The following is a 57,671-nucleotide window of genomic DNA, read 5'->3' as shown; positions in this document are numbered from 1 at the left end:
GCCCAATCTTTTCTTATGCTCAGGAAAATGAAAAAACCTTTATTAGAAAAGATGAAATAATTGTGAAGGTGGATGCATCTTTTTTTGAAAAAAATCAGGAAGCTCAATTATTATCAGGGAGCTATCAATTGGATGAATATTTAAATAAACCTGGGATAAAAAGTTATCAGCAGATTTTTCCTGCAAATAAAAAGAGGGAGGCAAAACTTAAAAGTTTGGGTAATTCTGGAGATATTTCCCTAAATAATAGCGCTGAAAAACGGTCGGCTATTGGGAATTTTTACCAAATTAAAGTTGCTGAAGGAAGTGATATTAATGGGCTATTAAAGGATTTGAATAATGAAAACTGGGTGGAGTATGCAGAACCTTCCTTTTATAATGAATTGTTATTCGTCCCTAATGATACAACCTACCTTGAATTGCATTGGGGGCATGAGCATACGGGAGTTTATGAAGCATGGGACATTTCCCAGGGAGATACCAATATTGTAATTGGAATCGTGGATACTGGTGTAAAAACCACTCATCAAAGTTTAAGAGATCAATTGTATTTTAATGATTTGGAAAGATATGGTATAGGGGGTGTTGATGATGATGGAAATGGCTTTATTGATGATTCCCTGGGTTATGATTTTGGTGATTTTGATACCGATGTCTCTGATGTATTTGGTCATGGAACTGAAGTAGCCGGAGTGGCATCGGCAAAAGTGAATGATAGTTTTGGAACTTTCGGAGTAGGGTATAATTGCAGGTTCATGCCAGTAAAGATTGCCAATAGTGCAGGTTATCTGATTAATGCTTATCAGGCGGCTTTTTATGCAGCCGAAAATGGATGCGATATTATCAATTTATCCTGGGGAAGACCGACTGGAGGGCCATCAAAATTTGAGGAGGAAGTAATGAATTATATAGTAGAAGTGCTGGATGTGGCTATTGTGGCAGCAGCGGGAAATACTTCTAATCAATTAGATTTTTATCCGGCTTCTTACCGCAATGTTTTGTCTGTGATTCACTCACTGGATACAAGTAATGTGCGTGTAAGTCCGGGAACTTATAGTTATTATATTGATGTCATGGCTCCGGGTGCTTATATGCCAACAACTTCCATTTCGTCCGGAATGGAGGGGCACAAAATCGTATCTGGTTCTTCCTATGCTTCACCCTTTGTAGCTGGAGCTTTGGGACTAATTCGTAGCGAGTTTCCCGATCTTTCTGCGAAACAATGTGTTGACCTGATTAAGGCTACTACAGATGATGTAATTTATGATGTTCCGGGAAATAGTGCATTTACAGATCGGTTGGGCAAAGGACTTTTAAATGTTTATCGGGCCCTAACAGAGAAGAATGACCACAAATCAATATTTGTGGAAAATATAACTACCGAAGGATTTGTGGGTAATGCCATTATCAGAGAAGATACCATGAACATTTGGGCACAATACAAAAGTATATTGGAACCAACTACTTCCAATTGTAAAGTGACTTTATCGAGCCCTTCCGAGTTTGTAGAAATAATTTCCGATGAATTTTCCATAGGCGCTCTGACCACAGGGGATTCTATTGACAATGAAAATTCTCCATTTCAGGTATTGTTCAAAAATGATTTGCCGGCAAATAAACAAATCTTCTTTAAACTATCACTTGAGGATTCCTTGTACCAGGATTATCAGTATTTTGAATTAAACACAGATGATTTGTTTAATGCCCGATTAGGGGATTTTAGACTTACAATTGGCCAAAATGGACAGCTGGGCTGGAAAGTGGAAGATTCAGTTAGAACCGGTTTAGGAATTAGATGGAAAAACCAAAAATTAATTGAAGAAGCTGGATTGGTATTGGTAGTTGATTCTGTTAATAGTCTGGCCAATTTTAATGGAGAAATAGGAAACTTTCAGAATGATTTCGAAACAAAATTTGAATTAATCTATGCAGCTGATAGTCTGGAATATAAAGGAATTGAGGGTGTTTTTTATGATGAAGATACTGTACTTGGCCTGGAGATTAAACAAAACTTTAAATCCTGGGGAACAGGAGATAGTCTCAATTTTTTGGCTTTGAGTTACACCTTAGAAAATAATAGTTCTGAATTAATTGATTCCCTTCATGTGGGTTTGTTTATTAATTGGGGTGAGCCTGATTCAAAGCAAACTGCAAATTGGGATTCTGTATTCAATTTTGGCATTATAGAAGATTTGGATAATAACTACTTTGTAGGGGTAAAAATATTGGATGAATCTTTTGGTTATTATGCTTTTAATCTCCCTGGAGAAATTGATGAAATTAATCTAGAAGACGGGTTTTCAACTTCAGAACAAATAAATTCTTTAAATCAGGAGATCCAAAATCCGGAGGCGGGTGGTATTTCCGGTGGGGATGTGGCTAATATTACAGGTTTAAATAACATTCGCCTAAATCCCGGTGATGAACGGAAATTAACTTACATTTTGCTGGCTGGGGAAAGTATAGAAGAATTAAGGCAGGGTTTTGTATTCGCTGCTCAAAAGCTTGATTTTGAAGGATTAAAAGGGGAAATTCCTGAAATTCAGGATACCTCTTTTTGCTTTAATGAAATACCATCATTTTTTCCAGAAGGAGGTGACTATTTTAAATTTTATGCGGATGAATCACTGTCTAATGAAATAGGAGAAGGAGATTCTATTTTGCTTGGATCAGGTTATTCCGGAAATAAAATTTTCATCACTAATGCCGATAAAATTTTGGAAAGTGATCCTCTTGAAGTTTCATTTATCATTAATGACAGTATTCCCGGAGATTTTGAAGTAGTTTCTTCTATAGATTATAATGAAACTGCTTTTTTAAGTCCAATTCCCGATTTTGGGTCTGGTGTACAAAAGTTTTCCTGGAACTTTGGAGATAGCGAAAATTTGATTTTTGATGAATTTCCAAATTATAAATATGAGAAAAATGGCGCATTCACTATTACTCTGACATTAGAGGATAGCCTCGGCTGTGAGAAATTAGTACAGAAACAAATTCAGGTGAGTGGAGTAGAAGGAAGGCCTGTTTTGAAAGATACTATTTTATGTGAAGGAGCCAACATGGTGATTTCCCTACCAGACAGTAGTGATTTTTGGGTGTTTTCTGATAATAGTTTTCAAGATACCTTGTTCCAGGGAAAAAGTCTTACGATTCCGGCAATTGAACAGGATACAATTCTTTTGTATAAAGATATTTCAGCTCCGGATAGTACTTACATCAGCCATACCATTAATATTAATCAAATTTTTGTTGCTTTAAAGATTCCTTCTTTAGTTATTGAAAAGGATGTTTACGAATATGGACTTGGGAATCTGCCAAATCATTATCAATCCATTTCATGGGATTTCGGGGATGGTACTGAAGTTTCTGATGACACTTTGGTAAACCATCAATATGATTCTGCAGGGATTTATCTCATATCAGTAAATTTTGTGGATTCACTGGGTTGTTCCACTTTTCTGGAAAGTGAAATTATAGTTTATGGGAATGCCGGACTCCCGAAAATTGATCAATTCCAAAACGTTTGTCCCGGAGATAGTATTAAACTGATGCCATCGGGTGGAGAAAATTTCAGGTTTTATTTCAATGAGTCATTGGACAGCCTAGGGTTTGAAGGTGGTGCATTTTCTTTTATCCCTAAATCAAATGTGACGAAGGTTTTCATCACTAACATTGATTCTGTTGAAGAGACTCTGCCAAGGGCTGTTACCGTATTCAGACCTGATTACTCTACGGTTTTGGATATTATTCCTGATTCGCTTGAAATTGCTGAGGATCTCACCTTGTATTTACGTGGACCCAACGGTTCTGATTGGAATTGGGAATTTGGAAATGGGGATACAAGTAATGTACAAAACCCTGTTTTGGTGATTGCTGAGAGTGGGGAATTATCTATTTCACTTGAATTTACCGATTCCCTTGATTGTAGACATCAAATTACCCGTGAAGTAATGGTGTTTGCTGAAGATGAGCCTGTGACAACTGGTCTGGAAAGGCCTGAAAATGAAGATATAATTGTTTTTCCTAATCCTTCTATTGGAAAAGTAAATTTCCTTTTTCCAACTTATATAAAGGGCAAGGCTAGTATACATTTATTTAACCTTGAAGGAAAAATTCTTTTAGAAAAGCAAATTGAAAGTTTCAATAAAAGTAATCAGTTCATGGATTTGGAATCATTGGAAAGTGGACTTTACATGCTCCATATTTCCACTAATGAAATTCAATTCAGGCAAAAGGTCAGGTTGATTAAATAAGCTTTTTTAGGAAAATTAAAGCATGATATAAAGGGCAAATTGAAATAAGTCCTTTATTTTTTTAAGGCTTTTATTAGAGATGATTTTTTGCTCCTCTATTTATTGGAGATTTTAATGTTCAGAAAGTTTTCCAATTCATTATCGCAGAATTTCAGGTTTTAGTGATAAACTATAATTGATAGAAAGAGCTTTAACCTTCAAATGATACAAAGTAATTAATGATAAACCTGAGTTGTTTCCATACTTAATGGAAGGAGGAGGTTGGTTTGAGTTGTTTTTTCTGTAATTAAAGGTAGGTACTACAAAAATGAGCACACAAAAAAAGGGCACATGGCCCTTAAAAAAATAAAGTGTTAGGTTGATTATACTGTAATTCCAATAACAAGAATATCATCTCTTTGTTCAGTTTTTCCCTGATATTCTTTTAATTTTTGCTCAAGATTTTTCTTCTGGGTATCCTTATCGAAACCAGAATTCTCAAGTATAAAATCTTTAAGTCTGTTGGTTCCAAAACGTTTTCTGTTCTCATTATTTTGATCTACCAATCCATCAGTAGTTAAGTAAATAACATCCTTTGGAGATAATTCAATTTCCTGTTTGGAAAATTCAATACTCACTTTGGGTTGTCGTCCGGCAATTGATCTTCTGTCACCAGCAAGGGTTTCCACTATTTTCTCATTATTTCTATGTATAAATAATGGCCTTTTTGCTCCGGTAAATGTTACTTTAGTATTTCCAGTGGTTAGTTTTTCCAGGCTGCAAATACAAATATCCATTCCGTCTCTATTAGTAGTTTCATTTTGCCTTAGGCCTTCAATAATTCTTTTATTGAGATGCTCCAATATTTCTGAAGTATCATAAATTTTCATCTGATTTACAATCTCTTCAAGCAAGGTATTTCCCACCATTGACATAAATGCTCCGGATACCCCATGCCCTGTACAGTCCACAGCGGCAATCAATATTTTTTCTCCTTCTCCATTGTGAGGGGGTACTTTGGTAAACCAGTAAAAATCTCCCGAAACAATGTCCTTTGGTAAATAGGTAATAAAATAATTGCTTAAGAAGGAATCTAAAAGATTTAATGAAGGTAATACGGCCTCCTGAACCGATTTGGCATATCTGATACTGTCTGTAATTTTTTTGTTCTTTATTGTAACATCTCTATTTAGTTCCTGCAGGTTTTCTGCTTGTACTGCAATTTCTTCTTTCTGCTGATTAATTTCCTGCACCTTTTCCAGAAGGTCGTCCTTAGTTTGGCTTAACTCAGTATTTAGTTTAAATAATTCATTGTTTTTCTTTTTAATTCTTTTTCCGGAACCAAATAAAATGAGTGCAACTATTAATAGGGAAATGGCGACTACTGAGAAAATTATAAAATCTCTTTCTAGTTCTTCTTCTACCTGTTTTTTTTCAGTGGCTATTACTTCAATTTGTTCTTCTACAGCATGATTAACCGAATCTTTTTCAATAATTACAAATTTCATTTTGTCAATTATTTCTTTGGTTTTCACCTGAGCATCCTCATAAGCAAGATCGTTTTCAATTAATTGAGTTTCAAGAGAGGTCATAGTTTCTGTAAGATGTTTTTTTTCTTCATCCGTCAATTCCGATTCTTCTCCCATCTTTTCAGCAACTAATTCCATCTGAGTTCGAATTTCAGTGCTTTTCTGCAACAACCTCTGTTTTTCCAATTCCAGGTCGTTAATGATAATGTTGATGTCTTTATCATACTCAGTTATCTTTTCCAGGTCAATTTTATCATCTTCAACCTCTACTTCTTCCACAATTTCATCAGACCCTTCGGGATATTCTACATTGGAAAGCTCTTCTTTCTCCTCTTTTATATTAGAAAAGTATAATAAATAATGGTTATCACCCGGAAGGTGCTTTGAGCTTATTACCTCATGTCCATTAATGGCATATTGTTGTTTTTCTACCTCTCTTATTCTTAATTTATATTCCCCCTGGTCGTTTGTTTCATATTCTTTACCATTGATGGTGAAACTTGTATGGGTGAGTTTATTGTTGTCTTTATCGTAAATTACAATGGTCTGGTAGGGTACCGGAAGTGTCAAATGAAGTAGCCCTCCTTTTTTCTGAAATTCCACCCCTTCAGGCTCTAATAATTTCCCATTTACGGAAAACTTACTGGTTTCATCTACTCTGATAAATGCCGGAACTTTAAAAGAAAATACACCTTTACTATTTGATTTGGCCTTTAATTGTGGATCATCAGGATTTAAAACAATATCCGCATTTGCCAGTAATTCTTCATTTTCATCAAAAACTTTCCCAATAAGATTAAAATCTACTGGTTTCAATTTAATTTCAATCTTAAAATTATCCCCCTTCAATTTGCCCCAGCTGAACATTTCGAACCCCCGTTTAAAAGCTTCAATTTCATCTATTTTACTGGAGGATATTTCAGTGGAGAAAACTCCGGCAGCATCGGAAGTTACATAGCTGTTTTCGTTAATTGAAATTTTTACATCCGGAACAGTTTTGCCATTTTCGTCAATTACTATCCCGGTAATTTCAACTTTATCCTGGGAGAAAGTTTGAGAAATCGGAAAAAAATGAGAAATAGTAATTGCAAGTAAGAATAAAAATGAATTACGCATAAATAAAAGTCCTAAAAATTTTAGTTAGGTTTTGACAAAAAAGGGCTTTCCGGCACCTTTTAACTAGTATTTTAAACCTGGTCTGTATTTAACCAATTCTTCAACGCCATTACCTTTGAATTATTAACTTTTATTTGATTTTTTAATCGTGCATGGAAAAGGAGGGTAAATGATCCGATTATCGAATAATTTTTCAATAATTTGATTTTTTGTCAAATATCATTAAAATTAAATCAAGGTCAGCTTAAGATTCTCTATAATTAATCCATTACAACCTTTTGAAAAAAAACACTATGCTATTTTATTCAAAATTTTTATCAATAATAGTTTTATTTTTTGCCATAAGTTTAACTACAAATGGTCAGTCAGATAAAGATATTGATCAGGTATTAAATATACTTAAAAGACAAACCCAGGACTGGAATAATGGTGATATTGATAAATTTATGGTGGGTTATTGGCCTTCGGATAAGTTAAAATTCATTGGAAGTAAAGGAGTGATTTATGGTTACCAGGCCACTTTGGAAAGGTATAAAAAGAATTATCCTGATACCGAAACCATGGGAAAGCTAAAGTTTGAAATAATTTCTTCAGAAAAGCTCGATAAAAAAGTGATATTTATTGTAGGAAAATTCCATCTCACCCGTGAAATTGGAGATGCAGAAGGGCATTTTTCCCTAACCTGGAAGAAAATAAAAGGAGAATGGGTAATTATTGCCGATCACTCCAGCTAGTCCTACAGGAGCTAAAATTAAATAATACAGGGCTTGGTGATCAATTGATAGATTCCATTAAAACATATCCGTATTTCAAGCTAGTCGCATTTATAAGAACAGCGGGCTACTCAGCTTTTCTTTAAAAATATCCCTTCTAAACCACAGATAATAAATCTGCTTTTTTACAGACGCTTCTTTTCTAATCCTCGTTACATGTGCAGTGATTATTGGAAGGTATTGAATTATTATGCTTCAAAATTTCAAGATAATACACTTTTTCCTAATTAATTCTAACCTCGGTTAAATGATTTTTTGGTTAAGAATTAATTATCGAAATACAATTATTTTTTATAGCTAAAACTTTTAAGTGTTTGACTAACAATTTTTTGTATTTGAGAAATGGAAACCTTGATTAATATTTTTTAGATGGGAATTCCAAATTTGATTCATGAAATTAAAAATATTTTTTATAATCTTTCAATTGGCGGTCATTTCCAGCCTTCATGCTCAAAATGCTCCAAAGTACAGTAATGAGTTTATGGCAATTGGGGTAGGAGCTAGAGGATTGGCCATGTCAAATAGCCAGGCTGCAGTGACAGATGATGTGACTTCCGGGTATTGGAATCCCGCTGGTTTACTTAATGTAAAGGAAAAATATGCTTTTGGGTTAATGCATGCTTCATATTTTGCGGGAATTTCCAATTACGATTATTTTGGATTTGCTACCCCGATCGATAGCAGAAGTCGAATTGGCCTTTCTCTCATCAGGTTTGCCACTGACGATATTCCCGATACCAGGTTTTTGTATGATGCAGATGGCAATCTCAATTATGACAATATTAATTCTTTCTCTGCCGCAGATTATGGTTTTTTGTTTTCCTATGCAAGAAGGTCAAAGCTGATCAAGGGACTAAACCTTGGGGCTAATTTCAAAATAATTTACAGGTCAGTTGGAGTTTTCGCCAATGCCTGGGGCTTTGGCTTGGATATAGGGGCCCAACTTAAAAGAGGAAACTGGCAGTTTGGACTGGTTGGCAGAGATATTACCGGGACCTATAATACCTGGAATTACAATCCTGAAACTTTTTACGATGTGTTCGCTAAAACTGGTAATACCATTCCCGATAATTCTATTGAAATTACCCTGCCCAGGGTAATTGCCGATGTCGCCTATGGCACCAGGGTAAAAGAAAATTTTGGTGCTTTAGTTACAACAGGTGTAGATATTACATTCGATGGCGCCAGAAATACACTCATAAAGACTTCCATGTTTTCTATTGACCCACATTTGGGAATGGAGTTAGATTTTAAAAAAATTGTGTTTTTAAGGGGAGGGGTAGCCGGGTTTCAGGAAATAAAAGATTTCAAGGGAGGAACTTACTGGACTTTCCAACCCAATTTTGGAGTGGGAATAAAGATAAAGCAGTTTAAAATTGATTATGCCTTAACTGATATTGGTGATCAGTCTGAAGGCCTATATTCTAACATTTTTTCACTTATTGTAGGCCTGGGCAAATCTAAGAATACCAAGCCAAGATATATTTATGGGAACCAATAGATTTATCTTACTTTTTTTATACTTAATTCCTTTATTTTTTTCTCCTTTTTCCTTTGCACAGGTGATTGAAAATGAGTGGATTAATTATGATCAGCAATATTATAAAATCGGGGTGAGCAGAGAAGGGATTTTCAGGGTTTCATTTGAGGAACTTCAAAACGGAGGCTTTCCGGTCAATACAGTAAATCCACAACATATTCAGCTTTTTTTCCGGGGAAAAGAACAACCCATTTTCATTGCCGGAGAGGCTGATGGCGTTTTTAATCCTGGTGATTATATTGAGTTTTATGGAACAAAAAACGATGGATGGTTAGATACTGAATTTTATCCTGATCCAATCAGCCAGACTGATCCATTTGCCAGCATGTATAGCAATCAGACTTTTTGTTTTCTAACCTATACCCTTGATGAATCTTTAGGCAAAAGAATTAAAGTTAATAATGAGACCGATCCTGGTTTGGTGGCTAAATCCTATCACCTACAGGAAGAAGTAATCCATTTTACCACTGATTTTGGGTACAACAAAATAGAAAGGTATTTTTCCAGTGGCAGATTATATCCTAAATTTTTTCAATCCATTTCAAATGAAGGAGCATTACTTTCCGGATTTGATGAAGGGAAAGGTTTTACCGATCTGTATGCTGGAGGTACTACCAAAAAAGATTATAAAATTCCAATTAAGAATCTGTATGCTTCAGGCCCAAATCCTACGCTTGAGGTAAAAATGACTGGACGATCCAATACGGTCCATCAGGTGAAAATATATGCGGGAAAAGATTTAGGAAGCCAGCGAGAATTGGGCACATTAAACTTTTCCTATTATGACAATAGTGTGTTGTCGACTACCTTAAATTTTTCTGATTTACCCACAATTGATGATTCATTAGTTGTTTCTTATCAAATTGAACAACTCACCACCAATTACAATGAAATTGTTTCATTATCCTATATTAAATTAATTTACCCACAAGAAATTAATGCAGATGGGGCTGTACAAAAAGTATTCAATGTGCCCAGAGATGATGAGAGTCAGATAAAAGTAGAAATTGAAAATGTTCCAGCCAACCATAGGTTATTTGATATCACTTCTGTTGAAGATAAAAAAGAAATTTTAGGAACACTGGATGGTTCCAATACCTTTACTTCAGTTATTTCTGGAACCGGGAAAAATGCCAGGTTACTACTCACTGATGAAATTTATAGTATTGATACTATTGGACTTACCAATATTTCCAGAATTAATACTGCCGCTAATTATTTTATAATTTCCCATCCTGCATTAATGAAATCGGCAAACGGTTCTGATGACCCTGTTCTTGAATATGCAAATTACAGGGCTTCAACAGAAGGGGGAGGTTATCAGGTGTATATTGCTGATATTCAGAATATTTATAATCAGTTTACTTTCGGAGAAGTTACACCCCTGGCCATAAGAAGGTTTGCGGAATATCTTTTGAATAACGGGAATCCCGAGTTTTTCTTTATTGTAGGAAAAGGGTTGGCCATCAATTATAATTATGAAAAAAACAAACCTGCAAGTAATTCTTGGACCTATAAAAACCTTGTTCCCTGTTTTGGAGAACCATGTTCTGATAACATGCTGACTTCAGGACTGAAAGGAAGCATTTATGAGCCAGCTATTCCTACAGGGAGATTATCCGCCAATACCCCACAACAAGTTTTGGATTACCTGAACAAGGTAAAAGAGCACGAAAGTTTTGAGTTCAATGATTTGTGGAAAAAAAATGCATTGTTTTTAAGTGGAGGTAAAACGGTTCAGGAACATAATCTGCTCAAGTTCCATACCCTGGAATTTAAATCGAAGGTGGAGGGTGATTTTATTGGAGCAAAAGGGGAGATTATCCAAAAAGGAACAACCGGTCACACGGAATTTATCGATATTTCAGATGAAATAAATGCTGGAATTGGAATCGTAACTTCATTTGGACATTCTTCAATTGTTGCGGCTGATTTGGAGTTTGGATATGCCAGTGACCCCATAAGGGGCTTTGAGAACAAAGGAAAGTATCCATTTATGTTCATGATGGGTTGTGATATAGGAAATGTATTTGCCAGAACCAGATCTGTGGGAGAAGATTGGATCCTAACCCCTGAAAAAGGAGCAATTGGTTTTTTAGCACATAGTTATCTTGCATTTGCCGATACACAGGCAGAATATGCTAAAAAGTTTTTTGATAGGGCTTTTACCAATAAGCTCCTTTACAACAAACCTATTGGTGTGGTTTTACAGGAAGCCATTAAGGATTATGTGGAACTCAGAGCACACAGTGAAAGAGACTGGTCAAATGCCCAACAATTTGTTTATTCGGGTGATCCGGCTATCAGGCTTTATCCCATTGAAAAACCTGATTATCACATTGCTGATGATAAATTATTTATCCAAAAATTTGATGAAACTGAAGAACTTACAGTACAGACTGATTCCTTTAAAATCGGAATTGTGATTTCCAATTTTGGAACTGTAGATAAGGATTCATTTAATATTGAAGTGAAACGAAATTTTAATGATGGATCATTTCGGTTTTATGATCCTATTCGTGTTCCCCCAATTTCTTATCAGGATACCATTTATTTTACTATTCCCGTCACAAAGGAAGACAAACTTGTTTCTGGAGGAAACAGTACTTTTGAGGTAGTTATTGATGCCAGTGGAGAAATTGATGAGTTGGATGAAAGCAATAATTTCGGACAACTTAATTTATTCCTGCCTAAAACGAATATGATTATCATTACTCCCAGAGAGTTTAGTATAGTGAAGGAAGAAAAGGTTAGTTTATTTGCCCAAAATAATGATCCTTTAACTCCAGATAGGTTTTATCAATTTCAAATTGATACTGCTGCGCAATTCAATAGTCCTGTATTGAAGGATACGCTTGTTTTTGCTGGTGTTACTTCGGAATGGGAAACCGATTTATTATCGGGACAAACCAATGATTCCACAGTGTATTTCTGGCGGGTAAAATATAGTGATACCAGTGAGGATGAAAGTTGGGCTGAAAGTTCTTTTACCTATATTAAAGATTCTCCTGAAGGCTGGTCTCAAAGCGAATTTCCTCAGTTTGAAAAAAATAAAATTGAAAATCTTGAGCTCAATAATTCCAATAAAAAATGGGAATTTAAAAGAGAAGAAATGGTATTGAAAGTACAGGCAGTAGGCGATGAGAATGCGGATCCAGCTAATTATCACCTATATGTAAATGATTTTCTTTCTGTGGGCCAGGGAATTTGTGCTATTAATAATCTGGTTACTTATGCCATAGATCAGTTTTCTGGAAAACCTTATTCCATTCCGGTTTATCCACACTTGAAATGTGGTTATGGAGACCGGGGAGACGCATATAGACTGTTAGACAATGATTTAAGGAATTATAATTTCATGACCTTTTATATGAGCTTCATAAAGGAGGGAGATTATGTGGTGATTTTTTCAGCGGGAAAATTGAGGTATGAAGATTATTCCGATGAAAATTTTGCAGGGTTTGCGGAAATGGGCATTGATGTGGAAACTATGAAATCCACTTTAAAAAATGGTGATCCTTTTATTGCCTTTGGAAGAAAAGGGGCTGCTCCCGGAACTGCTACAGAAATTTATCCCAGATATACTTCAGCCACTCCTTCTAATGCCCAGTTGATTTCGGGAGAATTCACTATTGATTTTGATGCCATTGAAGGAAATGTACTTACCCCCAGAATCGGGCCTGCGGAAAATTGGGGATCTATTTATTTGAATATTAAGGAAGAGAATGCGACTGAGGATGACTGGTTTGTAGATGTAATAGGCATAAGTTTACAAGGGGAAGAATCCACTGTATTATCAAATATTAAAGCGGAAAATACGGATATTTCCATGATTGATGCCAATACTTACCCTTATCTAAAACTTCAGGCATTTACTTCAGATACAACAAGCAAAACACCTGCTCAATTGCACGATTGGAAAGTACTCTATGAGGAAGTTCCGGAAGGTATATTATTTTATGATACGGTTTTAGCACAAACTACCATTCCCGAAATTGAGGAAGGTGATTCCATTAATTTTAAATACAAATTTGAAAATGTGACTCAAACTGACTTTAAGGAAAATCTTGTGGTGAGATATGCTTTGCAAAATGAATCAACCAACAAACAGCTTGAATTTTACGATACACTTTCTAATCTGCCGGCAAAAGGCTCTATACCTATATCTGTAGATCTTGGAAGTATTGAATGGGTAGGTTTAAACAAACTAAATGTTTATGTTAATCCCAGGGTTTTGAAAGAGCAGATTTATGAAAACAATATTCTTGAAACCAAATTTAAAGTCAATAAGGATAGTACTAATCCAATTCTTGATGTTGTTTTCGATGGGGTACATATTATGAATGGTGAGCTGGTTTCTCCAACTCCACTAATTACCATAAGCCTGAAAGATGAAAATAAATTTCTGGTAAGAGAAGATACTGTTGGTTTGGAAATTTTCATGAGTAATTGTGACAGTTGTGATTTTAGAAAAATTGAATTTAATAGTCCAAATGTCAATTGGACGAGGGTGAATAACAATGATTTTCAGGTGTATTATCAGCCTGATAAATTACCTGATGGAAAATATACCCTGATGGTAAAAGGATCAGATAAAAGTGGAAATGCTTCAGGACTGGCTCCTTACAGAATAAGCTTTGAGGTAGAAAATGAATCAAAGGTGACGCATTTTTATCCATATCCTAATCCATTTTCCGACCATGTGCAATTTGTCTTTACACTCACCGGAGCGGAAATTCCCGATGAATTGAAAATCCAGATTATGACCGTAACGGGAAGAGTTGTGCGTGAAATTACACAGGATGAGATTGGTACCATTCGTATTGGAAATAATCGCACCGAATATGCATGGGATGGAAGGGATGAGTTTGGTGATCAATTGGCCAATGGTGTTTATTTATATCGGGTTTTTGTGAGGTCAAACGGACAGGAAATTGAGCATCGGGAAACTTCCAAAGATGATATGTTTAAAAATGGGTTTGGAAAAATGTATTTGATGCGATAAAAAGATGGTTTTTGAAAGATAATTATATTTCAAAATTGATGATAAAAAAAGGCATCTATTCTGATTGAACGGATGCCTTTTCTTATGAATAATGCTATTAGAATTCTTTCTCTCCAAATTCACTCTTGATAAACTTGGCTTTGTTTTTCACTTTATTAAGTGTATAACTCAGGTTTAACATCAGGACATCCACCTCATAGACATAATTGGTAGTGGTATAAAATTCATTGGGGACAAATGTGGTAATTCTTTGCTCATTTGATCTCATCATCCCCATATCTATATTTAACCATTGAAAAGTTCCGGTCAGGCGGCCATCCATAAATGTTTTCTTCACAGTAAGATTAGGAGATAAAAATCTGGAATCTTCACCCTGTGCGGTAATTCTGTCAGAAAGGTAATTTACAGATAACTGGATAGTCCAGTCCTTTTCCAAGGCAAAGGTAGTATTGGCATTAATGCTGTACATCCAACTTGAATTATCAATAGGTTTGTTGTCGAACTCGCCCTTGATATTAGTATTATAAAGGTTGGCTCCTGCGTAAATTCCCCACCAGTCTTTAGGATTTAGTTCTGAACCAAATTCCACCCCAAAAGTCCGGCCTCTTCCTACATTAGAATAAATTCTATTTAAAATGGTATCATTGAAAACCGTATTTACCCTGTTAATTAAATTTTGAACATTTCTAAAATACCCTGTTACAAATACCGAATTATCCCCGAAATCCTTTACAACTCCCAATTCAACCAGGTCGATAAATTCAGGTAATAGTTCTGGGTCACCTTGTTCAAGTGTTTCAGAATGCTCTCTTTCAGGAAATGGATTCATTTTAAATGTGGTTGTTCTTTCTACTCTTTTGCTATAAGCTGCCTTCAATTTTAATTCATCATTCGCCTGATAAACTAAATTAGCTGAAGGATAAAGTTTAACAAAATCATAAAGGTAAGTGGTATCAATGGTAAGAGCCTTATCCCTTAGATCCAGTTCTCTGTCCATCATTTCCAGCCTCATGCCCAATTCATAGCTCCATTTATCCTTTTCCCCCGAAAGCTGTCCATAACCAGAATGAATAACTCTTCGCAAATTAACTGAGCTCGAAAATTCAGGAACCAATTCAAAATCTCCGGTTTCCAGGTTTTTTCTTTGATAAACAAAATCTCCTTTATGATCCAGGTTTCGGTATTGATACCCAAATTCCAAATCCCCAAAAGGTAATGGGGCAACTTGATAATCCAACTGAAACCGAATTCCGTTTAGCGGATTATCATTAGTATTGTATTCATCCTGCAACACTTCTTCAGTATTTGGCCATCCTAGGTTTTTATTGGTAGTAGGCCCTCCTAGCATGGTGTATTCATATAAAAAGGAAGTAGAAATAGATGATTTATTATCGAATTTGTGGCTGTAATCAAAACTACCAAGGGCAAAATCTCCTCTTCGAATTCTTAAGTTTTCATTGTAATACTGATAGGTATAAAGTCTTTCTCCTGATGGAATGTAAACCGCATGATTATCGTAATAGAGAATATCAGCCGTTCGGTCTTTTGACCTTTTTCCCCCATAAAAACCTATATTATAAGAATCCTTTTCATTTGGTGTATAAGCTACAGAAAATCTTCCTGAGTAGCTGTATTCATCAAAACTTCTTTCTCCATCGGAAGGAAATCTGGTCATGGTGTCTCCACTTATGGTATAAACATCGCCTTCTCTTCTTCCTGCAATATCATTTCTTAGATAACTTGCGCCCAGGGAAATATCCCATTTGTCTTTTCTGTAATTTAAGGTAAAGTCTCCGCCATACCGATGCGCTTTTTCTGCATTGTCATAATCCTCCACACTGGGTAATCCATATTTCCCATTTACCATTAAAAAAAGGCCATCAGCAGCTCCTTTTTTGGTAATAATATTGATCATTCCGGCCTTACCTTCAGGATCATATTTGGCAGAAGGAGCGGTGATTATTTCCACATTTTCAACTGCGTTGGCTGGAAGTTGATTTAAAATAACGGAAGGATCTGTTTGAACGGGCTTGCCATTAATCATTACCACAAAACCGGAAGAGCCCCTTACTGAGATGTCTCCTTGGCCATTTACATTTACAGAAGGCATATTCCTGATAATGTCAGTGGCCGTTCCCCCCTGGCTGGACTGAAATTTATCGGCTTCATACACCTGACGGTCAATTTTGTGAATGGTGGTGGCTTTCTTACCTGAAATTTCCAATTCCTCCAAAAACTTTTGGTTTGGAGTCAACACAATAGGTTTTAATTCTAAATTCTTGTTTTTTTCTACTGTGAAATTTCCAATATTTTTACTTTCATACCCAAGAAATGAAGCAATTAAATAATATTCTCCGGCCTTTATTTTTTCGATTCTGAAATTCCCATTTTCGTTGGTAACCCCTCCTCCAATTAAGGTACTATCTTTTAATTGATAAACTGCCACACTCCCATACTCAATTGGCTGATTCTCGGAGGCGTCCAAAAGACTTCCATTTATGCTGGACTGGCTAAAAGAGCTCAACGCAATTAGGTTTAGGAAAATTATTGTCAATATTCTTTGCATAAATTTTATAATTATTAAGTAATTCTATTGCACAAAACTCTGCTTTTTTCGGGCAATGACTATGGTGTTTTTTTTGAAATAATGGTAATAAAATAAATCAACTAAATTGCGGGGAAAATGGACCTGATTAATTTGTGTCTTATTCCTTTTCCATATTTTTTAATTGGCTACTTCCCAAAAAGTATTGGAAATAATCCAATGAATGATTTTAATTAAATGAAAGGTTCAATTTTTTTGAAAATTGAAAATCTAAGATATAATAGAGGATTTACTGCGATATTCTAATGGCGTCAGGTTAGTTTGCGTTTTGAAAAACTTGACAAAATTGGATGGATCACTAAAATTCAATTTATAAGCAATTTCTGCAATATTTAAACTGGTAAAGGAAATGAGGTTTTTGGCTTCTACCACAATTCTTTCCTTGATTATTGAGATGGCCGGTTTTCGGGCAATCTTTAAACAAATCTCGTTCAGTTTGTATGTGCTGGTATTCATAAGATTTGAATAGTCTTTAACCTGTTTAAGTTTTAAAAAATTTTCGTCCAATAGGCTTTTAAAATGATAATAATCAGTAATTAAAGAAGAACTGTATTCGGTAGTTGTTGTTTTGGAGGCAAGTGTTTTAAGGAGAATTAAGTTAAGGTAAGCACTTAAAATGTGGGTGGAAGCTGTTCCTGATTTAAATTCTTTGTAAAATTGGTTTAACAATAAAAATAAATCAGGGTGTTCTGAAATATTAAAATTAATAGGCAGGTTAAACATCATACTTAAAGTAGTGGGATATGAGGCTAAAACCTGTTCTTTAAATAAAATGACATAACCTTCTGGGATGAAAGAAAAGTCCCAACAATGGACCTGTCCATTCTTTAAAAAAAAGCCTGTAGGGGATAAAACTTCATAATCAGTGTCATCAATATTATGGATTCCCGAACCTTTTGAAAGATAGATTAATTCGTGATATCCATCATGCTTATGAGGTACAGAAGGTTTAATCACGGGTTTCATTTTTGAAACCTTAAGATTCATGTCGTCCTCAATTTTTTTATTTAATTTAATATCCATGATCTGAATTGTAAAGAATAAAAATTCTCATCCACCAGTAATTAAATGAAAGGTCAACGTTTCTGGTTCAATGAATTAGTTTTTTGAAACAGCGTTCTTATCTGTAATTTCTAAATCTCCTTCCAGAATCTTCAGCGAGAATAATTTGTAGGTAATTTTTGAATACCCAAATAGTCCTTTTCTAAAATAGGCTTAACTATTCCCTAAATGATCAAAATAGTCGATGGATTGTTTAAATTGGTAAGGTTGAAGAAACTTGTTTTTTAAGGGTATTAGGTTGCTAAATAAATGAGGCAAAACCTCCCTCTATTAACACCCGGTTTTAGCAAAATTGAATATCTTTAATTTTGGTTATACTTATAGATAGTTGAATCTTAGGCCGAATTTTCCATAGATTTAATTTCCAAATATCATGGATTTCTCATAGTTTTTCTCTTTAAGAAAATTTGAATCTGGATTTTTTTCTTTTGAAAAGTAAAAAACAATCCCTGAAAGTCAGGGCATATTGGGTTTAAGTCCTGCTGTATTTAAAGTTTATGGAAAAGTGGTTTTGACCATAACCCCATATCTTTATCCATTGGGATTTGTAATCTAACTAATTGCATTACTCAGTAAGTAAATTTTGATAAACCATTTAAATGATAGAAACCAGGAGGGTATTTCAAAATAAGCATATATTAAACCTAAACTTTGGGTTTTGGTTGTTGCTTTGTTTTTGGGATTTTTTGAATGAATATCTTAAAACTTCCTACGCTGAAGATTCTTTTTATTGGGAAGGATTAATATATCATCCAGTATCTTTTTATTTAAGTCTCTGGGTATTGAGTCACCTTATTTTAAGCCTGTATCTGGTAACCAGAGAACTTCACCGAAACTTATTTATCTTAATTCACTTTGGAGCGGGATTGCTTTTTGGGGTAATAAATAAAATCCAGGCTGGAGTATTTGGGATTTTATTAGAGAGATTGTTTCTGTCTCATGAAACTTTCTCTTTTAACGAATTGCTTATTCATTGGAAAAATACGTATTTCAATTTTCTTTCAGGAACAGGATTCTATTGGGTGTTTTTACTAATTCTAATTGCATTGGATTATTTTGCTCGGTATCATAATCAACAGAATTGGTCATTCGAATTGGAATCAAAACTCATCAATTCCCAGTTGAATACCTTGAGAATGCAAATGAAACCCCATTTTCTCTTCAATGCACTTAATACCATTTCCATGATGATCCGCAGAAACGAAAACAAACAGGCTGTTACCATGGTATCTGCTTTAAGTGACTTGTTAAGGAACAGCCTGGCTAAAGATACCAAACAATATGTATCATTAGCTGAAGAATTAGATTTAGTGAAGAAGTATCTTGAAATTGAATCCATCAGGTTTCAGGATCGGCTAAAATTGGATTTTAATATTGAGGAAGATACCCTGGATTGTAAAGTCCCCAATTTACTTTTACAACCCATTGTGGAAAATGCTTTTAAACATGGAGTAGCCAAAAGCCTGGATAGTGCAGTGCTTAAAATTTCCGCCACCAGGCAAAATGGAAATGTATCCCTAAAAGTGTTTAATTCAGGCCCTTCCTTACCTCCAGATTGGAATATTTCTGCCAGTAAAGGTATCGGAATAACCAATACTACCAACCGGCTAAGGCAATTATATGCTGGAAAATTTAAATTTATGGTTTCGGAAAATGGTGGTGGTTTTTTAGTCAATATTATTTTGCCCTACAAAAAAATTTAAGAATGCAAAAAATAACAGTCGTAATTGCTGATGATGAAAAGGAAGCCCGGGATGGCATTAAGCTTTTATTGGAAGGAGATGCTGAAATTGACATTGTAGGCATGTGTAAAAATGGGATTGAGGCCATAAAAACCATAAATGAAATTCAACCAAATTTGGTTTTTATGGATATCCAAATGCCGGGAGTGAATGGCCTGGAAGTAATTAATAGCCTCAATAAATCAACTTTGCCAGCAGTGATTTTTGTTACAGCCTATGATCAATATTCACTGAAGGCCTTTGAATTACATGCCATGGATTATCTTTTAAAACCATTTACGGATGACCGGTTTTTTAAAGCCTTGAATCATGCCAAAAGTATAATTAAACAAAACCAGTTAGAAAAAGTGAATGCCAATTTGCTGAACCTTTTGGATTATTACCAAAAAGAACAAAATGAGGAGAATTCCGGGAGAATAATTAAAGAAACAACTCAGGGAAATAAACTGATTAATAACCGCCTTATCATCAAATCAGATGGCAAAATTTACTTTTTAGATTTGGAGAAAATTATATGGGTACAAGCTTATGACTATTATGTGAAAATTCATATAGCTAATAAATTTTATCTGGTTAGGGAAAGTCTCAAGCAAATGGAAGAGCTACTACCTGGAGAAAAGTTTGTAAGAATTCACAAATCCAGTATTGTAAATATTGACCATATTATTGAGTTGGAACCTCACTTCAATAATGAGTTCATCATAAAATTGAACAATGGAGAAGAATTGAAATCCAGCCGAAATTTTCGTGATAAGCTTAAAGGTGTTTTTAATATTTAGATTAGCTGTTTTGTAAAACTTTTTCGGGTTCCACTTTAAGGTGATAATACGAGAAAATGGAGAAGGTAAGCAATACAATTGCCCCAAACTGGTGGAAAACCCCTAGGGAAACAGGTATTTTAAGCAGTAAAGTGAAAACTCCTGATAAAAACTGAATCATCACCGTGATGGCCAATCCATTGATGCCAAATCTCAGCCTGTTAGGTAATTCCAGTTTTCTTGATTTTATCCAAAGCACAATTACCAGCACAAAAAGTATTTTGGCAACATACCTATGGATGAGTTGCACTGTAGCGATATTTTCAAAAATACTCATAAAACCGCTATCCTGAAATCCGAAGGAAACCGCCATGGGAATCCATGAGCTCCCCATTTTTGGAAAAGTTGGATAAAATAATCCTGCTTTTAAGCCGGCCACAAAAGCTCCATAGGTAATCTGAACAAACAAAATTATTCCAAAAGCCACCAATAGTTTTTGGATTCCGGCATAAGAAACCGATAATTTCATTGACCTTTTAAAAACAACCTCCAGTGCGAGCCAGAAGGTATAACAATATAAAATTAGGGCAGTAACCAAATGAGCTGCCAAACGATAATGACTGACATCAGGCCGGTTCACCAAACCGCTTTTTACCATAAACCAGCCTAGAAAACCCTGAAATGCTCCCATTGCTAAAACAATAAGCAACTTTTGAAACATGGGTTTGGAAAGTCTTTTATTGAAAAGAAAATAAAGGAAGGGCACTATAAATACAATTCCTATAAACCGGCCAATCATTCTGTGAAAGTATTCCCAGAAAAAAATAGATTTGAACTCAGAAAGAGTAAAATGGCTGTGTTTTATTTTAAACTCGGGAGTTTGTTTATACTTTTCAAAAGTTTCCATCCATTCAGCCTCGTTGAGTGGTGGAATACTGCCCATAATAAGCTTCCATTCAACCATTGATAACCCGGAATGTGTAAGTCGGGTTATTCCTCCAATAATTACCATTGTAGCAATCAGGAAACAACCGGAAAGTAACCAAATTAAAATTGCCTTATCAATTTTCTCCTTCATTTAATTATCTTTTTTGCGAAAGTAATATGCAACATCCAGAAATTAAACAATAAAATTAAGAAAGGGTTTAAACCAAAAAAAGAGATAAGTAAAAACTTATCCCTTCTAATATTTTATTTAATAATTCTAGGATTAACATCCTCTGGTTTTTAGATGCTTTTCAAGCATTTCTACAGTACTAATTTCCATAAATGATGCACCATGAAAATCACCATGGTTTCCGGCAACCACTACAATTCTGTCTTCTTTTTTTAGTCTGTCTTTTTTGATTAACGCATCCAGGGAACGTTTTAAAAACATTAAATCATGACTTTCCTTTTCCATGTAAGTAGCAAACACGGCATATGTAAGAGCCAATTCTCTCACCACATGATCCTGATAGCATTGGGCATAAATAAAGTTTTTTCCCCTATATGCAGCCAGTGCCCTTGCTGTTCTGCCATTTTGAGTATCAATAATGATGGCCTTGGCCCCCAATTCATAAGCAGCCTGTACTGCAGAACGGGCCACGAATGCTGAGATGACGTTATTTACTACCAAATACTCAGTTTCTTTTACATTTGGCTTAGCTGCTTCAATTTCCATGGCAATTTTTGACATGGTTTCTACAGACTCTACCGGATAATCTCCATAGGCAGTTTCGCCACTGAGCATAATAGCATCAGTTCCGTCATAAATAGCATTGGCTACATCACTAATTTCCGCCCTTGTTGGTCGGGGATTTTCTATCATTGAGTGTAACATTTGAGTTGCTGTAATAACAGGCTTCCTCCTTGCAATACACTTATTAATGATCATTTTTTGGGTAATTGGAATTCTTTCCTGGGGAATTTCAACCGCTAAGTCACCTCTTGCCACCATAACCCCATAGGCATAATCCAAAATCTCATCTATATTTTCAACACCGTCATGGTTTTCGATTTTGGCAATAATTTTTATGTTGCTGTTTTTTTCGTCCAAAATCTTTTGAACTGCAATTACATCTTCTTTATTTCTTACAAAGGAATGGGCAATAAAATCCAGTTTCTGCTCAATGGCAAAATGGATAAATTCTATATCTTTTTGGCTTAACGCAGGTAGTTTTACGTGAACTGAAGGAATGTTTACACTTTTTTTACCTTTAATAATTCCATTGTTTTTGACTTCACAAACCAACTTTTCATTATCCTTTTCCACCACCCTCAATTCCAAAGATCCATCATCAATAAGAATTCTGCTGTTTACCGGAACATCTTTCACGAAGTCAGCATAATTTACATAAACACATTCTTTTGAAGTAATACCGCTGGGATCTCCTTTTACAATTACTTTGTCCCCAAATTTAACCTCTATTGTTTCATTTGAAGCAGTTGTCCTAATTTCAGGACCCTTTGTATCTAATAATAGCGCAATCCGCTTTGATACAGCTCTTACATTATTGATTACTTTTAAGGTATCATCATGGTTTTGGTGAGCAGTATTTAACCTCACCACATTCATCCCTGCATTCCTTAATTTTCTAATCAAATCAACATCACAATTCTTGTCTGAAATTGTAGCAACAATTTTTGTTTTTTTTCGCATTGAAAAAGTAATTTAAGTACCTGAACCATTATGATTACGTAACTTTTAGAGGTAAATCTCAATGAAATTACGTAATTGCTGTTTAACCGAATAAATTTTTGCCCGAAGGTAGCGATTATTTGCTTATCTAGAAAAATCTTGACTTAATTTACACAAAAAACCAGGAGTGAGATTGGAATGAAAAGAAGGGGTGCAAGCTGAATCTTGGACGAAAATTTAATGAGTTTAAATTATCAGTAACCTTAAATTATTGATAGGCAGTATAATACAGTAAGGTGAATTAGCCTCTAAAGGTTGAAGTTATTTTTTTTGTGAAAAAGATATTTTCCGGATAAATTTTATAAAAAACTATAATTTTAAATTCCAATTTTCAATAAATTGAAGGCAATTTTTGAGATGATTTTTATTTCCCCAAAGCCTTATTTATAATTGCTTTTTTTCAGTAATGGATTGGGCTTTTTCTGTTTATTTCATTTTATAAGAGCCTTTGGATTAAATTTACTTAGGTAAATATACTTAAAAAATTATGCCTTAATTTATGGATTATCAGAATATTCTCAATGAAATTCATGCCGAAGTTCAACCTATTATAGGCTCTGCACCACCGGCAGATTATATTCCTGAATTGGCCAATGTGGATAATAAAAAATTTGGGATTAGTCTGACTACAATTTCGGGAGAAGAATATGGCGTAGGAGATACTGAAGTGAAGTTTTCGATTCAAAGTATTTCAAAGGTGATTACCCTAGCTAAAGTTTTTTATTCATTAGGTGACCAAATTTGGGAAAGAGTAGGAGTGGAGCCTTCAGGTACAACTTTCAATTCCCTCACTCAGCTCGAATTTGAAAAAGGAATTCCCCGAAACCCATTCCTTAATTCAGGGGCATTGGTAATTACCGATATGCTCATCTCTATTTTTGATAAACCGAAAGAAGAAATTCTAAGGATTATGCGGAGTATTTCTGGCAACAATGAAATTATTCCAAACCTCAAGGTAGCGGAATCGGAAATTGGGCATAGTGAGCGAAATAAAGCCCTGGCTTATATGATGAAGTCATTTGGGAATATTCATAATGATATTGACCATTTACTAGAGGTTTATGCTTATCAATGTGCCATTGAAATGACCTGTAAGGAACTTTCAAAGGCATTTTTATTATTTGCCAATAATGGATTTTGCAGGTTTTCAAATAAAAGGGAGCTGACAGTTAGTCAAACAAAAAGGCTGAATGCCATAATGCAGTCCTGTGGATTTTATGATGAAGCTGGTGAATTTGCATTTAAAGTTGGACTCCCTGGAAAAAGTGGTGTTGGAGGAGGTATTGTAGCTGTTTTACCAGGTCAGTTTAGTATTTCTGTGTGGAACCCGGGTTTAAATAAAAAAGGCAATTCCCTTGTAGGAATGAAGGCTCTGGAGTTGTTTACAACTAAGTCGGGGATATCAATTTTTTAGTATCTGAGGGTAAAATTTTACTATTGAATTAATTCAATGGATAAGGTGGCTGTTGCAGACTGTTTAGTTGAAACGGTAGTTTTGGTTTCTTTATAAATCGATAAAATCAGCCCTTTATCGTAGTTAATTAACCTTTCTTCTTTTTCCTGAAAATTCAATTCGGAAAGGTTTATATTATCGTTTTTGTAGTTTTCAATTGCCCCGTAATTGGTGATTAACTTTGTTTTATTTAAAGTAAGCACGTTTGTAAAAAGCCCTAAAGATTCTCCGTTATTAATGTTTTTAGGTAGGAAAATTCCATCCAGTTCGAATTTCATTCTATTTTTATTCCTTCTGATTTCTTTAAATTCAATAACCTTGTTTGCCTGATATTGCCTTCCAAATAAGGAATGTAAAAGTTTGATTTCATCAAAAACAGGTAGAGGCTTTTGGGTATTGAAAAATTCTGATGCTGTTTGTTTATGAAAATCTGAAAATGAATCCTCCAATTTTTCCTCCACTTCCTTTCTATTTAGAAATTCAATAATTTCTCCGGTTGGGGAGGTTCTGTAAATTATGTTGATGCCAATAAAACGAGTAAGGATATTTTCTCCTTCTTTACTACTAGTAAAGGTTTGACCCTCATTTTTCAACCCTTCAATTTGCCATTGGATGGTATAACCGAAATCATCCGATTCCACCACCATAAAACTTGCTAAATAACTTATCTCTCCATTCAGATTTGCAATACCATTATTTATTGAAGTGTTGGTTTTGGTAATTTCATAATAATGATAATCTCCTTTTTCCCAAAAGGCCACTATAGGTATGACCTGATCCACCGGGTTAGCGGCTAGTGGTTTTGTGAAATTGAAAAGAATCAAAATTAGAATCGCAGAAAATTGAAATGGTTTCATCCTGGTTGTTGGGTTTAATGTTTAAATTTCAAACTACTCCCCTTTAAAACCATCTGGAAAAAAATAAATTTTCTTTAATAATATCACTTATGCCTTGTTAACTGAAGTAATGTTAATAAGAGGCTTGTATTCTTGGAATAGTACAATTAAATAGTGAAATATTATATTAAAATTAACTGTCGATATTTTCAATATTTAATTTTTTGGATGCTTACAGAGAGGAAATCTTCATTATTCGTAAAAAACCTACTTCAAATTGCGTTTATTCGTTAAGGTATTTCCACATAAGTGTAGCGGTGGTTTTAGATGCCCCTTCTGTCCCAACCATTTCCTTAAGGTTTTGGTAATCTTCAATTATCATCTTCCTGTTCTTATCCAGATTTTGGATTTCAGTTTTTAACTTTTCATAAGTGAAATCATGTTGGATCAATTCAGTTACTACTTTTTTATTCGCTATTAAATTAACCAGAGAAATGTAAGGCACTTTAATCAGTCTTTTCACTACCTGATAGGTGATATTACTTGTTTTATAACAGACTACCTGGGGCACATTGAAAAGAGCTGTTTCAAGGGTTGCCGTCCCAGAAGTAACTACGGCCGATTTTGCTACTGAAAGCAGGTTGTAAGTTTCCTCAAATAGAATTTTAATGTTTTTTTCTTTTGCCGAAGCATAAAGTTCCTCCGGAAGGCTGGACACACCAGCAATTACAAATTGATAATTCGGAAAATCATCAATAACCCGAAGCATATTTTCAAGTATTAGTTTAACCTCCTGAAAGCGACTTCCGGGAAGAATAGCCAGAATAGGCTTTTCTGAGAAATTATATTTTTCTAAAAATTGGGCATCAGGTTTAAACTTGGAAATTTCATCGAATAGAGGGTTGCCCACATAGTCTACTTCAAGACCATATTTTTTATAAAAAGCTTTTTCAAAATGTAAAATCACAAACATTTTGTCTACCAGCCTTTTTACTTTGTAGGCCCTTTTCTGATTCCAGGCCCAAACTTTTGGTGAAATGTAGTAATAGGTTTTAATGTTATTTTTTTTGGTAAAGGAAGCTATGCGCAGATTGAAACCAGCATAATCTACTAAGATTACCACATCTGGCTGATAGGAAGCAATATCCCGCTTGCACTGTTTTATAAAACCTAGTAATTTTCTAAAGTTGAATAAAACTTCAAGAAAACCCATGATAGCGGTGTCTTTGTAATGCCTGACCAATTCCAAACCACTTTTTTGCATATTATCACCACCCCAGCCTCTGAACTTAGCTTCAGCATCACATTTTTTGATTTCATTTATCAGGTTAGAAGCATGTAAATCTCCTGATTTCTCCCCGGCAATAATATAATACTTCAAATTAGGCTAGTTTAAGGTTAAAAAGTGCTTAAAAAATAAAACAAGGCCTCCCTTTTTCATGATTTGTGGCCTTGTTTTAAGGTAAATTTCAATTGAGATTTTTCAATTATTCCCCATAATACCTCACAAAGTTTTTGGGGGTTTCATACAATTCAATACAGTGTAATTTGGCCAAAGCGTCTACCTGCTTTAATTCTCTATCCAAAATTTTCCAGAATTCAACCGCTAAATTTTCACAACTTGCCATTTTCCCTTCCAGAAAATCAACATCCAGGTTAAGATTTTTATGATCAACTTTTTTAATGATATGTTGTTTAATAATCTTTCCTAAAAGCTTCATATCAATCACGAATCCTGTTTCCGGATTTACTTTTCCCTTCACGGTTACAATTAATTCAAAATTATGACCATGCCAGTTATCATTGGCACAAGGGCCAAATACTTCCACATTTTTTTCCTTACTCCAATTAGGATTATACAACTTATGAGCTGCATTAAAGTGCTCAATTCTACAAACATGTACCATTATTACCTCCTTATTTTAGATGCGCAAAAATAGTAATAATTCTTTTTGAATTAAGCATAATCTCCCCATTCTTAAGCACTGAGGATTTATTTATAAGGCCTGAAGCATTTTATCGCAAAAAAAAAGACCAATACTCTTTTGGGCATTGGTCTTAAATATTTAAGATGTTCAAATGTTTTTTTAGGTGATTTAGATTTACTGGTTAAATAATGGAATAAACACTTTTATTTCCAATCGAGGATTTTAATGTTTTTAAGTAATTTTCATCTCTCATAATATAATTCATGATGCCTGCTTTAATCACATCTAAAAGTGCATTTTCCTCTTCCCGGGGAATCATTAAAATAAACTTGGTATCTTCCAGCCGGGCATTTAGAGTGTGAAATAATTCCAGGCTATTTCCTCCACGAAGTTTATAATCAATAATGATTACTTCTGGCATTTCTTCATTAAGTTTTTTGAGTCTTTTTAAACTTTCAATCACAGATTTGGCAGAATTGAAACTTTTTACTTCATAATCTTCAATGAAGAGTTGTTTGATGTTTGAATGATGGGACCTGTTGTTGTCCACTAGATAAATTGTTTTCATTTGTGTGTTGTTTTGGTAAGGTATCGGTTGAAATAATCTAAGAAAAAATTTAAAAATGTTTTTTAATCTTAATCTTCTTTGTTTTAATAAACTTGGTTAAGGTATTTGTGTTTAGTTAATTTAAATAAACGGAAAATCCACTAAAATGTAGCGGCTAAACTAAATATTTATGATTCATTAACAATAGGTTTTTGATTTTTAATTACTTGATTCTTAAGGTATTCAGTTTAGGATTATTTAATTGAAATGGTACTTTATTGATAAATTGATAATAAATATATGAGAAGGATAAATTACCAGTATGTTTAATTAAATTGGATTAAAAAAACTGAAATTTTATACTTTTAGGATTTTTATTATTCACCACCTTTTTAAATCTTTTTTGTAAAGTTTTTCTTATGGCCGACATCCATAAAATACTATATAAATACTGGGGGTTTTCTACCTTTCGTCCATTACAAGAGGATATTATTAAGGCTGTGGTTCAACAACAGGACTGTTTAGCATTATTACCCACAGGAGGAGGAAAATCAGTTTGTTTCCAGGTGCCAGGACTTGCGCTTGAAGGTTTAACTATTGTCATTTCCCCACTTATCGCCTTAATGAAAGACCAGGTGGAGCAATTGAGAAAGCGGGATGTTCCGGCAAAAGCCATCTTCTCTGGGATGAGCCGTAGAGAAATTGACTTTACTCTCGATAATTGTGTATATGGCGATATAAAGTTTTTGTATGTTTCCCCTGAACGATTGAAAACCGAAATTTTTCTGACGCGGTTGGACAAAATGAAGGTGTCATTAATTGCGGTGGATGAAGCCCATTGTATTTCCCAATGGGGATATGATTTTCGCCCTCCCTACCTTGAATTAAGTGAATTAAGAGAAAAACTGCCAAATGTACCCTGCATTGCCCTCACTGCCACAGCTACTCCAAAAGTAAAAGATGATATCCAGGAAAAACTTGGGTTTCGAAAGAACTTTGTTTTTCAAAAAAGTTTTGAAAGAAAAAACCTGTCCTACTCGGTTTTTTATGAAGAAAACAAAGAAAAACGGTTACTCGAGATCATTCGAAATGTGAAAGGTACCGGAATTGTATATGTGAGATCCAGAAAAAAGACAAAAGAAGTATCCGATTTTTTGAAAAGAAATGCTGAAAGTGCAGATTATTACCATGCGGGTATTTCTAACACAGACAGATCGGCCAAACAGGAAAATTGGATAAACAATAAAACCCGGATAATTGTTGCCACAAATGCTTTTGGGATGGGAATTGATAAACCGGATGTCCGCTGGGTTGTTCACCTTGATTTACCTGATAGCCTGGAAGCCTATTACCAGGAAGCGGGCAGGGGGGGAAGAGATGAAAAAATAGCTTATGCAGTGGTTTTGTATGATAAAAATGACCTTGAACAATTAAAGGTTAGGGTGGAGGCTTCAAACCCTTCGGTTGAAGTGATAAAACAAACCTACCAGAGTTTAGCCAACTATCTGAAAATAGCTGTGGGAAGTGGTTTCATGGAAAGTTATGATTTTGATTTAGAGGATTTTATTAAAAGTTATAAATTAAACTATTTGCAAACTTTCAGTGCCATAAAAAAACTGGAGGAGCAGGGATTAATTCAATTAAACGATTCCTTTTCAAATCCTTCAAAACTTAAAATTCTCTTTACTCATGATAAAATTTATGAATTTCAGGTTTCCAATGCCCGTCTCGATCCCATTCTTAAATTAATTCTAAGGGTTTATGGAGGAGAAGCTTTTTCCAATTATCTCATTATCAGTGAAAAAAAAATCGCCCAATTAATGAAGATTAGCCTGGCCGAAGTAAAAAAACAATTGGAGCAGTTAGATCATATGGGGGTAATTCACTACGAAAAACAAAAAGAAATACCACAACTTACTTTTTTAACTGAACGGTTCAACGCTTCTAAATTACCTTTGAATGCAAATTTTCTAAAAAACAGAAGGGAACATTATCTCAATAATGTAGAGGCAGTGATTAATTATATCCAAACTGAAGATCAATGCAGAACAAAGTTGTTACTTTATTATTTTGGCGAAAATTATGAGACGAATTGTGGAGTTTGTGATTGGTGTATTCAGCTCAAAAAGGAAAGTATTAGTCTCAACCCCAAAGAATTAAAAAATGAAATACTGACTTTGGTCCGGGAGGGTAAATCCTCCCCAAAAGAGATATTTGAAAAATTGAGGAAATATCCAAAAGAGATAATTTTAAGGAATCTTCAGGAACTTTTAGACAATGAAGAATTAAAATATAATGAATCTGGCTTATTTATGATTGTAAATTAAAAATCCGAATCCAGGTAAAAACTACCTAAATTCGGATTTAAATTTTTTTGATCGGATGTGGCGGAATATATTAATTAATATTTCCCATCAACCATGCTTAAAAATTCTATTGTAGATTCTTCCCCGAAATCCCAATTGTATTTATTTACATATCTTTCTTTTATTAAACTAATGGCGGCATGGTAATTATCACAACCATCTATCAGTTCAATGGCATGATTAAATTCCTCATTACTTCCCCCAAATAATTCATTTTGAAATTTGAATTTTAAATTTAGCGAAATATTGCCCTTTAAGGGCTTCACATCACCCTTGTCAAGTTTATCTAAGAGTGCAGAATAAACATCATTTTCTTCCTTTTCTTCTTCCTCGTTTTCCTTTTCCTGTTTCCCGGCAAATTTTGAATGCAGATTTTCCTTAGGAGTTTCTTCTTTTGTTTCTTGTTGTTGGATCTTGTCTAAAACTGTTTCCTCTACAGCAGGTGTATTTACTTCCTCTTTAGGTTGTGCAGGTTTATCAAAAAAATCAACCTTTTTCTCTTCAGAAGCTTCTTCAAACTCACTTTCATCTAATAAATCGTCATCAAATTCACTTGAAAAATCTGATGTCTCCTTTGGAGCCTCCTCTTCCTTTGGGCTTTCTTCTACCGGTTGATTCCACTCGTAGCTTGGGGAAGAATTGTTTTCTGGTTTTATTTTAGGTTCTTCTTCTTTCTCAGTTTCTTCTTCAATTTTTATTTCTTCCTCAATATCCTCCAGACTGATTTCATTTTCAGGAATAATAGGCGGCACTACATTTTCAGGCTCTTCCGATTCCTTTATTTCCACATCATCAGATGGAATTTCTGCTTTAATTAAATTTTCTTCATCTTGCTCTTCTTTTTCCAATAGAGGTTTTTCCTCTTCCTCCATTGGAGTTGAAGCCTCCTGATGGATGGTTACTTCCTCTTCCTTAGAAAAATTATCTTCTACATTCTCAAAATCTTCATATTCAAAATCATCATCTCCATTTTCGGTGAAGTTAAATAACTCATCCTTTTGTTTTTCCTGATATTCTTCTTCTGAATAAATTAAATCCTCCCTGGAAATCGGAATTAAATTGGAAAATGATTCAAGAGTGTCATCAATTTCATCGAGTAAATCCGGCTCTTTTTCAATAATCTTATCCAGGATTTTGATGATTTTTTTTGCTTTTAATTTAGGCTCTTCATTTTTCAACTTTTGGAAAAAAGCTTTGATCAGGTCTGCATGAATGGAAAAATATTTTCCGGTGGGTAATAATTGCCTGGCTATATATATTTTTCCATCAGCTTCTTTAAACTTGATTTCAAAATGTGAAGAGGGAGATATCAAATAGGTTAAAGTTTCCTGAATTGACTTTTCCAATATTGGCTCAAAGAATTTCCTTTCGATACTAATGTTTTTTGAAAGCAAATTGATGAGATTGTTATAGGCTTCCTTAACTTCAGGAGATTTATAATTAAAAAAAGGACTGCGCAACTTGGCAGTTTCCTTTTGCCATTCAAAAAAAATGGTATTGACAACAAACAAATTTACTTGTCTAACAGGATGTAGATCAACAATTTGTTTGCCTTCAATAACTGAGTTAGATGCAAAAAAGTCATCACAAATTTTAGTAGACAGTTTTTTGGAGTAATCCTTTATGAAGATGGCTTTTGGTTGGGCGCTCATGTATATGGAAAATAGTAAAGATTGAATTTTTTAAGGATATTGAATCAAAATTAAGAAACAATTTTTAGATTCAAAATATTAAAATAGTTATATTTTATATAAAAAATAAACGCTTGGGAATCATTTTATTTCCCAAGCGTATTTGTAGGAGTGGAATCTTTCTGTATCAATAAGCAATATCACACATTTTATTTGCTTCCAGCACAGCATTTATGGCTTCATTTGATATGGCATTCCTTTTTTGGCTTGCCTCTCTTTTTATAAATTGGGGTAAGTCTAGAAAGGCGGTAATATTGCCTTCTTCCTTTTCTGATAGGGTTTCGTAGAGTGCTTTTCCTTTTAATACAAATTTAATATCTGCAAGTGTAAGCAGAATTTTGTATTGGTCTGGTAAATAAAAAAACACTTCTTTCAATACTTTAGGATCTAATTTGGTTGGGTTCGCAACTTTCATGGTTTCAGAATTTGTTGAAAAAAAAACTTTTTTATTCAGTCAACAGTATTTGTGAAATCTCCCATTATAATAGAGATTTTCATTTAGTTTTTGGTGTATTAACCCTGGGTATTTTATGAAAATATTGATTTATTTTCTAATTACATAATTATTGGGACTATAGTTGCATTATATTAACATATATTTTCTTTTGAAACACAATAATAATTTTACCCAAAAAGAGGTTACATCTCTACATTTCCGGTATTAATTTATAAGCATTATAACTAACCATTAATTAATTATGAAAAAAATTGATACACCTGCCACTCTTGAAATTATTGCACCGCCAACTTCGCTTACATTTAATCCGGAAGAAATTTTAACCCATCTGGATACTACCCTGAATAGTATAGATTCTTTATTAAAAAGGATGCACGAAACCGGTACTATGGTGAAAAAAGCCAGAAATTCTGCCTTGAAACATATTTAAATATTTAATCAGAAAAGCTTATTGGATGCCTAAGTTATTATAACCAATGGGATAATTTTGTTTTAAATGGAAGTGTTTTTAATGAATCTGATCATCGCTTAAATTCCTTTTTTACCATTAATCCCAAATTAATCGTATAAATCCATAATAATTAATCAATGTTGATTGATTTCTGGTACATATTCTTTCCTTTGCATAAATTTGTTCGAATACTATATTTATTTTTTGGATGGACATCACTTTTTTTAGGAGTATTGGGGTATTAGAACTTTCCTTTCTGGTTATATTTATTGGATTTTATTTAACATTTGTCTACAAAACCATAAGCATTGGTAGAAAAGTGAGAAGTAGTACTGATCAACTTGCATTTAAGGTTGTAATCAGAACGCTGTATTTCGCTTTAATGCTCATCGCTTTATTAGGGCCTACATTCGGAGAATCCAGGAGGGAGGTGAAGTCGGTGGGTAAAGACATTTATTTATTGATGGACCTTTCTCAGTCTATGGATGCTACTGATGTAAAACCTTCCCGAATTGAAAAAGCAAAGTTTGAAATAATGAATATCATTAAATCCTTTAATGCTGATCGGCTGGGATTAATTATTTTTTCGGATGAATCATTCCTGCAATGTCCGCTTACGTATGACAATAGTGCTATGCTTCTTTTTGTGGAAACGCTCCATACAAGTCTTATATCAAATTCCGGTACAGATTTTTCGCCTGCTTTAAAAATGGCACTTGAAAAACATCAGGTAGTTGACAACCAAACGGTGAACAATCAACAATCTAAAATTATTATTCTAATAAGTGATGGTGAAGATTTTGGAGATGAAACCACCCAGATTGCCAAAGAAATTCAGGATTTACAAATTAAATTGTATACTGTAGGGATAGGGACTAAAAAAGGAAGTAAAATTCCACAGGGTTATAAGTTTAAAAGGGATAATAAAGGGGATGATGTAGTGACCACATTAAATTCAAAACCTCTTCAGGACCTTGCAGAGCTTACAGGAGGGAAGTATTTTGAAATAAACGATAAGGACAACCAGATTTCCCAATTAATTAATTCAATAGATTTACTGGAGGGAGAGCTAAGAAGTAGTAAGGAGATAGATGCAGCGGCAAATCGTTACTTTTACTTTCTTTTGGCAGCGTTTATTCTAATGGTTTTGGATATGGTAATTAAGGTAAAAGTGGTAAAAATCTAAGGTCTAATCCAATTTAAGAAAAGAAAAAAATATTACTATGAGAATTGTTTTATTTTGTTTGCTTTTGACCAGCGCTAAGGTTTTCGGAATTGATCCCGGAGAACTAGCCAGAATTAATCGTTACAAGTCATATGCACAGGAAGCATATGAAAATGAAAATTATGCCGATGCTATTGCCTCCTATAATTTTTTAATAGACTCTCTTGGTGTAGATGATCCTAAGATAAGATTGAATATTGCTCATTGTTATTACAGAATGGGTGACATGACCAATGCTGCTTCGAATTACAGTTATCTGGATGAAGCAAATGATAAAAAAATTGCTTCGATTGCCAATCAGCAATTGGGACTAATCAAGGCAAAAAATAAAAAATACGAAAATGCCCTCGAAAATTTTAAAGAAGCCATTAAAAATAACCCTGCAAATGAGGATGCCAGAAAAGGTTATGAAGTAGTTAAAAAACTGTTGGAGGATCAGAAAAAGAATGAAGAACAGCAGGATAAAAATAAACAGGAAAAACAAAAAGATCAACAACAGCAAGATCAGCAGCAAAATCAGGACCAACAAAATCAACAGGATCAGGAACAAAATAAGGACCAGGAAAATCAGCAGGATCAGCAAAATAAAGATAAGGAGGAAAAAGACAAAGAGCAGACTGATGAGCAAAATATGGACAAGCCTCAGGATAGTAAAAATACTGAGGAAAAACAATCCGATCCTAAGGAACAAAAAATGGAGCAGCAAATGTCTGAAATTGACAAGGAAAGGGCTGAAATGATTTTAAGAGCTATGGAAGAACAGGAAAAACAATATTATCAGCAGTTGAAAAAGAAATCAAAAAATCAACTTCCAAAAAGCAATAAACCCGATTGGTAAAATTGAGTTCCATTGGATATTCGTAATTATTTGTGTTAATCATAAAATTATAAAAAGTTAATGTTTGTAGTAACAGGAGCAGCAGGATTTATAGGTAGTTGTTTAATAAGCAGATTAAACCAGGATAATTTTAATTTTATAGTGGCAGTGGACGATTTTTCAAAAACTGAAAAATTAGTCAATCTGGAAGGGAAAAAAATCCAGGAAAAAGTAGATAGAAAAGATTTTTTTGCCTGGCTAGAAAAAAACAAGGCTGAAGTCGAATTTATTTTTCACATTGGTGCCAGGACAGATACCACTGAATTCGATGTTGAAATTTTTAATGAACTTAATCTGAATTATACAAAAAAAATATGGCAAGCATGCTGCGAAAATCAGATTCCCCTAATCTACGCTTCTTCTGGAGCAACCTATGGTTTAGGTGAATTTGGTTATGATGATAATGAGGAGGTTATACCAAAGCTAAAACCACTTAACCCTTATGGAGATTCCAAAAATGATTTTGATAAATGGGCCATTCAGCAAAAGGAAAAACCTTTCTACTGGGCAGGTTTGAAGTTTTTTAATGTCTACGGGCCTAATGAGTATCATAAAGGAAGAATGGCTTCGGTAATTTTTCATGCCTTCAATCAAATCAATAAAACTGATGGAATGAAACTGTTCCGGTCTCATAATTCGGACTTTAAAGATGGAGAACAAACCAGAGATTTTATCTATGTGAAAGATGTGGTTGAAGTGATTAGCTTTTTAATGCACCACCGAAAAGACTCAGGAATTTTTAATTTAGGAACTGGCCATGCAAGGACTTTTTTGGATTTAACTAAAGGTACTTTTAATGCCATGGGCAAGAAAGAGAATATTTCCTTTATTGATACGCCTATGGATATTAGGGATAAATACCAATACTTTACAGAAGCTAATATGGAAAAATTGACTGCAATAGGATACAATAAACCATTTACTTCTTTGGAAGATGGTATACATGATTATGTGAAAAATTACCTTCAGGAAGGTTATAAGACCTACTAAAGGAAAATAAAATATTTAAAAGGAGGCAAGCTGATTATTTGGCTTGCCTCTTTTGCTTTAATTGAATATTTTGTGAGGCGGATTTATCGAAAATTCTTGTAGGATAAGTTTCTAAAATTCAGTTGAAAACCGTTGAAACTCCAGTTTTCTTTCCACTCTTCTCAAATAAAATGGAAGCTTTGTGTCGGCACTATCAAGGGAAAAAGCTTTTTCATAATAGTTTTTTGCTTCAGCAAGATTTCCCAGGTAATATTCATTTATTCTCCCCAATTCGGAAAACCCTTCCTTCAAATTTGGATTGGATTTTACAGCCTGTGACAAAAATTTTTGAGCCTTTAAAAAGTCTCTCTTTTTAGTATAGTATTGCCCTAATTTAAAATTTGGCTGCCAATTGACAGGCTCCATCTTGTAGGAATTTAAATACCAAAATGCCGCTGAATCAATTTCCCCGGAAAACTCCAGGGTTTCTCCCAAAAGGTAGGAGAAAGAAGGGTTGGGTGTACTGTTTCCCAGACCTTTTTTTGCATAATTTAATGTAGCGGGATAATCACTTACCTTCAATAAAATTCTCATAGCTTCATTGTAAGGAGCTATTTTTTCAGGGGAAATTTTGATGGCATTATTTAAAAACTTTAATGCCTGCAGTGTATCCATTCCGCCAGCATAAATTTTCCCAAGGTTATAGGAAACACTATAATTATCCGGAGCGTTTTCTAATCCTTTCCTTAAATTATTTAAAGCATTTACGGTGTCCCCCTGACTAAGATATAATTCACCTGCAAGAATCTTTAACTCTACATTTTCAAAACCACCTTCTTCGGCCTTTATGCTTGCAGTTAATGCCTCTTCAAAGTTTTCCTCCGCTTTTAAAGCAAGGGCTTTATAAAAAAAATAGGATGCCTGGTTAGGGTTGAGGTTAATGGCCCTGTTAATATCCCGTAATGCTGCACTTGGCTTTTCCACACTAAGAAATAGTTTAGCCCGATGAAAAAAATATTCTGGATTAGGGTCTTCCTCCTCAATTATTCTGGTGAGGTAAGAAATTTGACTTTCAGCATTGTTATTGGTTTCATCTGGAATAGGTAAGAGCCTGTCACCGGTTTTCTCGGGAGAACTACACGCATGAATAAAAATTAAACTTATGCAAAAAACAGATTTGAAAAAATAATCCATTTACGAGTTGATTTGATTAATATTAATTTCTTAAACCCTGATGTGAAAAGGGGTAGTTGCCATGTATTCTGAAACTTAATTTCCAGGATTTTAATTATCAATTTTGAGCATGAAAAGAGTTTAAAAAACAAAAATAAAAATTTAAGATTGAATTCATTTTGAAACAAGGATATACAAAAATACCGAAATCAAATTCTTAAGGAACTGATTTCGGTATTTGTGAAAAATAACCCTCTTAACCTGCCTGGTTATTCTTCTTTATTTTCAGCCTCATATTCTTTATTCAGGCCTTCCACAATATCATTGGTAATATCCAATCCATCTTCAGCAAGCCAAATGGCATCACCTTCTCTATAATTGAATATCATATTGAATCCTTTTGTTTCATTGTATTTTTTCAAATAGGAATGGATTTTATCATACAGCTCCTTGTTTTTAGCTTGTTCCTCTTCAAGTAGTCCTGCAGATACAGTTTGTTGATAAACCTGTAAGTCCTGTTGTTTTTGTGCCAGTTCTTGTTGTAGTCTGTTAAATTCATTTTGTGACAACAAATTAGCCTGAGCTCTTCTTTGGAAACTCACTACTTCCGATTCCAGTTTCTGTCCTCTGGTTTCCAATTGTTTTGAAGCTTTGTCTCTTTTGCTTTGGAATTCTACACTGATGTCATCGTAAAACTTGTAATTCTGTAGTAATGTATCAAAATTCACGTAAGCAATTTTAGCTTCCTGTTGTTTAATGTTATCTGCTGCTTTAGTATTTGCATTTGACATTTCCTCTCCCGAGAATTTGAAATAGTATAATGGCAAAACAGCAAGAATTGCGATAATACTTAATATTACACCTAAACTTTTCACTTTAATCTAACAATTTTAAGTTTAATCTTCTTTAATTAGTACTTTCATAAAGTACATGCATTTTTAGCATTGATGCAAATGTAGTATTATAAATAATTAATATAAAATTATCATGATCAGAAAGTTTCTATTTATTTTCTTTCTTTTTACTAACTATCAGGCAGCTTTCTCCCAAATTGACTTAAATTATTATCTTCCTTCCGAAATTGAATATAACAAATCAATTCCCACTCCAAAAGCTTTAATTGGCCATGAAATTGGAGAGTGGCATCTAACTCATGATAAGTTATTAAATTTTTATAAAGGCATTGCTGAAAAATCGGATCGCATTTTAATTGAACAAACCGGGGAAACTTATGAGGGCAGGCCTCAACTACTGCTAACTATTTCTTCAAAAGAAAACCTGGAGAAAATTGAAGAAATAAAGGCTAGACACCAGGAATTAGCCGATCCTTCAAAATCTGGTAAATTGAATATTGCGGATATGCCAATTGTTATCTGGCTTGGTTATAGTATTCATGGCAACGAACCAAGTGGTGGCAATGCAGGTCCTTTGGTTGCCTATCATCTGGCTGCGGCCCAGGGAAAGGAAATTGATGAATTACTTCAGAATACCATCATTTTATTAGACCCATGTTATAACCCCGATGGTTTTAACAGATTTTCAACCTGGGTGAACATGCACAAGGGAAAGAATTTAATTACCGATCCAAATAGCAGGGAATATAATGAAGTTTGGCCTAGGGGAAGAACGAATCATTACTGGTTTGACCTGAATCGGGATTGGTTACCAGTACAGCATCCTGAATCGAGAGCAAGAGTGAGAAAATTTCAGGAATGGAAACCTAATATTTTAACCGATCACCATGAGATGGGGTCCAATGCTACTTTCTTTTTCCAACCGGGAGTTCCTCAAAGGACCAATCCACTCACGCCCCAGAAAAATATTGATTTAACCAATAAGTTAGGGGAGTATTTTGCACTGGGAATGGACGAAATCAATTCTCTTTACTATTCCAAAGAAGGATTTGATGATTTTTACTATGGTAAAGGCTCTACTTATCCGGATGTGCAGGGCAGCATAGGGATTTTATTTGAGCAGGCCAGTTCCCGCGGACATGCTCAGGAAACAATCAATGGTATTTTAACATTTCCATTTACCATTAAAAATCATTTCACTGCTTCATTGGCCACATTAAAAGGAGGTTTTGAATTGAAAGATGAGTTTTTAAACTTTCAGAAAAGCTTTTATCAGGACGCCTCCTCAAGAGCAAATGCTGACCCTGTAAAAGCATATGTTTTCAAGGCTGAAAATGATCCAGCCCGAGTTTACCACTTTCTCGATATATTGAAACACCACCAAATAAGAGTTTATGAACTGGGGAAATCAGTAAATAATGGTGGGGAGAATTTTTTGCCTGAAAATAGTTTCATTGTGCCATTGGATCAGCCTCAATATTCTCTGGTGAAAGCTATTTTTAAAACACAAACTACATTTAAAGATAGTTTGTTTTATGATATTTCGACATGGACAATGCCTCTTGCTTTTAATTTAGATTATTCCGAATTGGAAACTATGACTAATGGTTTTTTAGGAAATGAAATATACACCCCGGAATTTCCAAAAGGAGAAATAATAGGCGAGAAGGAGGGAGTGGCCTATATTTTCAGGTGGGATGATTATTATGCACCCAGAGCTTTGTACCAACTGTTGAAAAAAGGAGTAAAAGCAAAGGTAAGTTCTAAACCTTTTACCCAGGAAATTGGAAATAAAAAGGAAAATTTCTCTTATGGGACAATCGTGATTCCTACAGGACTGCCTAATAATCATGTGGAAAAACTGGATGTTTTGATGAGAGAAATTGCCGATGAAAATGGAATTTCAATTTATGTGGCCAGTTCAGGCTATGCCATAAGTGGAATTGATTTGGGCAGTAATTCTTTAAAAGACGTCCCCAAACCTAAACCCCTTATGGTTGTGGGAGAAGGGGTTAGCAGTTATGAAGCAGGAGAAATCTGGCATTTGCTTGACCAACGGTTTGATATTCCCATTTCTATGGTTGAAGCTGAAGACATTCAAAAGATTTCCTTATCCGAGTACAATACTTTGGTAATGGTAAATGGTAACTACAATCGCCTGGAAAGTGAGGGAAGGCATAAAATAAAGGATTGGGTAAAGGAAGGTGGAGTTTTAATCTTGCAAAAAAGTGCGGTGAATTGGGGTACTCAAAATGATATTTTATCACTTGAACCAAAAAGGAAAGAAAAAAATGAAAACCTGAATGGTAGAACTTATGCAGATTATAGCAATGATTCCGGTGCAAAAGTAATTGGAGGGGCTATTTTTGGGGCAAATCTCGATATTACACATCCAATTGGTTATGGATATAAAGATACTTTTTTACCGGTATTTAGAAATTCTGGCAGTATGTTTCATCCACACAAAAAGCCATATGCCAATCCGTTGGTTTATACTGCATCTCCATTATTATCAGGATATATTTCTAAAGCTAATCTGGAAAGCATAGGAAATACCGGGGCGGTGATGATAAATAACCTAGGTAAAGGGAAAGTTATTTCAATGGTAGATAATGCCAATTTCAGGGCATTTTGGTTTGGAACGAATAAATTGTTTTTAAATGCCATGTTTTTTGGCTCAACCATAATTCATGGTACAGCCAGATAAATAATTTTTGGCAATTTTGTATAGCCAATATTTTTAAATTTTTTATTAAAAACTATTGAAGTATTATTGAATTGAAAATTTAAATTTGCTGTTTTTAGCAATAACTTATGGTTGAAATAAGAATTTTAAAAACCCAAAGTTATTTACAGGAACGATTTGCACGAGTGTATGGAGGAATAGCATTGAAAGCTCAAAATATTTTTTGTTCAAACAACAATTGCCTTTCATAGATACTTGAGCAGTTGCAAGATTTTTTTACCTGAAATTAGTATTTCACCTATTTTTTAAATTTCTTTTTGCTTGAAAACCATTTAATCACTATATGAACTTCATCGCACCTTTTTTTCTTTATGGATTGTCTTTAATTGCTGTTCCGGTAATTATCCACTTTTTTAATTTCCAGCGGGCAAAGAAGGTGTATTTTACTAATGTAGCATTTCTTACTTCCATAAAGGAAATCACCAATTCCCGGAATAAATTAAAAAACATTCTTGTGCTTCTTGCACGAATACTTTTTATTACTTTTTTGGTTCTTGCATTTGCAAGACCTTTCATTCCCAATAAAAATTCTGCAGGGCTTTCCAGAAGCAATCTCGTAAGTATTTATTTCGATAATTCTTATAGTCTCCAAAATGAATTGGATAATAAAAGACTTTTTGATATTGGGAAAAATAATATAGAACAAATAAAAGGTGTTTTTTCCGGAAATACCCGGTATCAACTGATCGATAATAGCTTTGAGGGTAATGTCAGTTTTTTTTATGAAGGTGAAAAATTAAGTGATAAATTATTGGAGCTGGATTTTAGTAATGCCGGAAGGACACTGGAAAATGTTTATGCCAGACAATTGGATGGATTAAGAAATAATAGCTCAGAAACCGGGAATCATATTTTCTGGATTTCAGATTTTCAAAAATCTTCCATTGGCAATCTCAATGAAATTTTAACTGATACTTCTAATAGTTATTACCTGATTCCACTTATTCCCAACCAAAGCTCCAATCTTTATATCGATTCAGTTTGGTTAGAAACTCCTTTTATTAAAGAACAGGAAAATAATATCCTGAAAGTGAAAATTGTAAATTCTGGTGAAGAAGATATTGAAGGAAGGGTGGTAAAGTTGTTTATTGATGAAAAACAGGTTTCCAGTGCTACAATAAACCTCGAAGCGAATGCCAGAAAAGAAATCACCATGAATTTTTCAGTTTATGATTCTGGTGAAAAAGCCTGTAAAATTGAACTGGAAGATTTTCCGGTAAACTTTGATGATGAATATTTCTTCACCATAAAAGTAGCGCCCAAAATAAAAATTATAAACATTGCTAATCGGGGAAATAATAAAATTAAGGATGTTTATTCATCAGAGACTTTTTTTGAAATCACGCAATATGAAATATCCTCTCTAGATTATAGTGCGCTCAATTCTGCGGATTTAATAATTCTGGAAAATATTGATGAGATTGATAATGCTTTGTTAATTTCACTTCAAAGAGCGTATGCAAATGGAACCAGCATTGTTCTTTTCCCTTCCTCACAACCTGATCTGGAAAGTTATACGGCCCTTGTGCAATATCCCATAACTATTTCAGAAAGTAGTTTGCAAAACCTTAATGCAGATTCAAAAATGGGGCTCGCTCCTCCATCTATGGAGATCCCTTTTTTTGAAGGGGTTTTTGAAAAAGTTTCCTCAAGTATGAGTATGCCTGTGGCTAATCCGTATTTGGAATGGCCCAGAGTGGGGACAAATTTACTGAAGTTTAAAAATGAGAGTCCATTTCTTACCTATTTTACCCAAAACGATAGCAAATTATACCTATTTACTACCCCCTTGGAAGAGAAATTTACTGACTTTTCCAAGCACGCTTTATTTGTTCCGGTGATGTATAAAATTGCGCTTAACAGTAAAGTAAAAAATGATAGGCTTGCTTATTCATTTAATGAAAATATTGCCAGTATTTCTATCGACTCGGTGAATAAAAATGATATATTTAAATTGGTAAATGGAGATTTTGAATTAATTCCTTCTCAGCAAATAGCAGGAAATAATCTTATGCTAAATGTTCCTAAAAACAACTTAGAATCAGGGACTTATGCTATTGAAAACTCAAAAACGAAAAGAAATGGAGGGTTAATCGCGTTCAATTACGATAAATCGGAATCACAATTAGAATATTATTCTGCTGAGGACCTGCAAACGATTTTTGGAGAATCGCAAAATGTACAGATTTTTTCAGCTCCTGATGAAGACGAATTTGCCAAAGAATTTAGCACAAAAAACATCTCCACCCCATTGTGGAGGTATGCCTTGCTATTAGCCTTGTTCTTCCTCTTTGTTGAAATCCTTTTAATCCGGTTTTGGAAGGATGCTTAAAAATACTGTGTAAAACAGTGTTGGACTAGAGGATAATTAAATTATTTTCCTTGTTAAGATTTATTTGCATTTCAAATTTTTACTAACCCTTCATTATATCCAACTTTAGGAGTTCTAAGCATGTGATTTTTGAGTTTAGGAAAAAGTTGGGTTAATTGGTATTATAATGATTTTTTTCCATTCATTTAAATGGAGAATGAAAGAATTAAAAAAAAACTTTCTTCAGAAAGGTCCAATGATATATTTTTGCATTTCAACTTAACAATAGCCTTTAAACCCCAACTTTTTAGGAATTATCTAACAACCTATTGATGTAGATGTAGACGCATCCTTTAAGTGAAACTGAAATTTTGGATGCAGAAGAATTTTTATATGCAAATTTCAACCAGAATGAAGATCCTGGTAATTGGTTTTTTAATTTTGATCGGATTTAAACAGGCACAGGCTCAGTGGAGTCTTGCAGCAGGTTTAGGTGGTACCAGTTATTCAGGAGATGTTGCAGACCCACTTCCCCGAGATTCAAGACCCGCTTTTAATATGGAAGCCTGGTATAGAGTTTCTAAAGGTTTTTACCTAAAAGGAGGTGTATCTGCTTTTCAATTATATGCAAGAGATATTTACGATTCCAGGAACCGTACTTTTAAGGCGGATTTATATGATGTATATGCAGGGTTTGTGACAGCTTATCCAGGCAGGAAATTAATGCCTTTTTTTTCAGGTGGTATTGGCATTGCTAAGGTTGAACCTGCAAATAAAGTATGGAAGGCTAATAATCAGTCATGGTGGTTTAATACTTCCAAATGGTTACCAGATGGAGAAGCTATTCCAAGTCATACCATGATAATACCTCTTACAGTTGGTTTAAGATACCGGATGAGCCCTCGGTGGGGTATTATTCTGGATGCAGGTGTAAGGCTTACTGACACGGATATGCTGGATGGTGTAAGTAAGGAATTTATTATTGTGGATGAATTAACTGATGAAGGGCGTGCTTATTATCGTGCTATAAACCCTGAAGGATTGGAATCCGGGAAGATTGCCAATGGTAATCCGGATAAAAAGGATGTTTATGGAATGTTTACCATTAAACTACAATACATTTTTGGGGCCAAACAAAAAAATCATCTGAATGAATACCATGAGTATATTTTCAGTGATAAAAGAAATGGTTTCAGTATCCCTGTATACTGCCCATATTAGATTTTACCACATTTTTGTTTTTAATGAACTTGTATAATGATTGAGTGTTATTAATAAATTAGAAATACTTATTTTTATACTACTAAGCACCAGTGCTAATTTATTTGTTCATTAAATGATAAATCAGTTTATTTCACAACTACAAAACAGGCTTAAGACTGATCTGCCAGGGAAAAAAGCACATGACTTGATGAGTTCCCCCGGGAGGTTGGCCATGGAAAAAGTAAAACCTGTTAATCCCAGAGTTTCCGCAGTTTTAATTCTTCTTTTTCCAAAGGAAAATTCCATTAAACTTCCTCTTATTCTACGGCCTAAATACGATGGGGTCCATAGTGGGCAAATTGCTTTCCCTGGGGGAAGAAGAGAGGATGAAGACCACGATATTATTGATACAGCATTAAGGGAAACCAAGGAAGAAATTGGGGTACAAATCCCAAGATCCCAAGTGATTGGAAAATTATCAGAGCTTTATATTCCCCCAAGTAATTCTCTGGTAACTCCGGTTGTTGCCTATTCAAAAAACGATATTAAATATGAGATTGACCGAACTGAGGTAGACCAGGTTTTTGATGTTCCTTTAAATTATTTCAAAAAACCTGAAAACAAAAAAATGATTTCCATGAATGTTCGAGGACTTAAATTTGTAGCCCCTTCCTTTCAGGTAGCTGGTCAAACTGTTTGGGGGGCTACTGCAATGATGATCAGTGAGTTAGTTATGATTCTAAATGAATCAAATGATTAAATTTTACACTATTGACCATCTTTTGATTTTTTTTCCCTACAAGCCAATGCCTATTATTAAAGCGCAAAAATTTAAATCCCCATCTTTTCAATTCAATGGTCATTTACAAACTATAATTCCAAGTTTCCTCAGGGAAATTGAAGAAGTAAATTATACCAGAGAAAGGATAGAAACTCCTGACGGTGATTTTCTAGATATCGACTGGTCTGCCAAAGGGAATCGAAAGGCTGTACTTGTTTCCCATGGCCTTGAGGGAAGTGCCAATCGGCATTATGTAAAAGGTGTGATCAGATTGTTTAATCAAAATGGTTGGGACGGAATAGGTTGGAATTGCAGAAGTTGTAGTGGAGAAATGAATCGCTTGCCCAGGTTTTATCACCATGCTGATACGCCTGATCTTTCTTTAGTGATTCATCATATTTTGGATAAAAAAAACTACAATGAATTGGTGTTGGTTGGGTTTAGCATGGGAGGAAGTCTTACCTTAAAATATTTTGGTGAAAGAGGGGAAAAAGTAAGACCGGAAATTAAAAAAGGTATTGCGGTTTCAGTTCCTTGCGACTTAACAGATTGTAGCATAGAATTAGAGAAAAAAAGTAAAATTTTTTACAACAAGCGGTTTTTTAAAAAACTTTCTGAAAAGGTAAAGGCGAAAGCTGAACTGATGCCAGAGCTGATTTCAGTAGAACCTTTGGAAAAATACAAAATAAAATCTTTGAGGAAATTCGATCAAAATTATACTGCACCATTGCATGGATTTAAAAGTGCTGAAGATTTTTACGATAAAGCCAGTTCCATTCATCATCTTTCTGGAATCAGGAAGCCAGTTTTGTTAATTAATGCCCTTAATGACCCATTTCTGGTGGACAAATGCTATCCGGAGGATCTTGCCAAAAAAAGTGATTTTTTAAATTTAGAATTGCCTCAAAATGGAGGACATGTGGGATTCGAACTTAAAGGAAAGAAAGAAACGTATACAGAATTAAGAGCTTTGGAATTTGCTGAATATTAAAGTTTTATTTCATCATTTTAAGCTTTTCTCCATCCAGAGTTAAATACTCACCCATTGCATTTGCCGTCATGCAAGAATGAACAGGTAATATAGAGAGAATATCTCCAATTTTTGTTTTTGAAATAAAAGCATTAGTTGCAGATAAAGTTCCATGCTCCTGCGAAATACCAGTAAGTTCAATATCTTCAATTGGCTTACCCCAACCTTTTGGATTTCCAGGGGCAAATGCTGCTACTTTTCCATAAATTGCCTGACCATTTTTATTGACTAGAAAATCTTTGGCAAAATGAACACCTCCGCCATGAACTACAATTTGATTTCTTTCGGGATAGATGGCAATTACAGGGCAGGCCATTGCTACAGCTATATTTTCATAATGGCAAGAACCAATTTTTTGTTGGGTTAAATCATAGAAAACAAAATTTCCCGGACCAAATTCATCTACTCCTTTAAATTGTTCAAAAACACTACAAAAGGGAGTATCCCCAAAAGAAATTTTTAAGTGCTTATTTTGGGGAATAAAAATTGATTTTAAATGGTTCAAAGCATCTAGGGATTGTTGGAAGTTTAATTTAAAATCTTCAGGAGAATCCAGGTGATAAGAATGCCCCGCATGACAATAAAATCCCTGGAAATGAAGGAGTTGATTTTCTTTAGCTTTCCTGATTAAAGTTGAAATCAAATCAATTTCCCTTGGAGGAATTCCTGTTCGATGGTATCCTGTATCTATTTCAATGTAAAACCCAATGGCCGTGGTCAACTGGTTCTTTAAAGCAATTAATGCTTCTTTATTTACAATTAAAATATCAAGTTTTACCTTTTGGGCTAACTCATTTATTTCCGGAATTTCCAGGATATTTAGGGGAAATGCCAAAACAATATTTTCCCATCCATTTTTAGCAAAATACCTGGCCATTTTAAGGGAAGATACTTTAATTTTTGAAACCCCGAAAGTTTTATACCATGAGGCTATTTCTGCAGATTGGTGAGTTTTAAAATGAGGAGTGAAGGCCATGCCATTCAGCCTGGCTTTTTCACTCATTCTTTTAATGTTATTTAAAGCTTTTTGTTTATCAAGTAGCAGGGTAGGTTGTATGATATTTAAAGCCAAAATAGAGTTCAGTTAAGATTGAAAATAAATTAATTGGTTAATTCCGGTGCAGGATTAATATCCAGTTTTTTTACTTTTTTTCTTAAGGCCTTCATGAAATCTTTTCCCGGGTCATCCTTTACTGTTCTGTAATTCTTATCCTTTTCCTTCCAAAGAGGATGATTTTGGAATGCTTTATACTCATAATGACCAATTAAATATTCGATTTCATATTTTTCTTTGAGATATTTTACCAGTTTGGCGTTGGCTTTTAACTGAGCTTTTGTAAGTGGATTATCTTTTCCATCTCCCACATTTTCAATGCCTATAGCACAATGGTTTAAGCCGATTACGTGTCTGGCAAAGGTGGTTTCAGGCATTAGCCTGTAAATGGTGCCATCTCTATCTACTACAAATTGAGCCGAAACATTCAATTGGCTGGCTCCCTTTATCTGGTCTCTGGATTGTGGAATTTCCGATTTATCGAATACCTGAAAAGTTTTTTCGAAAGTGGGAATTACCGTATAGTGGACAACTATGATCTTTGGGTCGATAGTGGGAGTCTCTTTTTCAATATCGTACCTGGTCTTCATATACTCAAGTGACAATTCTTTCCTACGTTCATCAAAAATTACAGGTTTGTCCACAATTTTAATCTGGCCATGAGCAAGTTGAAAGGAATAAAATAATGTAATTAAAAATAGAAGTTGTTTTTGCATGGTTTTGTGTGTTTTCTTTTATTTTTTTGCCTGAAATATCAGGATTGTTAATTTTTAGCAATTTTAACCAATCCGGTTTGCATTCTTAATGCAAAAACTAAAAAAGACCTTACAAAAGACCAATAAATAAAATTGACCTATCCAAGCACTCACCAGGTCAAGATGAACTACAATCGGAAATTGCTATTCGATTTTCCTCAAAGTTTAAAACACATTAACCCATTAACACATGAAATTAAATATTTATCCCACTAAACTGGTGCTCAAACATCCCTTTAAAATAGCCCATGATTCAAGGGAAAGTCAGGAAACTGTAATTGTGGAGTTAAGAGAAAACAGTTTCTCCGGATTTGGGGAAGCCACTACCAATAAGTATTATAAAATTACAGCTGAGTATATTAGTAAAAGCCTGGAAGAAGTAAGAGGTTTTTTGGCATCCTATCAATTTGAAACGCCTGAAAAACTTTGGGAAGAGTTAAACCAACGCATTGGGAAAAACTCATTTGCCTTATGTGCGCTTGATGAAGCAGCCTATGATCTTTATGGAAAAATTCATGGAAAACCGGTTTATCAGCTTTGGAATTCAAACCAGGCAAATAATCCATTAACCAACTTTACCATTGGCATTGATTCCATCGAAAATATGACTAAAAAACTTCAGGAACAGCCCTGGCCGCTTTATAAAATAAAATTAGGAACATCCGAAGATATTGAGATCATTAAAGCTTTAAGAAAAGTTACAGATGCGGTATTCAGGGTTGATGCCAACTGTGCCTGGACCACTGAAGAAACGATACAAAATTCAAAAGAAATGGCTGAGTTGGGTGTAGAGTTTATTGAGCAGCCACTAGCTGCTGACAATTGGGAAGGAATGAAAAAGGTTTTTCAAAAAAGTGCATTGCCCATTATTGCAGATGAAAGTTGCATTAAGGAAAATGATGTGGAAAAATGTTATGGGTATTTCCATGGAGTCAATATTAAGTTAACCAAATGTGGTGGACTAACTCCAGCCAGGAGAATGATTAAAAAAGCAGAGGAACTGGGATTGAAAAAAATGGTAGGATGCATGACAGAGTCTACGGTGGGTATTTCCGCCATCGCCCAGCTTTTACCTCAATTAGATTATGTAGATATGGACGGAGCTTTGTTGCTCAAAAGTGATATTGCCAGTGGAGTTACCATTGAAAATGGAATTGTAAAATATGGGAAAGAAAACGGTTCGGGTGTAACATTATTAAAAGAAACTTTAAATGTATAAGGACATGAATAAAATATTTTTGATTGGGTCAGTAATTTTTTTGTTCATGGCCTGCACGCCATATAGTTATATAATTGAAAATGGCACCGTTTACGATGGCTCTGGTTCACCCGGAGTTCAAACTGATATTGGGATTAAAAGGGATAAAGTAGCTAAAATTGGTAACCTGGATTCTAAAAAAGCCAAGCAAAGAATTGATGCAACAGGCATGGCGGTAAGCCCTGGTTTTGTAAACAATCTCAGTTGGGCAGCCTATCCTTTTCAACTTGATGGCCGATCTCTTTCGGATTTAAAACAAGGGGTTACTTTAGAAGTTTTTGGAGAGGGTTCATCCCTTGGGCCATATAATGCCAAAGATGCCAAAAACGGCCCACTTTCATTTTATGACAATATGAAAGCACTGGAAGAAAAGGGAGTATCTTGTAATTTCGCTTCATATGTTGGGGCTACCACTATCAGGATCAATCAATTAGGATATGAGGACCGGGCTCCAAATGCGGAGGAACTTCAGAAAATGCAGGAATTGGTAAAAGAATCTATGGAAGGTGGAGCGCTCGGGGTTGGCTCTTCTTTAATTTATCCTCCAGCGTTTTTTGCCTCTACCGAGGAATTAATTGCCTTATCCAAAGAAGCTGGAAAATATGGCGGAAGATACATTTCCCACATGAGAAGTGAAGGAAATAAAATTGAAGAAGCTGTAAATGAATTAATAAAGATTTCAAAGGAAGGAAATCTTCCTGCTGAAATTTTCCACTTAAAAGCTGCCGGGGAAAATAATTGGAAAAAACTGGATGGAATTTTGGCTAAAATCGATTCGGCCAATGCTGTAGGTTTAGACATCAAAGCCAATATGTATAATTACACTGGAGCATCTACCGGACTGGATGCCTGCTTGCCTCCTTGGGCTCAGGATGGAGGGAAAGAAAAGTTTTTGGAAAGGTTGGCAAATCCTGAAACAAGAAAGAAAATTATAAGTGAAATGGAAAGTGATGAGACAGATTGGGAGAATTTTTTGAGTCTTTCAGGTAAGCCTGAAAATATTCTTTTACTTGAATTTAATCAGGATTCCCTGAATTACCTCATCGGAAAAAATGTAGGAGATGTAGCCAGAATTTATGGAATGTCACCGGCAGAAACTATTGTAGAATTAATTTTAGGAAACCATGGGGATATAGGTTGCGCTTATTTTTTAATGACTGAAGAAAATGTGAAAAAGCAAATCAAGCTTCCCTATATCACTTTTTGCTCTGATGCCAGGTCAATTGCCGCTGAAGGGAAAAATCTGGAATCCATGACTCATCCCAGAACTTATGGGAACTTTGCCCGATTATTAGGCAAATACGTCAGAGAAGAAAAGGTGATTCCACTGGAAGAGGCCATTTATAAATTGAGTTGGCTTTCGGCTCAAAGGATAGGGGTGAAGCAAAGAGGTAAGTTGGAAAAAGGTTTTTTTGCTGATGTGGTAATTTTTAACCCAAATACCATAATCGATAAAGCCACTTTCGAAAAACCTCATCAATATGCCGAGGGGGTAATTCATGTATTGGTGAATGGTGTTCCGGTAATTGAAAACGGAGCACATACAGGAAAAACTCCCGGCAAATTTGTGAAAGGTCCCGGATTTAAGCAATAGGAAAAAGCAGGGTAAAGGTACTCCCTTCTCCCAATTTACTATTTAATTTAATTGCTCCTTTGTGAGCTTCCATAATATGTTTTACCAGGGTCAGGCCAAGTCCTGTCCCTTTGGTATTATGTATGGATCCGGTGGTTACCCTGAAAAATTTTTCAAATATTTCCTTCTGATGAAGTTCTGAAATACCAATCCCCGAATCTTTAATTTTTAATTCCACTTGGTTCTTTTCTAACCTGGTTTCTATGGTGATTTTTTTCTGTTCTTCACTATACTTTATGGCATTATCCAGTAGGTTAATTACCGATTCTGTAATTGCTCCTTTATCTAGGTTTAAAGCCGGTATTTCTCCAGCTTGAAATTGGTATTGGAATCCTTTTGATCTAAGGTGATAATCATAATTGTTTAAAACCTCATGGATTATCTCATTAAGATCTGCTTTTTCGAAATGGTATTTTTTTCGGTCGGCTTCCATTTGAGAAAAGTTCAGAATCTTATTTACAATTCCACTAAGTCGGTGGGCTTCCTGGCTTATAATGGAATAATATTCTTTCTTTTTTTCTTCGGACTTTACCCTATTCATTTGTAGGGTTTCTGCAAACATACTGATTAAGGAAAGTGGAGTTCTTATTTCATGGGAAACATTGGACACAAAATCGGATTTTACCTGAGCCAATCTTACTTCTTTTCGAATGTTTCTGAAAACCATGACTACCCCTATAAGAAGCAGGACATTAACTGCCAAAATAAAGATTAAGTCAGTTTGTGACCGCTGTCTGACCAATTGATCAATTGTTTCTCCTTTCAGGATGATGCCCAATTCATAACCGGGAAAAAGCCATAGCGGGCGGCTTTGCTGAATAGTTTTTCCTTCAAAGTCTTCTGTGCTATAAACCGGGTTTTCAATGTTTTGATGGAAAGCTGTGATAATAAACTTTTCCAGAGAAATTGATTGGATTTTGGGTCCCATTTCCTCCTGAATAAAAAGTTCAGGATCTACAATTAACCCTGCAATTTGATAATCCTGATTATCTTCATCCAATAAAAAAATTAAGGGAAACTTACCATTCGGTAATTCTGGTTTATTAAGTCCTTCAATTTTTCTATAACCTCCTCTTTGAAACGTAAAAAGTTTCTTCACCACATCATTATTAAACAACACCAATTCTTTTATTGCAATGGAAAGAGCTTCTTTATTTCTCAGAGTATCCTTACCCAAAAAGGTGATTTTCAATTCACTTAAATTATTGATCAAAAAAATATGAGTAATCGATTCATTTTCTTCCATTATGGCCTGAACCGCCTTTTCTCCATTTGTGTAATGATCATTCAAAGCACTATTCAATTCACTGGCAATAGAATTGATCACATCATTTGAGTATTGATTTACGGAATACAAAATGGCATCCAGTTGGTTGTCATAAATTTCCTTTATATCCTTTTCATTTTGATTGAGCTGGGATATTTCATAAACCGAAAAAGAAATAACTGGCAAAAGAAAAATCACCATTAAAATGAGCCCGATTTTTAACAAAGGTTGCTGATTCATGGGCTTAATTTAGTTAAAAAATGAGAATTGGATAATTTCTTTGGGGATAATCGAAATGAATTCCTGATGGAAGGAAAAATGCCATGAACTTCATTTTAATTTAAACTTTTATCAACTTCAAAGGGAAACTTTTACGGTGGAATTAAAATTTATAATTATAATTGTCGGAAGGTAAATTTCGATAATCTTTTCGACTGATTTATATATTTTTTTATGAATGCTGATATGACGGAAGAGGCCATCGTTGTTCAATTGAGAGAAAATTTTGATGCCTCCCTTTTTGGGGAACTTTTAACCCGGTATCAACCCAAGGTTTTTTCCAAATGTAAATTCATGGTAAAGGATGAAGATCAGGCTAAAGATCTTACTCAGGAAACGATAATTAAAGTTTATTTAAAACTTAATTCCTTTAAAGATGGAGCTAAGTTTGGGGCCTGGATTTTAACCATTGCAGAAAATACCTGCATCGATTTTTTAAGAAAAAACAAGAAAAAACTCAACCTGGAAATCACCAGAGAAATAGCCGATTCGGTGGAGGATATTTCTGAGTTGGATGAAGAGTTGCCCCCAGAAATTACAATGGAAGTCCTGGCCGAATTAATGGAAAAATTAACCCCGGAGGAAAAATTGATTTTGCTTTTAAAATACAACGAAAAGTTGTCGGTAAAAGAAATTCAGGATTCTCTTGATTTGGGAGAAAGTGCTGTGAAGATGAGATTAAAACGGGCCAGGGAAAAAATTACAAAACTCCATAAGAATTACCTGAAATAAAAAAGACCAGGAATTACCTGGCCCTTTAAATGTGTTTATACTCTTAAACCTTTTTGCCCATTAGTTTTGATCGATATCATCAAGCAATTGCACTGCAAATACTTCTGATCTTACCATTTTACCATCTTTGGAGAAAATAACCATTTTCCTTTCTTCCACCTGGTCTACCAAAACCATATAGGCTTTGCTGCCTTTACTGTTGGTAACTTCATAGTACTCAGTGATATCTACAGGATTGAACATTTCTGAAGCAGCAGTTAAAACTTTCTCGTTTACCTCGTCTTCAGATATGAATTTGCCAGTTTCAGTCCAGTTACCTTCAGCGTCAAACCTGGCATAGAAGAAGTCTCCTCCTTCCTCAAAATAAGCTACATATATTTTCTCGTTAAAATCCCATTGTGAAGGTTCTGCATCTTCAAATTTGTCAGAGAATGCTTGTTTAATTTTTTGCGGTACATCGTTAAATGCAGAAACATTTAATCCAAACAGGAAAAACACAAATAACAAAGAAATACCTACTAGTTTTTTCATAATTTTATTGATTTGCATTTAATTAGTTTTCAGGGTTTTAGACTTCTTCATTTTGTTTGGCGATTGTTTCTATTACCCCCAATATTTAGTTTTTTTATGTAAGCATTACGAGGCTTTTTAAAAAGGTCACATCTATTGGGAAATTTTTTTTTCAAGAAGGGACGTTATTTGAAACATTGTCCATAGCCTATTCAGGAGTGCTTTTTGTTGGCTTTCGCAATATAGGGTGATTATCTGATTGAGTTAAATCTTAAAAAGAATTCTAAAGGATGTTTAGGAAATAAAAACAAAAATCCCTATATTCATTAACTTTTATTAAGAAATGATAGCCAAGCATTTTGAGTGATTTAAGAAGAAGAAAAACTCGAAATTTTAATTTGATATTTTCAAATCCAGCCAAAGTATTTAAAGTTTCGGACTGAAAAACCGGATGAATAGATTTAAGTTATAACTACAAATTTTTATTTCTTAACCAATCCAAAACCTAAACCCTCAGGCCTATGGAACCTTTGATCTATACCAAAGACATCTTTTCCCAAACAAAAGAATGGAGAATTCTATTGGAAGAGGTAAAGGAAAAGCTTATTGCAGAACTTATTGAGCTTTCCGAAATTCTCGACAATGATGGGATTAGTCAGCATGTATTCTATAAACTTTATGGATTACAAAATCAATTGGTAGGTTTAAATATGTCTATTGATAAGCTTTTGGTAGAACTAAGGAATTGGAATGAATTACTGGAAGAGTACCCTGAAGATTATTTATTCACAAAAAGTAATAACTTTTTTAAACATTACCTGATTACTTCTAAATCAATCCGAAAAATATTAATTAAGCATAAGGATTTAATGACTGCCTGCTATAATGAAAAATTTTCTTTTGATTTAAGTGCCTAAAGCAAGCTGTTTTCTCATTTTCCAAGGTTTCAATTTATTGAAACCTTTTCTGCTTTATGTCTAAATCTCTTCGCTATTAGGCATAAAATTTGACCTTTCTGTTAACATTTGTTTAAACTTGCAATTGAGTTTAACTCAGGTTTTTTAATTATGGATTTATTGGAACGGGAATCATTGGGAAATTAATGATTTTTAAGATGAAGGAGTAATCTTACTGATATTATGACAAAAGCGGGCTAACTTAAAGGTATGTGAAAATTGGATTTGACGTGATTAATATCCTACAGAACATTTTAGACCTCATAATCCATCACCAATAATTTATCCGTAATTAAAAATTAGTTTAATCTATTTAGTAACTAACCACATTATTAAGAATCTGAATAATAGCTGCAAAAAAATGGTTGATTTGTTTTATGTGATCAGAAGGTTTTGCAGGTAAATTTTAAAATTGTGATGAAAAAGTTTTTTTTGAGAAAAAATTTAGGGCTGGTTGTTTCATTTTTATTAATCTTTCAAATTAGCCTACAGGCACAGAAGGTGAAACCTCACCTCAATAAAGGCATTAAATATTTTCAGTCTGGTGAATACGAAAATGCAGCGGATGAACTCGAAAAGGTTCTAAAAATTGAGCGAAAGAATAATACAGCCAGATATTATCTCGGATTATCGGAATTAAACCTTAAAAACTCGAAAGAAGCGCTGGCACATCTCAAAATGGTAGCACCAGATAGTTTTAAAGAATATCACTATAATCTGGCAAAAGCATATTTGTATAATGCCATGTTCGATGAGGCCTCCGAATCAATATCAATACAAATTGCTTCCAAAAAAATGGTAAAGGAAAGTGAAGTGTTGGCAGAGGCGATTCGGAATGGTAAAAGTATGTATGCGCAACCCAAACCAAATACTATCGAAAATTTAGGAAAATCCATTAATTCCGAATTCCCTGAATATAGTGCCATTCTTACCGAAGACCACCGAACGATTATGTTTACCAAAAAACATACAGACAATAAGGGAGGGACCCAAAACGGAGAAATGATGGAAGATATTCTGGTTTCTTCCATGGATGAAAACGATGCATGGAGTACCCCGGAAAGACTAAAAGGCCTGGTTACTGTGGGGCATGATGCCACGGTGCAACTATTTGGGGAAGATTCTAAAATGCTGATTTATAAAAACGGAGATTTGTTAATTACTGAAAAGGTTGGGGAGAAATGGTCCAGCCCAAAATCCATTGGTAGTAACATCAATGGGAAAAACAGCAAGGAATCTCATGGCTTCATTTCCAAAGATGGAAAAACCTTAATTTTTAGTTCTAATGCCAAAAGCAAAAATGGCAATATGGATTTATTCATTTCAAGGAGAAGTAGTAATTCCGGAAGTTGGGGAACACCAAAATTGCTTTATGAATTGAATACCGATGAGGACGAAGAATCTCCATTTATTGCCGAGGATGGCACTTTATATTTCTCATCCAGAGGCCATGATGCAATTGGGGGATATGATATTTTTAGTGCAGAATATGACTCCTTTAAAAAGACATATATCAACCCTAAAAACTTAGGTTATCCAATAAATTCAGTTTCAAATGACATCTTTTTTAACCTGAAAAATGACATTGCTTATTTCACTTCCGATAGAGTTGGAGGACACGGAACAGAAGATATTTACCGGGCTTATATGTTCGAAAAAACCATTTTAGCAGGAAAAATATTTGATCAAATTTCCCTGGATCCCCTTCAGGGCTGCAAAATTGTATTGGAGGCAGATGGCATGGATTATTTTTATACCACGAATGCTGCAGGGGAATACAAAGTAGAAATCCCATTTGATAAAACCTTTCATTTGAAAATTTTAAGAGATGATAAAGTAGTTTTTGAAGAAGAGTATAAACCTGTCATCTCATTAAAAGACCCGAGAAATGTAAATCGGGATTTCTTTGTGGAAATAGAGAAAGAAAAAGAAGTTTTTGCATCCAAGAAACCGGGTCAGGATTTGGTGAAAAAGTCTGGGAATACTGCTGCAAAACCTAAAATCACCAATCAAACAGGGAAAACCCTTCCGAAATTTAAAGTAGGCCAAAAAATGATAGCCAGAATTTATTTTGACCCGGCAAAGGCTACCATTACCTCAGAGTCTTATGATGAACTCAACAGCATTGTGAAATTGTTCAAAGACAATCCTAACCTAAAAATAGAGATTTCCGGACATACCGATAATGTGGGAGATCCAAATTACAACTTGAATTTATCTCAAAGAAGGGCTCAGGCTGTGGTAAATTACCTGGTTTCCAAAGATATCGATGCTTCCAGGCTAACCGCTAAAGGTTATGGAGAGACCAAGCCTCTTGCCAGTAATGACGATGAAAAGGACGGAAGGGAAATTAACAGAAGAATCGAAATGAAAGTTTTGAATAATTGATTTCTCTATCATTATTTGGAGAATGAATTGAGTTTTTTTTAACAAAAAATTAAAATCCAAAATTAGACTTTTTAAGAGGTTTGATTTTGGATTTTTTTTATAATTATTTTTTTCCGTTTTAATTCTTCTTATAGGATTTACCAATTAGATTTGATTATAAATCTTTGAAAATCATTCTTTCTAAAAATATCCTAATGAAATTTCTTTTTAAAATTCATTTTCATACTAATTGGGGACAAAGTTTAAGATTAACCGGATCAATACCAGAGCTGGGCAATGGAGATATCAAAAAAGCCATTCCCCTGAATTATAAGGCAGATGGTATGTGGGAACTGGAATTAGATTTATCGGATTTTAAAGGAAGATCAATAGAATATAAATACCTGCTTTATTTTGAGGATATTGACCGGGAAGAATTAGAATGGGGTCCGTTCAGAGAAGTAACCTTGTCTGCAAGAAAGTTTGATTTAATTGTGCTGGAAGATTCCTGGAGATCTTATAAAGAGATTGAAAATACTCTGCATACAAGTGCATTCAAAAATGTAATTTTTCAGGATTTCGGTGGTCATTTATCCAATGAGGGTAAAAAGTTAAAAAAAAGGAAAAAGAATTCCCTTACCCACAAGTTTCAATTGAAAGTGCCCAGGATTTCTGAAGGCTATAGTGTGGTTTTGGGTGGGAATCATCAATCCCTGGGAAATTGGGAAAATGATAAAGTAATTCATATGGAATATTCCGGAAAAGAAGATATGTGGCAGGCTGAATTTTCCCTGGATACTTTTTTCCCCATTAAATATAAATATGGAATCTATGACCTGAAAAAGAAAGAGGTTGTAGAATGGGAAGCAGGAGAAGATCGATATTATAACCCTGATGCCAAACTTAGTGCTAAGAAATTC

40 protein-coding genes (2 of these 40 cut by a window edge) are annotated in these 57,671 nt (G+C 34.5%); 23 read left to right on the top strand and 17 right to left on the bottom strand.

What is annotated here, in order from left to right; genetic code table 11:
* Positions 1-4,253, top strand: the 3' portion of a protein-coding gene (locus tag A3EM_RS0122605; RefSeq protein WP_020530535.1) for a S8 family serine peptidase. The gene continues 37 nt to the left of window position 1, outside the view; the window shows 4,253 of its 4,290 coding nt (coding positions 38-4,290); the start codon falls outside the window, past its left edge; the stop codon is at positions 4,251-4,253.
* A 362-nt stretch (positions 4,254-4,615) separates the two neighbouring features.
* Here the strand turns inward: A3EM_RS0122605 and A3EM_RS0122600 are convergent, their stop codons facing one another.
* Positions 4,616-6,877 carry a SpoIIE family protein phosphatase gene (locus tag A3EM_RS0122600; RefSeq protein ID WP_020530534.1) on the bottom strand — a complete coding sequence of 754 codons (2,262 nt, stop codon included), beginning with the start codon at positions 6,875-6,877 and terminating at the stop codon, positions 4,616-4,618.
* Between the two features lie 293 nt (positions 6,878-7,170).
* Between A3EM_RS0122600 and A3EM_RS0122595 the strand changes: the two genes are divergently transcribed.
* From A3EM_RS0122595 to porU2, 3 genes are all read left to right on the top strand, one after another.
* Complete coding sequence (locus A3EM_RS0122595; protein ID WP_020530533.1) at positions 7,171-7,611, top strand: YybH family protein; 441 nt, start codon at positions 7,171-7,173, stop codon at positions 7,609-7,611.
* Positions 7,612-8,041: 430 nt separating this feature from the next.
* On the top strand, positions 8,042-9,151 hold the full coding sequence (locus tag A3EM_RS0122590) for a putative type IX sorting system protein PorV2 (RefSeq protein WP_020530532.1): 1,110 nt from the start codon (positions 8,042-8,044) through the stop codon (positions 9,149-9,151).
* Positions 9,138-14,195, top strand: coding sequence for a putative type IX secretion system sortase PorU2 (porU2, locus tag A3EM_RS0122585; RefSeq protein ID WP_020530531.1), 5,058 nt, complete (start codon positions 9,138-9,140; stop codon positions 14,193-14,195). Before A3EM_RS0122590 ends, porU2 begins: the two co-directional genes overlap by 14 nt.
* Positions 14,196-14,292: 97 nt before the next feature.
* Here the strand turns inward: porU2 and A3EM_RS0122580 are convergent, their stop codons facing one another.
* Together A3EM_RS0122580 and A3EM_RS0122575 are read right to left on the bottom strand one after the other, a co-directional pair.
* On the bottom strand, positions 14,293-16,761 hold the full coding sequence (locus tag A3EM_RS0122580; protein WP_026210529.1) for a TonB-dependent receptor: 2,469 nt from the start codon (positions 16,759-16,761) through the stop codon (positions 14,293-14,295).
* 249 nt (positions 16,762-17,010) lie between these two features.
* On the bottom strand, positions 17,011-17,823 hold the full coding sequence (locus A3EM_RS0122575) for a helix-turn-helix domain-containing protein (RefSeq protein WP_020530529.1): 813 nt from the start codon (positions 17,821-17,823) through the stop codon (positions 17,011-17,013).
* Between the two features lie 638 nt (positions 17,824-18,461).
* On the opposite strand from A3EM_RS0122575, the gene A3EM_RS46140 reads away from it, so the two are divergent.
* Positions 18,462-19,565: a sensor histidine kinase gene (locus A3EM_RS46140; RefSeq protein WP_020530528.1), complete on the top strand. Its 1,104-nt coding sequence runs from the start codon at positions 18,462-18,464 to the stop codon at positions 19,563-19,565.
* 2 nt (positions 19,566-19,567) lie between these two features.
* Entirely contained in the window at positions 19,568-20,383 is an 816-nt protein-coding gene (locus A3EM_RS0122565) for a LytR/AlgR family response regulator transcription factor (protein WP_020530527.1), read from the top strand.
* A gap of 1 nt (position 20,384) precedes the next feature.
* Here the strand turns inward: A3EM_RS0122565 and A3EM_RS0122560 are convergent, their stop codons facing one another.
* Positions 20,385-21,440 carry a COX15/CtaA family protein gene (locus A3EM_RS0122560; protein ID WP_020530526.1) on the bottom strand — a complete coding sequence of 352 codons (1,056 nt, stop codon included), beginning with the start codon at positions 21,438-21,440 and terminating at the stop codon, positions 20,385-20,387.
* A gap of 132 nt (positions 21,441-21,572) precedes the next feature.
* Positions 21,573-23,003, bottom strand: a complete 1,431-nt coding sequence (gene pyk, locus A3EM_RS0122555; protein ID WP_020530525.1) for a pyruvate kinase — start codon at positions 23,001-23,003, stop codon at positions 21,573-21,575.
* Between the two features lie 538 nt (positions 23,004-23,541).
* On the opposite strand from pyk, the gene A3EM_RS0122550 reads away from it, so the two are divergent.
* The gene (locus A3EM_RS0122550; RefSeq protein ID WP_020530524.1) at positions 23,542-24,456 is read left to right on the top strand and encodes a glutaminase; all 915 of its coding nucleotides are present in this window, start codon (positions 23,542-23,544) and stop codon (positions 24,454-24,456) included.
* Between the two features lie 20 nt (positions 24,457-24,476).
* Here the strand turns inward: A3EM_RS0122550 and A3EM_RS0122545 are convergent, their stop codons facing one another.
* The 4 genes from A3EM_RS0122545 to A3EM_RS0122530 form a co-directional block, all read right to left on the bottom strand.
* Positions 24,477-25,352 (bottom strand): hypothetical protein, encoded by an 876-nt coding sequence (locus A3EM_RS0122545; protein ID WP_020530523.1) that lies wholly within the window; start codon positions 25,350-25,352, stop codon positions 24,477-24,479.
* A gap of 262 nt (positions 25,353-25,614) precedes the next feature.
* Positions 25,615-26,712: a lipid-A-disaccharide synthase gene (lpxB, locus tag A3EM_RS0122540; protein ID WP_020530522.1), complete on the bottom strand. Its 1,098-nt coding sequence runs from the start codon at positions 26,710-26,712 to the stop codon at positions 25,615-25,617.
* A 106-nt stretch (positions 26,713-26,818) separates the two neighbouring features.
* A complete protein-coding gene (locus A3EM_RS0122535) occupies positions 26,819-27,238 on the bottom strand; it encodes a 6-carboxytetrahydropterin synthase QueD (protein WP_020530521.1) in 420 nt (139 codons plus the stop codon).
* Positions 27,239-27,440: 202 nt separating this feature from the next.
* A complete protein-coding gene (locus tag A3EM_RS0122530; RefSeq protein WP_020530520.1) occupies positions 27,441-27,827 on the bottom strand; it encodes a response regulator in 387 nt (128 codons plus the stop codon).
* A 398-nt stretch (positions 27,828-28,225) separates the two neighbouring features.
* Here A3EM_RS0122530 and A3EM_RS0122520 point away from each other — a divergent pair, with 398 nt between their 5' ends.
* Entirely contained in the window at positions 28,226-30,133 is a 1,908-nt protein-coding gene (locus A3EM_RS0122520) for a RecQ family ATP-dependent DNA helicase (RefSeq protein WP_020530518.1), read from the top strand.
* Positions 30,134-30,207: 74 nt separating this feature from the next.
* On the opposite strand, the gene A3EM_RS0122515 is transcribed toward A3EM_RS0122520, so the two are convergent.
* Both A3EM_RS0122515 and A3EM_RS0122510 read right to left on the bottom strand, forming a co-directional pair.
* The gene (locus tag A3EM_RS0122515; RefSeq protein WP_020530517.1) at positions 30,208-31,824 is read right to left on the bottom strand and encodes a hypothetical protein; all 1,617 of its coding nucleotides are present in this window, start codon (positions 31,822-31,824) and stop codon (positions 30,208-30,210) included.
* Between the two features lie 166 nt (positions 31,825-31,990).
* Positions 31,991-32,278 carry a hypothetical protein gene (locus A3EM_RS0122510; protein WP_020530516.1) on the bottom strand — a complete coding sequence of 96 codons (288 nt, stop codon included), beginning with the start codon at positions 32,276-32,278 and terminating at the stop codon, positions 31,991-31,993.
* Positions 32,279-32,561: 283 nt separating this feature from the next.
* On the opposite strand from A3EM_RS0122510, the gene A3EM_RS0122505 reads away from it, so the two are divergent.
* The 4 genes from A3EM_RS0122505 to rfaD all read left to right on the top strand — a co-directional run bounded on the left by A3EM_RS0122505 (position 32,562) and on the right by rfaD (position 35,863).
* On the top strand, positions 32,562-32,750 hold the full coding sequence (locus tag A3EM_RS0122505) for a hypothetical protein (RefSeq protein ID WP_020530515.1): 189 nt from the start codon (positions 32,562-32,564) through the stop codon (positions 32,748-32,750).
* A 229-nt stretch (positions 32,751-32,979) separates the two neighbouring features.
* On the top strand, positions 32,980-33,957 hold the full coding sequence (locus A3EM_RS0122500) for a vWA domain-containing protein (protein WP_020530514.1): 978 nt from the start codon (positions 32,980-32,982) through the stop codon (positions 33,955-33,957).
* A 37-nt stretch (positions 33,958-33,994) separates the two neighbouring features.
* Positions 33,995-34,834 carry a tetratricopeptide repeat protein gene (locus A3EM_RS0122495; protein WP_020530513.1) on the top strand — a complete coding sequence of 280 codons (840 nt, stop codon included), beginning with the start codon at positions 33,995-33,997 and terminating at the stop codon, positions 34,832-34,834.
* A 60-nt stretch (positions 34,835-34,894) separates the two neighbouring features.
* Positions 34,895-35,863 (top strand): ADP-glyceromanno-heptose 6-epimerase, encoded by a 969-nt coding sequence (gene rfaD / locus A3EM_RS0122490; protein ID WP_020530512.1) that lies wholly within the window; start codon positions 34,895-34,897, stop codon positions 35,861-35,863.
* 111 nt (positions 35,864-35,974) lie between these two features.
* On the opposite strand, the gene A3EM_RS0122485 is transcribed toward rfaD, so the two are convergent.
* Both A3EM_RS0122485 and A3EM_RS0122480 read right to left on the bottom strand, forming a co-directional pair.
* Complete coding sequence (locus A3EM_RS0122485; RefSeq protein WP_020530511.1) at positions 35,975-37,036, bottom strand: tetratricopeptide repeat protein; 1,062 nt, start codon at positions 37,034-37,036, stop codon at positions 35,975-35,977.
* 248 nt (positions 37,037-37,284) lie between these two features.
* The gene (locus A3EM_RS0122480; protein ID WP_063745031.1) at positions 37,285-37,890 is read right to left on the bottom strand and encodes an OmpH/Skp family outer membrane protein; all 606 of its coding nucleotides are present in this window, start codon (positions 37,888-37,890) and stop codon (positions 37,285-37,287) included.
* Between the two features lie 112 nt (positions 37,891-38,002).
* Between A3EM_RS0122480 and A3EM_RS0122475 the strand changes: the two genes are divergently transcribed.
* From A3EM_RS0122475 to A3EM_RS0122450, 5 genes are all read left to right on the top strand, one after another.
* Positions 38,003-40,576, top strand: a complete 2,574-nt coding sequence (locus A3EM_RS0122475) for a M14 family metallopeptidase (protein ID WP_020530509.1) — start codon at positions 38,003-38,005, stop codon at positions 40,574-40,576.
* A 322-nt stretch (positions 40,577-40,898) separates the two neighbouring features.
* The gene (locus tag A3EM_RS0122470; protein WP_020530508.1) at positions 40,899-42,947 is read left to right on the top strand and encodes a BatA domain-containing protein; all 2,049 of its coding nucleotides are present in this window, start codon (positions 40,899-40,901) and stop codon (positions 42,945-42,947) included.
* Between the two features lie 390 nt (positions 42,948-43,337).
* Positions 43,338-44,147 carry a hypothetical protein gene (locus tag A3EM_RS0122460; RefSeq protein ID WP_157638032.1) on the top strand — a complete coding sequence of 270 codons (810 nt, stop codon included), beginning with the start codon at positions 43,338-43,340 and terminating at the stop codon, positions 44,145-44,147.
* 115 nt (positions 44,148-44,262) lie between these two features.
* A complete protein-coding gene (locus A3EM_RS0122455; protein ID WP_020530505.1) occupies positions 44,263-44,889 on the top strand; it encodes an NUDIX hydrolase in 627 nt (208 codons plus the stop codon).
* Positions 44,882-45,901, top strand: a complete 1,020-nt coding sequence (locus A3EM_RS0122450; RefSeq protein WP_245576539.1) for a YheT family hydrolase — start codon at positions 44,882-44,884, stop codon at positions 45,899-45,901. Before A3EM_RS0122455 ends, A3EM_RS0122450 begins: the two co-directional genes overlap by 8 nt.
* Before the next feature lie 4 nt (positions 45,902-45,905).
* Here A3EM_RS0122450 and A3EM_RS0122445 read toward each other — a convergent pair whose 3' ends face one another.
* Positions 45,906-47,012, bottom strand: a complete 1,107-nt coding sequence (locus A3EM_RS0122445) for an alanine racemase (protein WP_020530503.1) — start codon at positions 47,010-47,012, stop codon at positions 45,906-45,908.
* Between the two features lie 29 nt (positions 47,013-47,041).
* Positions 47,042-47,710, bottom strand: a complete 669-nt coding sequence (locus tag A3EM_RS0122440) for a peptidoglycan recognition protein family protein (RefSeq protein WP_020530502.1) — start codon at positions 47,708-47,710, stop codon at positions 47,042-47,044.
* 229 nt (positions 47,711-47,939) lie between these two features.
* Here A3EM_RS0122440 and A3EM_RS0122435 point away from each other — a divergent pair, with 229 nt between their 5' ends.
* Both A3EM_RS0122435 and A3EM_RS0122430 read left to right on the top strand, forming a co-directional pair.
* On the top strand, positions 47,940-48,968 hold the full coding sequence (locus tag A3EM_RS0122435; RefSeq protein ID WP_020530501.1) for a dipeptide epimerase: 1,029 nt from the start codon (positions 47,940-47,942) through the stop codon (positions 48,966-48,968).
* Between the two features lie 4 nt (positions 48,969-48,972).
* Positions 48,973-50,601, top strand: a complete 1,629-nt coding sequence (locus A3EM_RS0122430; protein ID WP_026210525.1) for an N-acyl-D-amino-acid deacylase family protein — start codon at positions 48,973-48,975, stop codon at positions 50,599-50,601.
* On the opposite strand, the gene A3EM_RS46135 is transcribed toward A3EM_RS0122430, so the two are convergent.
* Positions 50,591-52,147 (bottom strand): sensor histidine kinase, encoded by a 1,557-nt coding sequence (locus tag A3EM_RS46135; RefSeq protein WP_020530499.1) that lies wholly within the window; start codon positions 52,145-52,147, stop codon positions 50,591-50,593. The two genes, A3EM_RS0122430 and A3EM_RS46135, sit on opposite strands and share 11 nt — an antisense overlap.
* 213 nt (positions 52,148-52,360) lie before the next feature.
* Here A3EM_RS46135 and A3EM_RS0122420 point away from each other — a divergent pair, with 213 nt between their 5' ends.
* Entirely contained in the window at positions 52,361-52,918 is a 558-nt protein-coding gene (locus tag A3EM_RS0122420; RefSeq protein ID WP_020530498.1) for an RNA polymerase sigma factor, read from the top strand.
* A gap of 60 nt (positions 52,919-52,978) precedes the next feature.
* Here A3EM_RS0122420 and A3EM_RS0122415 read toward each other — a convergent pair whose 3' ends face one another.
* Positions 52,979-53,449 (bottom strand): PepSY-like domain-containing protein, encoded by a 471-nt coding sequence (locus tag A3EM_RS0122415; protein WP_020530497.1) that lies wholly within the window; start codon positions 53,447-53,449, stop codon positions 52,979-52,981.
* A gap of 500 nt (positions 53,450-53,949) precedes the next feature.
* Between A3EM_RS0122415 and A3EM_RS0122410 the strand changes: the two genes are divergently transcribed.
* The 3 genes from A3EM_RS0122410 to A3EM_RS0122400 all read left to right on the top strand — a co-directional run.
* The gene (locus A3EM_RS0122410; protein ID WP_020530496.1) at positions 53,950-54,345 is read left to right on the top strand and encodes a hypothetical protein; all 396 of its coding nucleotides are present in this window, start codon (positions 53,950-53,952) and stop codon (positions 54,343-54,345) included.
* Positions 54,346-54,801: 456 nt separating this feature from the next.
* Positions 54,802-56,772 carry an OmpA family protein gene (locus tag A3EM_RS0122405; protein ID WP_157638030.1) on the top strand — a complete coding sequence of 657 codons (1,971 nt, stop codon included), beginning with the start codon at positions 54,802-54,804 and terminating at the stop codon, positions 56,770-56,772.
* Positions 56,773-56,966: 194 nt separating this feature from the next.
* Positions 56,967-57,671 carry the 5' end (the start) of a 4-alpha-glucanotransferase gene (locus tag A3EM_RS0122400; RefSeq protein WP_020530494.1) on the top strand. It continues 2,046 nt past the right edge of the window, so the window shows 705 of its 2,751 coding nt (coding positions 1-705); its start codon is at positions 56,967-56,969; the stop codon falls past the right edge of the window.

The organism is Flexithrix dorotheae DSM 6795, assembly GCF_000379765.1.
Classification (GTDB): domain Bacteria; phylum Bacteroidota; class Bacteroidia; order Cytophagales; family Flammeovirgaceae; genus Flexithrix; species Flexithrix dorotheae.
Note: the sequence above shows the minus strand (reverse complement) of the source record. Positions and strands in the feature narration are given on the sequence as shown.

Bases quoted from the DNA above. Each gene is read 5' to 3' on its own strand.
- A3EM_RS0122560 (WP_020530526.1), bottom strand. From the start codon at position 21,440: ATGAAGGAGAAAATTGATAAGGCAATTTTAATTTGGTTACTTTCCGGT.
- A3EM_RS0122520 (WP_020530518.1), top strand. From the start codon at position 28,226: ATGGCCGACATCCATAAAATACTATATAAATACTGGGGGTTTTCTACC.
- A3EM_RS0122460 (WP_157638032.1), top strand. From the start codon at position 43,338: ATGAAGATCCTGGTAATTGGTTTTTTAATTTTGATCGGATTTAAACAG.
- A3EM_RS0122535 (WP_020530521.1), bottom strand. From the start codon at position 27,238: ATGGTACATGTTTGTAGAATTGAGCACTTTAATGCAGCTCATAAGTTG.
- A3EM_RS0122470 (WP_020530508.1), top strand. From the start codon at position 40,899: ATGAACTTCATCGCACCTTTTTTTCTTTATGGATTGTCTTTAATTGCT.
- A3EM_RS0122510 (WP_020530516.1), bottom strand. From the start codon at position 32,278: ATGAAAGTTGCGAACCCAACCAAATTAGATCCTAAAGTATTGAAAGAA.
- A3EM_RS0122485 (WP_020530511.1), bottom strand. From the start codon at position 37,036: ATGGATTATTTTTTCAAATCTGTTTTTTGCATAAGTTTAATTTTTATT.
- A3EM_RS0122580 (WP_026210529.1), bottom strand. From the start codon at position 16,761: ATGCAAAGAATATTGACAATAATTTTCCTAAACCTAATTGCGTTGAGC.
- A3EM_RS0122565 (WP_020530527.1), top strand. From the start codon at position 19,568: ATGCAAAAAATAACAGTCGTAATTGCTGATGATGAAAAGGAAGCCCGG.
- A3EM_RS0122455 (WP_020530505.1), top strand. From the start codon at position 44,263: ATGATAAATCAGTTTATTTCACAACTACAAAACAGGCTTAAGACTGAT.
- A3EM_RS0122545 (WP_020530523.1), bottom strand. From the start codon at position 25,352: ATGAAACCATTTCAATTTTCTGCGATTCTAATTTTGATTCTTTTCAAT.
- A3EM_RS0122475 (WP_020530509.1), top strand. From the start codon at position 38,003: ATGATCAGAAAGTTTCTATTTATTTTCTTTCTTTTTACTAACTATCAG.
- A3EM_RS0122450 (WP_245576539.1), top strand. From the start codon at position 44,882: ATGATTAAATTTTACACTATTGACCATCTTTTGATTTTTTTTCCCTAC.
- A3EM_RS0122495 (WP_020530513.1), top strand. From the start codon at position 33,995: ATGAGAATTGTTTTATTTTGTTTGCTTTTGACCAGCGCTAAGGTTTTC.
- A3EM_RS0122590 (WP_020530532.1), top strand. From the start codon at position 8,042: ATGAAATTAAAAATATTTTTTATAATCTTTCAATTGGCGGTCATTTCC.
- A3EM_RS0122430 (WP_026210525.1), top strand. From the start codon at position 48,973: ATGAATAAAATATTTTTGATTGGGTCAGTAATTTTTTTGTTCATGGCC.
- A3EM_RS0122420 (WP_020530498.1), top strand. From the start codon at position 52,361: ATGAATGCTGATATGACGGAAGAGGCCATCGTTGTTCAATTGAGAGAA.
- rfaD (WP_020530512.1), top strand. From the start codon at position 34,895: ATGTTTGTAGTAACAGGAGCAGCAGGATTTATAGGTAGTTGTTTAATA.
- A3EM_RS0122595 (WP_020530533.1), top strand. From the start codon at position 7,171: ATGCTATTTTATTCAAAATTTTTATCAATAATAGTTTTATTTTTTGCC.
- pyk (WP_020530525.1), bottom strand. From the start codon at position 23,003: ATGCGAAAAAAAACAAAAATTGTTGCTACAATTTCAGACAAGAATTGT.
- A3EM_RS0122575 (WP_020530529.1), bottom strand. From the start codon at position 17,823: ATGGATATTAAATTAAATAAAAAAATTGAGGACGACATGAATCTTAAG.
- A3EM_RS0122500 (WP_020530514.1), top strand. From the start codon at position 32,980: ATGGACATCACTTTTTTTAGGAGTATTGGGGTATTAGAACTTTCCTTT.
- A3EM_RS0122530 (WP_020530520.1), bottom strand. From the start codon at position 27,827: ATGAAAACAATTTATCTAGTGGACAACAACAGGTCCCATCATTCAAAC.
- A3EM_RS0122515 (WP_020530517.1), bottom strand. From the start codon at position 31,824: ATGAGCGCCCAACCAAAAGCCATCTTCATAAAGGATTACTCCAAAAAA.
- A3EM_RS0122440 (WP_020530502.1), bottom strand. From the start codon at position 47,710: ATGCAAAAACAACTTCTATTTTTAATTACATTATTTTATTCCTTTCAA.
- A3EM_RS0122550 (WP_020530524.1), top strand. From the start codon at position 23,542: ATGGATTATCAGAATATTCTCAATGAAATTCATGCCGAAGTTCAACCT.
- A3EM_RS0122415 (WP_020530497.1), bottom strand. From the start codon at position 53,449: ATGAAAAAACTAGTAGGTATTTCTTTGTTATTTGTGTTTTTCCTGTTT.
- A3EM_RS0122600 (WP_020530534.1), bottom strand. From the start codon at position 6,877: ATGCGTAATTCATTTTTATTCTTACTTGCAATTACTATTTCTCATTTT.
- A3EM_RS0122435 (WP_020530501.1), top strand. From the start codon at position 47,940: ATGAAATTAAATATTTATCCCACTAAACTGGTGCTCAAACATCCCTTT.
- A3EM_RS46135 (WP_020530499.1), bottom strand. From the start codon at position 52,147: ATGAATCAGCAACCTTTGTTAAAAATCGGGCTCATTTTAATGGTGATT.
- A3EM_RS46140 (WP_020530528.1), top strand. From the start codon at position 18,462: ATGATAGAAACCAGGAGGGTATTTCAAAATAAGCATATATTAAACCTA.
- A3EM_RS0122410 (WP_020530496.1), top strand. From the start codon at position 53,950: ATGGAACCTTTGATCTATACCAAAGACATCTTTTCCCAAACAAAAGAA.
- A3EM_RS0122505 (WP_020530515.1), top strand. From the start codon at position 32,562: ATGAAAAAAATTGATACACCTGCCACTCTTGAAATTATTGCACCGCCA.
- A3EM_RS0122405 (WP_157638030.1), top strand. From the start codon at position 54,802: ATGAAAAAGTTTTTTTTGAGAAAAAATTTAGGGCTGGTTGTTTCATTT.
- porU2 (WP_020530531.1), top strand. From the start codon at position 9,138: ATGGGAACCAATAGATTTATCTTACTTTTTTTATACTTAATTCCTTTA.